The 57,671-nt window shown below is 51.6% G+C and carries 47 protein-coding genes (2 of these 47 running past the window's edge); 10 read left to right on the plus strand and 37 right to left on the minus strand.

The genetic code is table 11. From position 1 onward, the window contains the following. From ACY2VW_RS01070 to gpr, 8 genes are all read right to left on the minus strand, one after another. Window positions 1-197 carry the beginning of a ComF family protein gene (locus ACY2VW_RS01070; RefSeq protein ID WP_461873667.1) on the minus strand. 523 nt of this gene lie to the left of the window's left edge, so only the first 197 of its 720 coding nucleotides appear in the window; it begins with the start codon at window positions 195-197; its stop codon lies beyond the left edge, outside the window. A gap of 66 nt (window positions 198-263) precedes the next feature. After that, window positions 264-2,519 (minus strand): SF1B family DNA helicase RecD2, encoded by a 2,256-nt coding sequence (gene recD2 / locus ACY2VW_RS01075; protein WP_461876708.1) that lies wholly within the window; start codon window positions 2,517-2,519, stop codon window positions 264-266. A gap of 6 nt (window positions 2,520-2,525) precedes the next feature. Then, the gene (mreB, locus tag ACY2VW_RS01080; RefSeq protein WP_118750274.1) at window positions 2,526-3,524 is read right to left on the minus strand and encodes a rod shape-determining protein; all 999 of its coding nucleotides are present in this window, start codon (window positions 3,522-3,524) and stop codon (window positions 2,526-2,528) included. A 168-nt stretch (window positions 3,525-3,692) separates the two neighbouring features. After that, window positions 3,693-6,521 carry an excinuclease ABC subunit UvrA gene (uvrA, locus tag ACY2VW_RS01085; protein WP_461876709.1) on the minus strand — a complete coding sequence of 943 codons (2,829 nt, stop codon included), beginning with the start codon at window positions 6,519-6,521 and terminating at the stop codon, window positions 3,693-3,695. Window positions 6,522-6,645: 124 nt separating this feature from the next. After that, window positions 6,646-7,779 (minus strand): radical SAM family heme chaperone HemW, encoded by a 1,134-nt coding sequence (gene hemW, locus ACY2VW_RS01090; protein ID WP_461876710.1) that lies wholly within the window; start codon window positions 7,777-7,779, stop codon window positions 6,646-6,648. Between the two features lie 88 nt (window positions 7,780-7,867). After that, window positions 7,868-9,682, minus strand: a complete 1,815-nt coding sequence (lepA, locus tag ACY2VW_RS01095) for a translation elongation factor 4 (RefSeq protein ID WP_022462217.1) — start codon at window positions 9,680-9,682, stop codon at window positions 7,868-7,870. 95 nt (window positions 9,683-9,777) lie between these two features. Beyond that, window positions 9,778-11,100 carry a stage II sporulation protein P gene (locus ACY2VW_RS01100; protein ID WP_461876711.1) on the minus strand — a complete coding sequence of 441 codons (1,323 nt, stop codon included), beginning with the start codon at window positions 11,098-11,100 and terminating at the stop codon, window positions 9,778-9,780. A 23-nt stretch (window positions 11,101-11,123) separates the two neighbouring features. After that, the gene (gene gpr / locus ACY2VW_RS01105) at window positions 11,124-12,011 is read right to left on the minus strand and encodes a GPR endopeptidase (protein WP_238033221.1); all 888 of its coding nucleotides are present in this window, start codon (window positions 12,009-12,011) and stop codon (window positions 11,124-11,126) included. Between the two features lie 181 nt (window positions 12,012-12,192). Between gpr and rpsT the strand changes: the two genes are divergently transcribed. Next, window positions 12,193-12,456, plus strand: coding sequence for a 30S ribosomal protein S20 (rpsT, locus tag ACY2VW_RS01110; RefSeq protein WP_022462214.1), 264 nt, complete (start codon window positions 12,193-12,195; stop codon window positions 12,454-12,456). Between the two features lie 228 nt (window positions 12,457-12,684). On the opposite strand, the gene holA is transcribed toward rpsT, so the two are convergent. The 11 genes from holA to argC all read right to left on the minus strand — a co-directional run bounded on the left by holA (window position 12,685) and on the right by argC (window position 24,914). Beyond that, a complete protein-coding gene (gene holA / locus ACY2VW_RS01115) occupies window positions 12,685-13,668 on the minus strand; it encodes a DNA polymerase III subunit delta (protein ID WP_055227342.1) in 984 nt (327 codons plus the stop codon). Between the two features lie 71 nt (window positions 13,669-13,739). Next, the gene (locus ACY2VW_RS01120) at window positions 13,740-16,013 is read right to left on the minus strand and encodes a DNA internalization-related competence protein ComEC/Rec2 (protein WP_461876712.1); all 2,274 of its coding nucleotides are present in this window, start codon (window positions 16,011-16,013) and stop codon (window positions 13,740-13,742) included. Next, window positions 16,010-16,933 carry a GerMN domain-containing protein gene (locus ACY2VW_RS01125; protein ID WP_461876713.1) on the minus strand — a complete coding sequence of 308 codons (924 nt, stop codon included), beginning with the start codon at window positions 16,931-16,933 and terminating at the stop codon, window positions 16,010-16,012. The genes ACY2VW_RS01120 and ACY2VW_RS01125 overlap by 4 nt, the downstream gene beginning before the upstream one ends. A 12-nt stretch (window positions 16,934-16,945) precedes the next feature. Next, on the minus strand, window positions 16,946-18,424 hold the full coding sequence (locus ACY2VW_RS01130) for a sensor histidine kinase (protein ID WP_461876714.1): 1,479 nt from the start codon (window positions 18,422-18,424) through the stop codon (window positions 16,946-16,948). Further along, window positions 18,369-19,058: a response regulator transcription factor gene (locus ACY2VW_RS01135; RefSeq protein WP_055218609.1), complete on the minus strand. Its 690-nt coding sequence runs from the start codon at window positions 19,056-19,058 to the stop codon at window positions 18,369-18,371. Before ACY2VW_RS01135 ends, ACY2VW_RS01130 begins: the two co-directional genes overlap by 56 nt. Before the next feature lie 17 nt (window positions 19,059-19,075). After that, window positions 19,076-19,780: a helix-hairpin-helix domain-containing protein gene (locus ACY2VW_RS01140; RefSeq protein ID WP_461873658.1), complete on the minus strand. Its 705-nt coding sequence runs from the start codon at window positions 19,778-19,780 to the stop codon at window positions 19,076-19,078. Between the two features lie 113 nt (window positions 19,781-19,893). Further along, entirely contained in the window at window positions 19,894-20,325 is a 432-nt protein-coding gene (locus tag ACY2VW_RS01145) for a DMT family transporter (protein ID WP_461873657.1), read from the minus strand. A gap of 149 nt (window positions 20,326-20,474) precedes the next feature. After that, window positions 20,475-21,665, minus strand: a complete 1,191-nt coding sequence (locus ACY2VW_RS01150; RefSeq protein WP_461876716.1) for an aspartate aminotransferase family protein — start codon at window positions 21,663-21,665, stop codon at window positions 20,475-20,477. Next, window positions 21,652-22,548, minus strand: a complete 897-nt coding sequence (gene argB, locus ACY2VW_RS01155) for an acetylglutamate kinase (RefSeq protein WP_461876717.1) — start codon at window positions 22,546-22,548, stop codon at window positions 21,652-21,654. The genes ACY2VW_RS01150 and argB overlap by 14 nt, the downstream gene beginning before the upstream one ends. A 49-nt stretch (window positions 22,549-22,597) precedes the next feature. Continuing rightward, window positions 22,598-23,821: a bifunctional glutamate N-acetyltransferase/amino-acid acetyltransferase ArgJ gene (gene argJ, locus ACY2VW_RS01160; protein ID WP_461873655.1), complete on the minus strand. Its 1,224-nt coding sequence runs from the start codon at window positions 23,819-23,821 to the stop codon at window positions 22,598-22,600. Between the two features lie 52 nt (window positions 23,822-23,873). Beyond that, a complete protein-coding gene (gene argC, locus ACY2VW_RS01165; RefSeq protein WP_022462202.1) occupies window positions 23,874-24,914 on the minus strand; it encodes an N-acetyl-gamma-glutamyl-phosphate reductase in 1,041 nt (346 codons plus the stop codon). Between the two features lie 282 nt (window positions 24,915-25,196). On the opposite strand from argC, the gene ACY2VW_RS01170 reads away from it, so the two are divergent. Further along, window positions 25,197-26,429, plus strand: a complete 1,233-nt coding sequence (locus ACY2VW_RS01170) for an argininosuccinate synthase (protein ID WP_461873739.1) — start codon at window positions 25,197-25,199, stop codon at window positions 26,427-26,429. Window positions 26,430-26,567: 138 nt separating this feature from the next. Here ACY2VW_RS01170 and ACY2VW_RS01175 read toward each other — a convergent pair whose 3' ends face one another. From ACY2VW_RS01175 to ACY2VW_RS01185, 3 genes are read right to left on the minus strand one after another with little or no spacing between them, the layout of a single operon-like run. Then, window positions 26,568-28,385: an N-acetylmuramoyl-L-alanine amidase gene (locus ACY2VW_RS01175; protein ID WP_461876718.1), complete on the minus strand. Its 1,818-nt coding sequence runs from the start codon at window positions 28,383-28,385 to the stop codon at window positions 26,568-26,570. Window positions 28,386-28,404: 19 nt separating this feature from the next. After that, complete coding sequence (locus ACY2VW_RS01180) at window positions 28,405-29,589, minus strand: iron-containing alcohol dehydrogenase (protein WP_173859193.1); 1,185 nt, start codon at window positions 29,587-29,589, stop codon at window positions 28,405-28,407. A gap of 23 nt (window positions 29,590-29,612) precedes the next feature. Next, entirely contained in the window at window positions 29,613-30,452 is an 840-nt protein-coding gene (locus ACY2VW_RS01185) for a carbon-nitrogen hydrolase family protein (RefSeq protein WP_461876719.1), read from the minus strand. Between the two features lie 643 nt (window positions 30,453-31,095). On the opposite strand from ACY2VW_RS01185, the gene ACY2VW_RS01190 reads away from it, so the two are divergent. The 6 genes from ACY2VW_RS01190 (at window position 31,096) to ACY2VW_RS01215 (ending at window position 38,062) form a co-directional block, all read left to right on the plus strand. Continuing rightward, window positions 31,096-32,859 carry an ABC transporter ATP-binding protein gene (locus ACY2VW_RS01190; RefSeq protein WP_461876720.1) on the plus strand — a complete coding sequence of 588 codons (1,764 nt, stop codon included), beginning with the start codon at window positions 31,096-31,098 and terminating at the stop codon, window positions 32,857-32,859. A gap of 67 nt (window positions 32,860-32,926) precedes the next feature. Beyond that, entirely contained in the window at window positions 32,927-34,711 is a 1,785-nt protein-coding gene (locus ACY2VW_RS01195) for an ABC transporter ATP-binding protein (RefSeq protein ID WP_119198209.1), read from the plus strand. Window positions 34,712-34,952: 241 nt separating this feature from the next. Continuing rightward, window positions 34,953-35,966 carry a metal ABC transporter substrate-binding protein gene (locus tag ACY2VW_RS01200; RefSeq protein WP_461876721.1) on the plus strand — a complete coding sequence of 338 codons (1,014 nt, stop codon included), beginning with the start codon at window positions 34,953-34,955 and terminating at the stop codon, window positions 35,964-35,966. Then, entirely contained in the window at window positions 35,966-36,673 is a 708-nt protein-coding gene (locus tag ACY2VW_RS01205; RefSeq protein WP_461876723.1) for a metal ABC transporter ATP-binding protein, read from the plus strand. Before ACY2VW_RS01200 ends, ACY2VW_RS01205 begins: the two co-directional genes overlap by 1 nt. Further along, window positions 36,670-37,494 (plus strand): metal ABC transporter permease, encoded by an 825-nt coding sequence (locus tag ACY2VW_RS01210; RefSeq protein WP_173828156.1) that lies wholly within the window; start codon window positions 36,670-36,672, stop codon window positions 37,492-37,494. The genes ACY2VW_RS01205 and ACY2VW_RS01210 overlap by 4 nt, the downstream gene beginning before the upstream one ends. A gap of 43 nt (window positions 37,495-37,537) precedes the next feature. Further along, window positions 37,538-38,062 (plus strand): VanZ family protein, encoded by a 525-nt coding sequence (locus tag ACY2VW_RS01215; RefSeq protein WP_461876724.1) that lies wholly within the window; start codon window positions 37,538-37,540, stop codon window positions 38,060-38,062. Window positions 38,063-38,159: 97 nt separating this feature from the next. Here the strand turns inward: ACY2VW_RS01215 and ACY2VW_RS01220 are convergent, their stop codons facing one another. The 11 genes from ACY2VW_RS01220 to sigK form a co-directional block, all read right to left on the minus strand. After that, the gene (locus tag ACY2VW_RS01220) at window positions 38,160-38,918 is read right to left on the minus strand and encodes a peptidoglycan recognition protein family protein (protein ID WP_461876725.1); all 759 of its coding nucleotides are present in this window, start codon (window positions 38,916-38,918) and stop codon (window positions 38,160-38,162) included. 101 nt (window positions 38,919-39,019) lie between these two features. Further along, complete coding sequence (gene guaB, locus ACY2VW_RS01225; protein ID WP_022462189.1) at window positions 39,020-40,477, minus strand: IMP dehydrogenase; 1,458 nt, start codon at window positions 40,475-40,477, stop codon at window positions 39,020-39,022. Between the two features lie 69 nt (window positions 40,478-40,546). After that, window positions 40,547-41,056 (minus strand): DUF6106 family protein, encoded by a 510-nt coding sequence (locus ACY2VW_RS01230; protein ID WP_022462188.1) that lies wholly within the window; start codon window positions 41,054-41,056, stop codon window positions 40,547-40,549. Next, entirely contained in the window at window positions 41,049-41,720 is a 672-nt protein-coding gene (locus ACY2VW_RS01235) for a hypothetical protein (protein ID WP_461873643.1), read from the minus strand. Before ACY2VW_RS01235 ends, ACY2VW_RS01230 begins: the two co-directional genes overlap by 8 nt. Before the next feature lie 256 nt (window positions 41,721-41,976). Further along, on the minus strand, window positions 41,977-43,602 hold the full coding sequence (gene groL, locus ACY2VW_RS01240; protein WP_022462186.1) for a chaperonin GroEL: 1,626 nt from the start codon (window positions 43,600-43,602) through the stop codon (window positions 41,977-41,979). A 36-nt stretch (window positions 43,603-43,638) separates the two neighbouring features. Beyond that, window positions 43,639-43,923, minus strand: coding sequence for a co-chaperone GroES (groES, locus tag ACY2VW_RS01245; RefSeq protein ID WP_022462185.1), 285 nt, complete (start codon window positions 43,921-43,923; stop codon window positions 43,639-43,641). Window positions 43,924-44,323: 400 nt separating this feature from the next. Continuing rightward, a complete protein-coding gene (gene codY, locus ACY2VW_RS01250; protein WP_461873642.1) occupies window positions 44,324-45,145 on the minus strand; it encodes a GTP-sensing pleiotropic transcriptional regulator CodY in 822 nt (273 codons plus the stop codon). A gap of 259 nt (window positions 45,146-45,404) precedes the next feature. Beyond that, window positions 45,405-47,486: a type I DNA topoisomerase gene (gene topA, locus ACY2VW_RS01255; RefSeq protein ID WP_461876726.1), complete on the minus strand. Its 2,082-nt coding sequence runs from the start codon at window positions 47,484-47,486 to the stop codon at window positions 45,405-45,407. A gap of 357 nt (window positions 47,487-47,843) precedes the next feature. Beyond that, window positions 47,844-48,713 (minus strand): DNA-processing protein DprA, encoded by an 870-nt coding sequence (dprA, locus tag ACY2VW_RS01260; RefSeq protein WP_173827200.1) that lies wholly within the window; start codon window positions 48,711-48,713, stop codon window positions 47,844-47,846. Window positions 48,714-48,716: 3 nt separating this feature from the next. Next, a complete protein-coding gene (locus ACY2VW_RS01265; RefSeq protein WP_461876727.1) occupies window positions 48,717-50,240 on the minus strand; it encodes a YifB family Mg chelatase-like AAA ATPase in 1,524 nt (507 codons plus the stop codon). A 192-nt stretch (window positions 50,241-50,432) separates the two neighbouring features. Continuing rightward, window positions 50,433-51,059 carry an RNA polymerase sporulation sigma factor SigK gene (gene sigK / locus ACY2VW_RS01270; protein WP_461873639.1) on the minus strand — a complete coding sequence of 209 codons (627 nt, stop codon included), beginning with the start codon at window positions 51,057-51,059 and terminating at the stop codon, window positions 50,433-50,435. 136 nt (window positions 51,060-51,195) lie between these two features. Between sigK and ACY2VW_RS01275 the strand changes: the two genes are divergently transcribed. Further along, window positions 51,196-53,247, plus strand: coding sequence for a HelD family protein (locus ACY2VW_RS01275; protein ID WP_461876728.1), 2,052 nt, complete (start codon window positions 51,196-51,198; stop codon window positions 53,245-53,247). A 58-nt stretch (window positions 53,248-53,305) separates the two neighbouring features. Here ACY2VW_RS01275 and ACY2VW_RS01280 read toward each other — a convergent pair whose 3' ends face one another. Both ACY2VW_RS01280 and ACY2VW_RS01285 read right to left on the minus strand, forming a co-directional pair. Continuing rightward, window positions 53,306-54,850, minus strand: a complete 1,545-nt coding sequence (locus ACY2VW_RS01280; RefSeq protein ID WP_461876729.1) for an alpha-amylase family glycosyl hydrolase — start codon at window positions 54,848-54,850, stop codon at window positions 53,306-53,308. A 181-nt stretch (window positions 54,851-55,031) separates the two neighbouring features. Next, window positions 55,032-55,856, minus strand: a complete 825-nt coding sequence (locus tag ACY2VW_RS01285) for a TrmH family RNA methyltransferase (RefSeq protein WP_461876730.1) — start codon at window positions 55,854-55,856, stop codon at window positions 55,032-55,034. A gap of 324 nt (window positions 55,857-56,180) precedes the next feature. Here ACY2VW_RS01285 and ACY2VW_RS01290 point away from each other — a divergent pair, with 324 nt between their 5' ends. Then, on the plus strand, window positions 56,181-56,639 hold the full coding sequence (locus ACY2VW_RS01290) for a DUF2798 domain-containing protein (RefSeq protein WP_461876731.1): 459 nt from the start codon (window positions 56,181-56,183) through the stop codon (window positions 56,637-56,639). Between the two features lie 128 nt (window positions 56,640-56,767). Here the strand turns inward: ACY2VW_RS01290 and ACY2VW_RS01295 are convergent, their stop codons facing one another. Together ACY2VW_RS01295 and ACY2VW_RS01300 are read right to left on the minus strand one after the other, a co-directional pair. Beyond that, complete coding sequence (locus ACY2VW_RS01295; protein ID WP_461876732.1) at window positions 56,768-57,388, minus strand: hypothetical protein; 621 nt, start codon at window positions 57,386-57,388, stop codon at window positions 56,768-56,770. Between the two features lie 111 nt (window positions 57,389-57,499). Further along, window positions 57,500-57,671 carry the 3' portion of a sirohydrochlorin cobaltochelatase gene (locus ACY2VW_RS01300; protein WP_461876733.1) on the minus strand. 1,133 nt of this gene lie beyond the right edge of the window, so 172 of the gene's 1,305 nt are visible here — the last part of the coding sequence; its start codon lies off the right edge, out of view; its stop codon occupies window positions 57,500-57,502.

Genomic DNA, 57,671 nt, shown 5'->3' on the forward strand with positions numbered 1-57,671 from the left:
TCCCGGCAGAACTCTTCCTCACTGCCCACGGGTTTCCCGCATTTTTTGCACCGCGCGCCCAGAATCGGATGGATCTTTTCCACACAATTCCGGCATAGATACAGCTCCTCGCGTGACAGCAGTCCGTCACAGATGGGACATCGTCTCGGATAAACTGCATTTAAAAGCCAGTTTCCTGTTTTGTTTTTTTCTTTCATGTAACCTGCGCTTTCCCTTATCCACTCTGCCGGATGCAGCCGCATCCATGCCCCGGAAAAACGTGTTTACGCGTTTTCTTCCTGCATTTCCCGGATTCTTCTGGCGAGCGTTGTATACCGGTTCGCCTCGATATGATTTCCGATCATTGCCTGGAATGTCACATCACTTCCGACGATGGTGACGCACTTTCTGGCTCTCGTCACGGCCGTATACAGAAGATTCCGCGTCATCAGCATGCGCGGGCCGCCGAGCAGCGGAATCACAACCGCCGGGTACTCGCTTCCCTGCGCTTTATGTATCGTTGTTGCGTAGGCGAGCTCCAGCTCGTCCGCCTGTTTGAACGTATAGTCTGCGAATTTTCCTTCCTCAAACTCCACGGTGATCACCTCGGTATACGGGTTGATGCTCCGGATCATGCCGAGATCTCCGTTGAATACACCCATACCGCGCTCCGCCACGATTCCGTTGATGCCGCGGATTTCCCACTCCATCTGGTAATTGTTGCGGATCTGCATGACCTTGTCGCCCTCGCGGAGGATATTACCTCCATTTTCCCGCTCGGCTTTGTCCGGTGCGGGCGGGTTCAGGTATTTCTGCAGAATCTGATTCAGATTTTCCACCCCGAGTGCACCTTTCCGCATCGGAGTCAAAATCTGGATATCCTGCGGGCGGGCATCCACATAACGCGGCAGTTTCTGGGACACCAGCGTCACCAGCACTTTCCAGATCACGTTGACATCGTACCGTTTCAGAAAGAAGAAATCTTTGCTCTTATTGTCCAGTATAACCTCTTCCCCATTATGGATCTTATGTGCATTGACAACAATATCGCTCTGGGATGCCTGCCGGAAAATGTGCGTCAGGCAGACAATCGGAAAGCATTCCGAACGGATCAGATCCCGGAGGACACTGCCCGGGCCGACACTTGGAAGCTGGTTCTGGTCTCCCACCAGGATCAGCCTTGTTCCCGGCACAATTGCGGAAAGAAGGGCATGCATCAGGTGGATATCAACCATCGACATCTCATCAATGATGATGACATCCGCGTCGAGCGGATTATCTGCGTTCCGCTCAAAATGCACATTTGCCGAGGAGTCATCCACATTTCCCGTCAGTTCCAGAAGACGGTGGATCGTGCATGCCTCACAGCCAGTTGCCTCTGTCATTCGTTTCGCCGCTCTTCCGGTCGGCGCTGCCAGGAAAATGTCGAGGCCTTCTGCCTCAAAATAATGGATCATCGCATTGATGGTCGTCGTTTTTCCGGTTCCGGGACCTCCGGTCAGGATCATAAGACCGCTGCATGCCGCCTCAACGACTGCCGTCTTCTGCATCTCATCCAGCTCAATCTGATATTTTTTCTCGATCTTTCCGCTCCGCTTTTCGATTGCCTCACGGTCTTCCTCACATGTAATATTCAGTTCATGCAGCATGCGCGCCGTACTCAGTTCCAGATAATAATACTGGCTGGCGTACACAATCCGCAGCGGCTCATCCCCTTCCCGTTCGGCCGGGAGCTCGCGGATGACCGCTTTTTTGTCGATTGCCATATCCTGCAGATATTTCTGCATCCGCTCCGGTTCTACGCCGAGAAGTTCCTGCCCTCTCCGAAGCAGCACCGGTTCCGGCAGATAGACATGGCCTTCTGCCGTCGCCTGATTCAGCACATACGAAAGACCGCTTTTGATGCGGAATTCGCTGTCCACGGCAATCCCGATTTTTCCGGCGATCTCATCCGCCGTCCGAAATCCCACGCCTGCGATATCTTCCGCCATTTTATACGGGTTTTCCTTTAAAATCCGGTACACATTGTCCCCGTACTGCTGATAAATCTTTGCACCGAGATTCAGCGCAATGCCATATCCCGAGAGGAAAATCATCGCATTCTGCATTTCGGCTTTTTCTGCCACCTGCTGTGCAATTTCACGCGCTTTCCGCTCGCTGATTCCCTTTACCTCCGCGAGGCGCTCCGGCTCTTCCTCGATGATCCGAAGCGTATCGTCACCGAAGCGGCGCACAATTCTTGCCGCCAGCGCCGCACCGACTCCTTTGATCGCACCGGAACCGAGATACCGCTCCAATGCAACAGAATCCTGTGGGACTTTCGTCTCATAGGATTCAATGCGGAACTGCTTTCCATAGGCAGCATGTTCAATATAATCTCCGGAAGCCTCGATCAGCTCGCCCTCTCCGATCATCGGAAGCGTGCCGACGCATGTCAGCCCGCGCCCCTTCATGCTCAGATTCAGGACGGTATAGCCGTTCTCCTCATTTCGGAAAATAATGTGTTCTACGTAGCCTTCTACTTTTTCTTTTTCACTCATCTTTTATCAAAACTGGCTTTCAAATTCATTCATCACTTCGCGGTACTGGCCGGTTCCAAGCGCAACGACGCTCGCCGGATTTTCTGCTGTCACGGTATTGATGCCGGTCCGCTCCTGGATCAGCTCGTCCATTCCGGCAAGGAGACTGCCGCCTCCGGTCAGGATAATGCCGCGGTCGGAAACATCGGATGCCAGTTCCGGCGGCGTTTTTTCCAGCACGGCACAGATTGCATCCGCAATCTGGTTTGTCGTCTGGGCAAGGGCACCTCGGATTTCGTCGGAGGAAACCGTAATCGTCGCCGGAAGTCCGGTGATGACGTTTCTTCCCTTGATCTCCATCGTTTTTTCCTCGGCCCGCGGATAAGCAGAACCGATGCGGATTTTCACTGCCTCTGCGGTCTGTTCTCCGATAAATACGTTGTATGTTTTCCGTACATAGCGGATGATATCCTGGTCAAATGTCTCACCGGAAATCTTGACCGAATTGGAAACAACGGTTCCCGCAAGCGAGATCACAGCGATATCCGTCGTGCCTCCGCCGATGTCCACAATCATATTTCCACATGGTTTCGTAATGTCAATTCCTGATCCGATTGCCGCTGCCACCGGCTCCGGCACGATCAGCACTTCCCGGGCTCCCGCCTGGTACGTTGCCTCCTCCACAGCCTTCCGCTCTACTTCCGTCACACCGGACGGCACACAGATACTGATTCTCGGTTTCCGGAATGCTCTTCTTCCCATTGCCTTCTGGATAAAGTAGCGCAGCATGCGCTCGGTGATCAGAAAGTCCGTGATCACGCCCTGCCGCATGGGCCGGACCGCCATAATATTGCCCGGTGTCCGTCCAATCATCTGACGCGCTTCTTCTCCAATTGCCCGTACTTTATCTGCATCTTTATCATACGCAACTACGGACGGCTCCTTTAATACAATGCCTTTTCCCTTGGCATAGACCAGGATGCTGGACGTCCCCAGATCAATTCCGATATCGGTCGTTGCAGCCATAGTAATCCCCTTTCCTGTTCTCTTTTATTTTTCTTTATTTTAATCTGTTTGAAATTTGTATAGAATAAGTTCGGGTTCAAAACACCCGAAACACAAAAGGATCGAATGTGTTCTGAACCCAACCCGCTTCTTATTATATACAATCCCTTTTAAAATGGAAAGGATTTTTTAGAGATATTTTTCGACATATTTTCCGGTGTAGGATACCGGGCTCTTGGCCACTTCTTCCGGCGTTCCGCACGCAATCACGGTTCCGCCGCCGTCTCCGCCCTCCGGTCCGATATCAATAATATAGTCTGCCGTCTTGATAACATCCAGATTGTGCTCGATGACAACGACGGTATTTCCGCCCTCGGACAGGCGGTGCAGAATCTCCACCAGTTTGTGGACATCCGCAAAATGAAGTCCCGTCGTCGGCTCGTCGAGAATGTAGATCGTTTTTCCCGTGCCGCGGCGGCTCAGCTCTGCTGCGAGCTTGATACGCTGCGCTTCTCCGCCGGACAGCGTGGTGGACGGCTGGCCGAGGCGGATGTAGGAAAGGCCGACATCGTACAGGGTCTGTAATTTTCGGAAAATCGACGGTACCGGCCGGAAGAATTCCAGTGCCTCCTCGACCGTCATATTCAGCACATCGTAGATGCTCTTTCCTTTATATTTGACTTCCAGTGTCTCACGGTTGTACCGTTTTCCATGGCAGACCTCACACGGCACATAGACATCCGGCAGGAAGTGCATTTCGATCTTCAGGATACCGTCGCCGCCGCAGGCCTCGCACCGGCCGCCCTTCACATTGAAGCTGAAGCGTCCCTTCTTGTAGCCGCGTGCCTTGGCATCCTGCGTTGCCGCAAACAGATCGCGGATCTGATCGAACAGACCTGTGTACGTTGCCGGATTGGAACGCGGTGTTCTTCCGATCGGGGACTGGTCGATGTCGATGACCTTATCAAGCTGTTCCATACCGATGATGTCTTTGTGTGCACCCGGAATCGTCCGCGCACGGTTCAGATCTCTTGCCAGCCGTTTGTACAGAATTTCATTGACAAGGGAACTCTTTCCCGATCCGGAGACTCCGGTCACGCAGGTCATGACACCGAGCGGGAAATTCACGTTGATATTTTTCAGATTGTGCTCTTTTGCTCCGACTACCTTCAGCCAGCCCGTCGGCTTTCTGCGCTCGGACGGAACCGGAATTTTCAGCTCTCCGCTCAAGTATTTTCCGGTGATGGAATTCGGATTTTTCATCAGATCTTCCGCCGTTCCGATCGCCACCAGCTCTCCGCCGTGCTCACCGGCTCCCGGGCCGATATCGACAACGCAGTCAGCGGCGCGCATCGTATCCTCGTCGTGCTCCACGACGATCAGGCTGTTTCCGAGATCGCGCAGGTGTTTCAGCGTCGCGAGAAGTTTGTCGTTGTCTCTCTGGTGCAGGCCGATACTCGGCTCGTCGAGAATATAGGCGACACCGACAAGGCCGGAGCCGATCTGCGTTGCCAGACGGATTCTCTGCGCCTCACCTCCGGACAGCGATGCCGTTCCGCGCGCCAGGGTCAGATAGTTTAATCCGACATCCGCGAGGAAGCTCACTCGCGCACGGATCTCTTTTAAAATCTGCTTTCCGATCAGCAGCTGCTGTTCGGAGAGTTCGAGGTTCTGCATAAACTCCTGCAGATTGTCGATGGAAAGGGATGTTACTTCAAAAATGTTTTTGTCTCCGACCGTCACACCAAGCGATGTCGGTTTCAGACGCTGGCCATGGCACGCCTGGCACGGGGTCACACGCATGAAGGTTTCGTATTCCTGTTTCGTAGAATCCGATCCGGTTTCGCGGTAGCGGCGCTCCACATTTTTGATCAGCCCCTCAAAAGCCACATCGTACACACCGACGCCGCGCTGGCCGCGGTAATGCACCTTGACAGATTTTCCGTTCGTTCCGTAAATCAGGATATCGTGAATTTTTTTCGGATATTCACAAAACGGGGTGGAAAGGGAAAAATCGTACTCCTCTGCGAGCGCATCGAGAACGGCTCTCGTATAGCTCGATTTATCCGTGCAGGACTGCCAGCCGAGCACGGTAATGGCTCCGTCTGCAATGGATACGTTCTTGTCCGGAATCATCAGATCCTCGTCGAACTCCATCTTGTAGCCAAGACCGGCACAGCTCGGGCAGGCGCCGAACGGGTTGTTGAAGGAAAAGCTTCTCGGCTCAATCTCCTCCATGCTGATGCCGCAGTCCGGGCAGGAAAAGCTCTGGCTGAAGTTGAGCTGATTTCCGTCCATCGTGTCGACCACCAGAAGGCCGTCCGCCAGATCCAGTACATTCTCGACGGAATCCGTCAGACGTTTCTCAATGTCCGGTTTGACTACAAGACGGTCCACAATAATGGAAATGTTGTGTTTCAGGTTCTTATCCAGCGTAATCTCCTCGGACAGCTCATACTGGCTGCCGTCAATCATCACGCGGACATAGCCGCTGCGTTTTGCCTGTTCGAGCACCTTTTCGTGTCTTCCCTTGCGGCCGCGCACAACCGGCGCGAGAAGCTGGATTTTCGTCCGCTCCGGGAGTGCCATGATCTGATCGACCATCTGGTCCACCGACTGGCGGCTGATGACTTTTCCGCACTTCGGGCAGTGCGGAATACCGATTCTCGCGTACAGAAGACGGAAGTAATCGTAAATCTCCGTCACGGTTCCGACGGTGGAACGCGGGTTCCGGTTCGTCGATTTCTGATCGATCGAAATAGCAGGCGGCAGGCCTTCGATGCTGTCCACATTCGGTTTTTCCATCTGTCCCAGGAACTGGCGCGCGTAGGAGGAAAGGCTCTCCATGTACCGCCGCTGGCCCTCCGCATAGATCGTGTCAAACGCAAGCGAACTCTTTCCCGAACCGCTGAGGCCCGTAAATACAACAAACTGGTTTCTTGGGATATCGACATTCAGTGCTTTCAGGTTGTTCTCCCTGGCTCCCCGTATTCTGATAAACTCTTTTTTCTCTGCCATAACTGTTCCTCTTATTAATTTGAATCCCTGTCCGGACAGGGACAGGAATCTTGTCTCGTTTTCTCCCATTATAGCACACTGCCGTGCGTTATGCAAACATTTGTTCTATTTCTTTATCATCTTTTTACAGCAGAAAATCTGCCAGAATCACATTGCTGACGGAAATCCCATCGCGTGTCAGAGCCAGGCGCCCGCTGTGTTCCTGTAAAAGATGCATCGCTTCGTATTTCTTCAGAACCCCGCCGTATACGGCATGGATCTCCTTTCCAAACTGCTCCTCAAACTCCGCCGTCGAGATCCCTTGTGTCATTCGAAGGCCGAGAAACATAAATTCTTCCATGGCATCCTGCCGGGAAAGAATTTCCTCATCCTCACGGATCTTTTCCAGTGCTCCGCACGCTTTCAGATACAAAGATCGATCTGCCGTGTTCGTCCACCGGCAGTTTCCGAATAACGATGCCGCGGAAGGCCCGAACCCCAGATAATCCGTCCTTTTCCAGTAGCCAATATTGTGGCGGCATGCGAAGCCCGGCTTTGCATAATTAGAAATCTCATACTGGAAAAAACCGTATTCTGTGAGGATTTCCGCCGTTCTGGCATACATTTCGCGTTCTGTGTCCTCATCCGGCAGATCCAGTTTCTGCTCCGCAAACGGGGTCCCCGGCTCCACGATCAGGCTGTAGGCGGAAATGTGCTCCGGGGAAAGCTTCGCGATCGTCCGAAGACTCTCTTCCCATTTCTCTTCACTCTGCTCCGGCAGACCTGACATCAGATCCACGTTGATATTCGCAAACCCGGCATCCCGTGCCAGTGCAAAACTCTCCTGAAATTCCGCAAACGTGTGGATTCTTCCCAGCCGTTTCAGCTCCTCATCGTGAACCGACTGACAGCCGATACTGATCCGGTTGAAGCCGCTCTTCCTGTAACATTTCAGTTTTTCCGCATCCAGCGTTCCCGGATTGGCCTCCAGCGTAATCTCAGCATCCTCTGAAAAAACGTACTTGCTCCGCAGTTTTTCCATCACACGGGCGAGCATTCCGGCATCCACTGCGGATGGTGTTCCGCCGCCGAAAAAGACGGAAATCACTTCACTTTCTGCCGTCTCTTCCGCTGCATCGATTTCTGCCAGCAGAGCCTCTTCATACTCCTTCTGCATTGCTTTCGTGCCCGGTCCCGAGACAAAATCACAGTAGGCGCATTTCCGGATGCAGAACGGGATATGCACATAGAGTTCCAGTGGTTTTCTTTTTTTATTCATTCTGCTTTTCCTCCGTACGATCGAAAGACCGGCCCCTGCGCTCCCGCAACAGCAGGCGGCGCCGACAGGCCGGTCTCATTTTTATTTCTTAATTTTCATCCAGTTTCAGCACGCTCATAAAGGCTTTCTGCGGAATCTCCACGTTTCCTACCTGGCGCATCCGCTTCTTACCTTCCTTCTGCTTCTCCAGCAGCTTCTTCTTTCGGGAAATATCGCCGCCGTAGCACTTGGCGAGGACGTCTTTGCGCATCGCGCGGACGGTTTCTCTGGCGATAATCTTCGATCCGACAGCCGCCTGGATCGGGATTTCGAAGAGCTGCCGCGGAATCTCTTCTTTGAGCTTCTCGCACATCTTTCTTCCGCGCTCGTACGCAGATCCCTCGAATACGATGAAGGACAGCGCATCCACTTCTTCTTTATTGACGAGGATATCGAGTTTTACAAGCTCGCTTCTCTCATAGCCGAGCAGCTCGTAGTCGAATGACGCGTAACCTTTGGAGCGGGATTTTAAGGCATCAAAGAAATCGTAGATAATCTCATTCAGCGGGAGATGGTAATGAAGCATCGCACGCGTCGTCTCCATGTATTCCATTCCCTGATACTGGCCTCGTCTCTGCTGGCAGAGCTCCATGATCGGTCCGATGTAGTCGGTCGTCACCATAATCTCTGCTTTTACCAGCGGCTCTTCCATATAATCAATCTCGGACGGGTCCGGCAGATTCGACGGGTTGGTCAGGTCAATGACGGTTCCGTCGGTTTTGTGAACCTTATAGATAACGCTCGGTGCGGTCGTCACGAGATCCAGATTGTACTCACGCTCCAGGCGCTCCTGAATAATTTCCAGGTGAAGCAGTCCAAGGAAACCGCAGCGGAAGCCAAAGCCCAGTGCTGCCGATGTCTCCGGCTCGTAGAAGAGGGATGCATCGTTTAACTGCAGTTTTTCCAGCGCGTCGCGCAGATCGCCGTACTGTGCGCCGTCGGCCGGGTACATGCCGCAGTATACCATCGGGTTGACTTTTTTGTATCCCGGCAGTGCTTCTGCACACGGACGGTCGGCATCCGTCACGGTATCACCCACGCGGGTGTCGCGCACGTTTTTGATGCTGGCGGTGATATAGCCTACCATTCCGGCGGAGAGCTCGTCGCACGGGATCAGACGGCCTGCGCCGAAGTAGCCGACCTCGACAACTTCCTCGACAGCGCCTGTCGCCATCATGCGGATTCTCGTTCCTTTTTTCACGCTTCCTTCCATCACACGGCAGGAAATGATGACGCCGCGGTATGCATCGTAGACGGAGTCGAAAATCAGTGCTTTTAACGGTTCCGTCGGATCACCTTCCGGTGCCGGAATTTTCTGTACGATCTGCTCGAGCACCTCGTCCACGTTCAGGCCGGTTTTTGCGGAAATCCGCGGAGCATCCTGCGCTTCCAGTCCGATGACATCCTCGATCTCTGCAATGACACGGTCCGGCTCGGCGCTTGGAAGGTCTACTTTGTTGATGACCGGGAACACATCCAGGTCATGGTCAAGGGCGAGGTAGACGTTGGCAAGGGTCTGCGCCTCGATACCCTGCGATGCATCGACAACGAGCAGCGCGCCGTCGCATGCGGCAAGGCTTCTGGAAACCTCATAGTTGAAGTCAACATGGCCCGGGGTGTCAATCATATTTAAAATGTACTCCTCGCCGTCGGCCGCTTTGTATACGGTACGGACTGCCTGTGCCTTGATCGTGATGCCGCGCTCACGCTCCAGATCCATATTGTCCAGCACCTGATCCTGCATCTCACGCTCGGTCAAAAGGCCTGTTTTCTGAATAATACGGTCCGCAAGGGTTGATTTTCCATGGTCGATATGGGCAATAATACAAAAATTACGAATTTTACTCTGATCTATTCCTGACAAGTTTTTTCCTCCTGCTTTTTCACGGGTTAAATATCAATTTTATCTCATGTCTATTTTGTATGATACGAAATTCCACTCAAAAAAGCAAGATAAATTTATCCGCCTGATGCCGGACTTTTGCCCGACAGAACCTTATGCAGGATATCCGCAAACGGCCCCATTGCATTTTTCACCTCCTCGACCGTATTCGTCTGCGCACCAACCTCGAGAAGAACAGATCTCGGGCGGAGATGGAGGTTGTAGCGGTAGCCTTTTAAATAGATGCAGCGCGAAAAGCCGGGATAATACTGTTTTGCCTCATACTCCATCTGAAAGGAAAATGCAAGGTTTTCCGCCTGATACGGATTGGGCAGGCTTGTCAGTTCGCCGCTTTCTTTCGTGCGGGAAAGGCCGTTGAAAAACATGATCTGCGCGGTCGGCTTTCCGTTGATTTCTGTCACAAGACGTTTTGAACCATTGACCCCGTCCCGGTGCAGGTCGATCACGACCTGAATGGACGGGTGTTCTTCCAGCGCCGCTGCGATGACCGGCTCCGCGTAGTTGTAGGCGCGGCTCCGATCGAGACAGCCTTCTTTCATGTCAAATGCCTCTGTAATATGAAGCACTTCGTATCCGTACTGCTTTTCCAGAAGCTCCTGCAGATCATCACCGAGGCCGATTACCGTGTCCGCTCTTTCTCCCGGACGGGAATCGGCGAAGGTTTCCTGCGAATGGGTATGATAGATCAGAATCTGCGGGCCTTCGGCATTTTCCGGCAGGGTCAGATCTTTTCCGAGCAGAGTGCTGCCGTCGATCTCGCCCGGCAGGACCGAGGTGTTGGGATCGACAACGAAGAAGCGGTTCAGGAGCGCCTGCGGGTCAGCAAGAAGGTCAGGGGAAATTGTCTCCTGAATCGTGTCGGCCTCCGGGTAGAGGATTTCACGCGGTGCGCCGCCGGTTTCGATAGTCGCCTCCGGCTCCGTGATTTCCATTCCATCTTTTTGAGTTTCATCTTTTTGAGTTTCATCCTTTTGATCTTCCTCAGTTCCCTGCTCCTTCGATTCTGTCTGCCCGCTTTCTGCTCCCGGTCCCGGATTCGAATCCTGCTTCGCCGTATCCGTTTCCGCTGCTTCTGTCCCGGCAGACAGCGTATTTTCTGCCGTGCTTCCCGCCCGAAGCGCCGGTATCTGATCCCGCACTGCCGCGAGGAGATTTTCCATCCATCCCCTTCCGTCCTCTTTTCCGTCATAAAAAAGAAGCGGCATCATCACATCCACAGATAACTGCTCCGCCTGTGCCGCCGCCCGCTGCAGCAGAACTTTCCCCTCTGAGAAATGATTTTTCCGGATAACCGCTGCACTGCGGAACAGCAGTATACTGCAGGACAGGAAAAGACATCCCCATCCGAACCATCGTCCATTTCGCCTGGCATTCCACATATTATCACCATATTCATGATATGTTACAGTTCCCCGGAAAATGCCTGATTCATACCTGCCGCAAGAACCCCGGCCAGGCGGCGGACCATCTCGTCGATCTCTTTTGTCGTCACGTAAAGGCTTTCGAGCGCCGGTGAAATGACTTCTCCCAGAAATTCATCCATCTCGGACTCCTCCAGCGATTCCAGAACACCTGCGACGGCATCGTGGACGATCGTTCCTGCCCCTACAACGGTCGGCACACCGATTCCGATGACCGGCACGCCGAGCGTCTCCTGATTTAAGGCATTGCGGTGGTTGCCGACGCCGGAGCCCGGCCAGATTCCGGTGTCGGCAAGCTGGATCGTACAGTTCAGCCGGTGAATACTGCATGCGGCAAGGGCATCCACGGCGAGAATCACATCTGGATGGGTCTGTTCTGCCGTTCCGCGCAGGATTTCCACTGCCTCCATGCCCGTCTGTGCCATGACACCGGGAGCAAGGGCACTCACTTCCCTTCCCTCCTTTCCGTAGGTGCGCACCAGATGGCGCGTAACGTTGAGCTGCTCCACCGTCTCCGGCCCGAGCGCATCCGGCGTGATGCCGCGGTTGCCGAGGCCGGCCACAAGAACGGATCCGCACGCTTCCGGCAGCATTTCCATCAGACAGTGGGAAAACTCCTCCGCCGCTTTCCGGCTCTCCTCCTCGTCTGCCGTCAAAAGCAGCGGCGCTTCGATCGTCACATACGTCCCTTTCGGCTTTCCCATCATTTTTGCACCATGCTCCGATGTGATTTTTACAATGGTTGTCTGAATTTCCGCCTTTCTTTTCTTCTTCTCAATCTCGACCCCGGAGATCTCCACATGGTCCCGCTCAAATTTTTCCTGATTCTCCATCGCCAGGTCTGTCCGCATCTTATACTTTCCTATCATACTCTTCTCCTTCTCCTGTATTTTTGTTGTAGTTTTTGCAATTTTTTCAAAAATATGTATTGACAAACCATGCGAAATATTATAGGATAATAAAGCATGTTTCAGTGGAGCGCCCGTGTCTGTTCCATTGAATAACATCCCTTAAATCACATTAATTTTAAAAATATTGGAGGTGTACAGTTTGGCTAACATTAAATCCGCAAAGAAAAGAATCCTGGTAAATCAGACAAAGGCAGACCGTAACAAAGCAATCCGTTCTGCAGTTAAGACTTCTATGAAAAAAGTAGATGCTGCTGTTGCTGCAAACGATAAAGAGGCTGCTGCTGCTGCATTAGTAAATGCGATCTCTACCATCGACAAGGCTGCTTCTAAAGGCGTTTATCATAAAAACAACGCTGCCAGAAAAGTATCCAATCTGAGCAAAGCTGTAAACTCAATCGCATAATAAAGATATAAAACAAAGAGAACTTAGTCATACCGTCATGTGGCTGGGTTCTTTTTTTATGCTTACCAAAAGAGTGCGCCGCGACAGATCTTTTGATAAACACAGAACAAGGCGTATCGGCCAGTTTTCCTGTACCGGTACGCCTTCAAATCTGTTCCTTGCAATTCGCGCTCTGCAGCACTGCCTTTTTTGCATTATTTTCGGGTCTTGCTATAGAAAACTCTGCTCTTACGCCGCCCTGCTGTATTTCGTAATCAGCAGCTCCACGCTCAGCAGATCGGAAATTTTTCCCGTCTTCACGTCCTCTTCCATCTGCACGCAGTCATTGACCGCCGCTTTTAATTCCTCCGCCGCATACTGGCGCGACATGGGAATATAGTTCCGCACAACGAAGCTCTGCAGTCCCGTCCGTTTTGCGATCGTCGCCTGATCGCAGTGCTCTGCCAGCAGCTCTTTGACCTGCAGCAGCAGATTGAACTGGCGTGCCAGCAGAAAGAGAATCCGCATCGGCGGCTCCTTTAAAGCCAGCAGATCCTGATACAGATCGAGCGCTTTCCGCTGCTTCTTCTCCGTTACCGCGCGGATCATCTCGAAAATCCGGTTCGTAATCTGCGTTGTGCAGACTGCCTCGATATCCGCCCGCGTGATCACATCTCTTCCCATCGTATAGCTGAGCAGTTTTTCCAGCTCCTGCGAGATATTTCCCATATCCGTGCCCGTCTTTTCCAGAAAATCTTCCATATCCTGGCGCGTGATCTTTTTTCCCTCTTTTTTCATCATGCCGAGTACCCAGGTCATCAGCGTCTTTTCGTCCTGACGAGCAAATTCCACTGCTCTTCCCTGCTTCTGCACCGCCTTGTACATACGGTTCCGCTTATCGACTTCCTCCTCCACGAAGATCAGCACCAGATAATCCGGCAAGGATCCCATGTAGTCTGCCAGCGCGTCGGCTTTGTTTTTGAAAAATCCTGTATTTTCCAGCAGAATCACACGGCGGTCCGCAAAAAACGGCATCGTCTCCGCAAGGTCAATCACTTTTGGAATCTCGGTTCCTTTTCCCTCAAAACGGGAGAAATTCATCGTGTCGTCCTCCGGGAGCAGTGCGTTTTTCAGCTTGTTTTTATACTGATGCTTCAGATAGGCTTCTTCCCCGTAGAGCAGGTAGGCCTGCTTAAAATTCTGCGTTTTGATATCTTCTAAAATGCTTTTCATTCCATCCTCTTTCTTTCGTTCCGGCAGAAGCACGTTTGCGCAGTGCCGCAGCAGCCGGAGCTTTTGACCATTCAGGAGACGGGAAATTCCACATCCGACCGGTATCCGTGAACCGCCAGGCGGTCACGCTTCAGCTGTACTGTCACGGCTCCATCCACCGGTGTTCCGTAGATATGGCTTTTGCAGGCACGAAGCCGCTCCAGAAGCTCCCGGTGCGGATGGCCGTACCGTCCCGGCCACGCGCAGGAAATCAGGCTGATCTGCGGCTGTATGCGGTTCAGAAATGCCTCGCTCGTTGAATTTCTCGAGCCGTGGTGCGCCACCTTTAAAATCTGGCACCGCTCTGCCGCCCCCAGGACCTCTTCTTCTCCGCTTCCCTCCAGATCTCCCGTCAGAAGTGCGCGGCAGGCACCGCAGGAAAGCTGTAACACAACACTTCCGGCGTTTTCCTCTCCCGTATAGTCTTCGCCCGCTCCCGGATGAAGCACCGATACGGTGAGTTCTCCTGCACGGATCTCGTCTCCCTTTTTTAGATATTCTACCATAATTCCCGCTTTTTGTGCGGCTAAAATAAAAGGATTTTCTTTTTCGCTTCCTTTCATCCACACAGGCAGGAACAGATGGCGGATGCGAAGCGCCGTTTTCTGCTCCCCGATCAGCTCCAGCAGTTCGAGGATTCCGTTCGTGTGATCTGCGTCCGGGTGCGTGACAACAACGGCATCAAGAGCGGCAATGCCGCGCTGTTTCAGATACGGGAGAATCCTTTTTTCCCCGATCGCAGACGCACTGCTGCTCCCGCCGTCATTCAGCATCACAAAACGGCCGCTCTCCACCACCAGCGCATCGCCCTGACCAACGTCCAGCGCTGTAATGGAAAACGTCTCCCGGGGACGGTAAAAAAGCAGAACACAGACAAAAAACATGGTAATACCAAAGAGCATCCGCTCCCGCCTTCGTGCCTGCGCACCTTTTCGTTTTGCCCCATCCGGATTCATCTCCCGTTTTCGTTTTCGCACATACAGTATCACCAGCAGACCGGTCAGAATGATTCCATATCCTGCCATCTGCCATTTTTCCGGCTGACCGCAGATCCACACATTTCCCGGAATCTGTGCGACCGCCGCTGTCATCTGTCGCAGAAGTGTGAGCAGGAACCGCGCCGGAAGCAGAACAACACTTCCCGCTTTCACGCTTGCCAGTCCTGCCAGAAGCCCCACAGCACCCGGCAGCAGCACCGCCGTCATGACAGCTCCTGCAAACAGATTCGGCAGAAACGCAAAGAGCGGAATCTCATAAAAATACCACGCCTGCAGCGGGATCATGACAAGCTGCAGGGAAAGGTACACCATCGCAGCCTCTTTCCCTTTCGCCGCAAGCTTTTCCAGCCCCGTTTTTTCCCCGCGTCTCTTCCGTTCCGCCTTCTCCCCCGCCAGAACCGGATAAACCCCGGAAATGGCTGTTACTGCTCCAAACGAAAGCCAGAACCCGCTCTGCTCCAGATACGAGGGGTTTTCCGCCAGCATCAGAATTGCCGCAAGGGAGAGCGCACTTAAGGAATCATACGTCCTTCCCACTGCGACAGCTCCCATCCGCACCGCAAACATCACCACTGCACGCACGGTCGCCGTTCCGCTGCCGGTAAACATGCCATACAGCACCATACCGGCGGCCGCTGCCAGAGACGCGGGAGTTTTCGGCAGATGCAGCGCCATCAACAGCCGTCGGAGTGCCATGCCGAGCAGCATCAGATGCATGCCGGAAACGGAAATCAGGTGCAGCAGACCGCTCTGCTGATACGCCAGATACGTCTCCTCCGTGAGTTCCGACCGTTCCCCGAGCAGCATCGCAGAAAGCACACCTGCCTCCTCCTCCGGCATCATTTCTTTTAAAACGGCACAGCACCGCTCCCGCGCCAGCCGGAGCGCTTCGCCGAGATTCCACCGCCCGGCATCCACAACTTCCTCCCGCTCCGAAATCACGTAGAACGCACAGCCTTTTCCCTCATAATATGTTTTCTCATCAAACATCCCCGGATTGCGCGGGCTTTCCGGCTTTTTTACAGTTCCGTACACCCGCACAGCGGCTCCGACCGGCAGATCTCCCCGCTTTGCGAGCAGATAAATTTTCCCTTTGCTTCCCTCCCCGCGCAGCACATACCCGTTGCTGCTGCTCTTTTTCTCATACGTTTCAATTGTCCCTGCAATCCACACCTTCCTGCCCTGCTGCGCTTCGTTTTCGTATTGGGGGTCAGAAAAAGGCGTGCCAGGAGGCACGCCCGCAATCCGCAGCAGCACAAGCACCAGCATGAATCCAAGACACGCCAGGCACATGGGCCGTTTTCTCATGTATCTTTTTCCTCCAGATAAGACAGGTCTTCCTCGTAGAACTGATTGAGTTTCATCGTTTCACGGAAGGTTACATCGCTCTCTCCGTTGATGGAAAACTGCACCTTATCCACCTTACAGTTCGCCGTGATGGAATCCACCACCGCATAAATCGGAATCTGCTCCGCCACATTCAAAAGTGCAGAATCCTTAAAAGATTTGTCAAAATTCACATAGGCAATCCGGTCAGACGTTGTAACGCTGAGGACATTCATCGTCTCAGGAAATACTGCGTAGTGGCCGTCTTCTTTCGGCCCCTTCATCAGCTGCTCCACCACGACACGCTCCAGCGGAATGTTCGTGCTGTACGGAACCCGCCGTGTCTCCTTCACCAGCCGGTCGCCTGCTTCATTTGCAAAATACAGTGTCAGCGTCGCATACTGATACTGATAAATTTCCCTTCCGGAATTTTCCAGAAAGCTGTCCGCCGTCATCGTTCCGATCTCGCGTCCTTTGGAATCCTTTAACGGATCCCCGTCGATCAGGAGCGTCACGCGCTCCACCTCCGGAACCTGCACAAAGGTACGCACCAGTCCTGCACGCACCAAAACCTCCTGCGGCCGCGCAAGCTCCCCGTACTCTCCGCTTAAGTTCAGCGTAAGGAGCCCGTTCTCCAGCGTATACGTCTTGATGGAAATCCCATTGGAAAGAAGTGCCTGGTTTCCGTCCCTGGCAGGTTTCTCCTGCAGCGCGTCAACCAGCTCCTTGATCAGTTTCTGATCCGTTCCTTCTTTTGGTTCATACGGCTCCTGCACCAGTGTTGTGCCGGTTTTGTCCAGGCAGTACAGGTGATACGCCGACTCCTTCTGGCTCTTCTGCCACTGCCCGCAGCCGCTAAGAAGCAGCACGCCGGCCAGCAGTACGCCAAGTATCCGTTTCATGTGCGCCACCTCCTACATCACGTAATTCAGAGGAATCCGCACGGAAAATGTCGTTCCCTCGTTTTCTTTGCTGTATACACGGATCGCTCCCCGGTGCATGACAATCGCGCTCCGCGCAATCGCAAGGCCAAGGCCGGTTCCGCCGATTTCCCGCGAGTGGGACTTGTCCACGCGGTAGAAACGCTCGAAGATATGCGCAATCGACTCCTCCGGAATGCCGATGCCGGAGTCTGCCACCGTCACGTAGAAATATTTGTGATCCGCATTTAAGGATACACGCACCCATCCATTCTCGTTGTTGTACTTGATGCCGTTTTCGATCAGGTTCGAGAACGCCAGCGAGAGCTTCGTCGCATCCACCTCCGCATTGACCGGGCGGAAGCTGTCGAGAATGAGCTCCACATTTTTCTGTGCGGCAATCGGATGAAGCCGCTTCAGCAGCTGCTCTAACAGCTCGTTGATATTGACCTGGGTGATATTGAGGTCTGCCACCTTTTTATCCATCTTGACCAGCGACAAAAGGTCGGTAATAATCTGGTTTTCGCGGTCGATCTCCGAGGTAATATCCTGCATGAACTCCTGATAAAGTTCCACCGGAACGCCCTCCTGCCCGTTCAGCGAATCCGCCAGAACCTTCATGGACGCAAGCGGCGTCTTTAACTCATGCGAGACGTTCGAAACAAATTCCTGGCGGGAATCGTCGAGCGTGCGGACGCGGGTCAGCATCTTGTTGAATGCGTCCGTGATCAGCTCTGTCTCGAGGTAATCCGGAACAGAAATGCTTTCGTCGAGATAACCATCGGTGATGTCCTCGATGGAACGGGTGACCTTCTGGAACGGCTTCATCAGAATGCCCGCGAGCAGATAGCCAAAGACCAGCACGAGAAGCGCAATGATCGAAAGAATCGTCATTCCCTTCGTCTCCAGAATTTTCATATTCGCACGGATCTCATCCGTCGAAATGCTGACGAGCATAACGCCGAGCGTCTCCTTCGTCTCGGTATTCTGAATCCGCACCGTCATTTCCAGATAGTTGTTTTTCTGGTCGTACTGGCTCGTCTCCTTGCCCTGAAAGCTCTGGATGACCTCCTGCGAGATAATCGTCTTTCCGCGGTCCATATCGTACGTATCTTTGATGACGCGGAAATCCTGGTCGATAATCAGGATTCTGCCGCCGTAGATATTCGTCAGCATACTGAGCTGTCCGTTGATGACATCCGATCCAGGATCTTCCATGTAATTCTGCTGGATGAGCTGGTTGCAGATAATATCGCACTGATTTTTTACGGTAATGCTGCGCACCGATACCGCACGGTCCTCATAGCTGTTTACGATGCTCTTCTCAAGGATCACACACGGTACAATGCCGATGATCACAAGAATCACCGTGATGCGGAAGCGCAGACTCCGCAGAAACTTCCATTTTTCTTTGATTTTAAGCCTGGAAATAGTAACCAACTCCCCACTTTGTGTGAACGTACTTCGGTTCACTTGGATTTTTCTCGATCTTTTCGCGCAGACGGCGGATATGTACATCTACGGTGCGCACGTCGCCCGGGTACTCATAGCCCCAGACAATGTTCAGCAGGTTCTCTCTGCTGTACACCTTGTTCGGATTGAAGACGAGAAGCTCGAGCACATCGAACTCCTTCGCAGTCAGATTGATCTCGCGGTCTCCGATGAAGACTCTTCTGCCCTCGCAGTCGATCCGCAGGTCTTTCACCTGTACGACTTTTGCTTTCTCTTCTTTTGGCTCCTGGCGGGCCGCACGGCGCATGATGGCCTTGATGCGTGCTTTTACTTCCAGAATGTTGAACGGCTTTGTGATGTAATCATCTGCGCCGTATTCCAGTCCCAGGATTTTGTCCATGTCCTCGCCCTTTGCGGTCAGCATGACGATCGGAACGTTGGAAAATTCACGGATCTGCTGGCAGACGGACAGACCGTCCAGCTTTGGCAGCATCAGATCCAGAAGGATCATATCGTATTCTTTTTCTTTTGCCATGGAGAGTGCTTCCTCGCCGTCGTATGCGCAGTCAACCTCCATGCCGTCCTGCTCCAGGCTGAAGCGGATTCCTTTTACGATCAGTTTTTCATCATCAACTACAAGAACTTTCTTTGCCATTTCTTCTCCTTCTTGTTCTAAACCTCGATAGAACCCCTTATCTTTTCAAACATCTTTTCCTTGATGCCCTCAATGTTCATAATCTCCTCAATCGAACCAAACGGGCCGTTTGCTTCGCGGTAGGCGATGATGGCATCTGCACGGCTCTCTCCGATGCCGGAGAGTGTCATCAGTTCTTCTTTTCCGGCCGTGTTCAGGTTGACTTTGCCGGAACCGGAAGCCTGCTCCGTGCCGCCCGTATTCTGCTGCGGCGTTTCCGTGATTTCCATGTTTTCTGCCTCCTCGCGCGTCCAGACGGTGATCTGCTCTCCGTCTTCGATTTTCCGTGCAAGATTGAGGATTTTTTCTTCAGCATCCGGCAGAAATCCGCCTGCCGCTTCCACAGCCTGCACTACGCGGCTTCCGCCCGGCAGCGTGTAGACGCCGGGGGAAACGACCGCACCGCAGATATAAACCTGCACCGTTTCTTCCGGTGCTGCCTCCTGCGCCTCACCTTTTTCCGGAATGCCCGTGGTTTCTCCGGCGCTTTTTCCGGAAACCGTCTGCTCCTCATCCACTTCCTTCTGATTTTCGGAAACGGTTTCCGCCGTGCTCCCGCCTGTGCTATCTGACAGTTTGTATTCTGTATCCCTGTGGTTGCATCCGCAGAGCAAAAAAACCAGCATCGCCGCCAGTATTTTTGCATGTTTTCTGCCTCTGTTCTGCTGTTTTTTCAATTTCATGCTGTGTACTCCCTTCCGCTTCGCATCTGACGCGCAAGGGTCCCTTGTGTACGCATAACTACGTTTCTATTGTATCGGAGAAACCATAAAAATACAAGTAGAAATCTTAATCGTTATTCCCACTGAAACACTACAATTCCCACAACTGCCACTGCCATGCCGAGCAGCTTGCGCACGGTGAAATCCGTTTTTTCCATACCGAAAAGGCCGAACAGTTCAATCAGCCACGCCGCTGCGAGCTGGGAAATGACGATCAGCATCGCCGCCTTCGCCGGGCCGAGCCCTGCCATGCTCCAGATAACCGTGATCGTGATAAACGCGCCAATTGCCCCGCCAAGCAGCAGATACCACGGCTTTACGCGGAACAGATCCCCGATGGGCTCCCTCCCGTTGATGCACCATGCCGCAAGACAGACGGCAAACGCACTGATCTGCACCCAGCCGGCCGCCAGCCATGTACTCGTCTGTTTCGTCACCTCTGTGTTGAAAACGCCCTGAATACTCATCAGTGCGCCGGAAAGCAGCGCTGTTAAAATTCCCGCCATTGATTTTTCCTCCTGCTGTTTTTTTATGTACTCCCGGAGTACATTTTATACTATTCCTTTTTTCCCCGTTTTTATACAGAACTCAGGGACAGCAGGAAAACAGCCGCCCGGTCTCCTGCACAGGAAACCAGACGGCTGTCTATTTCACATTACTGTAATGCTTTCTCCAGTTTTTCAATCATCTCATCGATGTCATCTTTCGTAATCACAAGCGGCGGTACCATACGAAGAACGTCGCTTCCGGCGGAAATCACAAGAAGTCCGTTCTCAATCGCGCGGTTGATGACTTCTCCGACCGGACGGCCCGTTACGACAAGGCCCTGCATAAAGCCTTTTCCACGGCGTGCTGCGAGGCAGTCATATTTTTCCACCAGCTCGTCCAGCTTTTTCTCCAGATACGGAGCCGTCTCTGCTACATGCTCTACGACATGCTGTTTCTCATAGCAGTCAAATACAGCATTGACAGCCGCGCAGGCCAGCGGGTTTCCGCCGTATGTCGTTCCGTGGTCTCCCGGAACGAGCGAATGCTCTGCCGTCTTTTTATTCAGCACGAAGGCGCCGACCGGAACGCCGCAGCCAAGTGCTTTTGCACACGTCATGACATCCGGCTGTACGCCGTAATCCTGCCATGCGAACAGCTTTCCTGTTCTTCCCATGCCGCACTGGATCTCATCGAGGATCAGCAGAATGTCGTGCTCGTCACACAGATCGCGCACGCCCTGTAAAAATTCTTTCGTTGCCGGATAGATACCGCCCTCGCCCTGTACAGTCTCCATGATGATCGCACATGTCTTGTCGGTAATCTGTGCCTTTACGCTCTCCAGATCATTAAAATCCGCAAATTTAATGCCGCCGATCAGCGGTTTGAACGGATCCTGATAATGCGTATTTCCTGTTACAGAAAGCGCTCCAAGGCTTCTTCCGTGGAAGGAATGGTTCATCGCGATGATTTCGTGATCGTTGCTGCCGTCTTTTAAGTAAGCATATTTTCTCGCTACTTTGATGGCTCCCTCGATCGACTCCGTACCGCTGTTTGTAAAGAATACTTTATCCATGCCGGATGCCTTCGCGAGCTTTTCTGCTGCGGAGCCCATCGGTACATTGTAGAACAGGTTGGAAACGTGGATGACTTTGTCCACCTGGTCTTTCACTGCTTTTTTGTAATCGTCATTGCTGTAGCCGAGCGCATATACCGCGATACCTGCCGCAAAGTCCAGATATGCTTTTCCGTCGGTGTCATACAGATGAACGCCCTCGCCGTGGTCGATCACGAGCGGGAACCGGTTATAGGTGTGGAGCACGTACTGCTCGGTCTGTTCCATATACTCATTTGTCTTCATAATTGAATTTCTCCTTGTTTTCCCCTAAAATCGCCGTACCAATTCCTTTGTTCGTAAAGATCTCAAGCAGCAGGCAGTGCGGGATTCTTCCGTCCATGATGTGGACTCTGGATACGCCGTTCTCGATCGCATCGATGCAGCCCTGCAGCTTTGGAATCATGCCGCCGCCGACATTTCCGTTTGTGATGAGATCTCTTGCTTCCTGTACGTGTAGCTCGGAAATCAGGCTCTCCGGATCCTTCGGATCTTTGTAGACACCCTCGATATCGGTCAGGAATGCCAGTTTTTCTGCATTTAACGCCTCAGCGATGGCGCATGCCGCGTCGTCTGCGTTGATATTGTAAGTATTGAAATCATCATCCATGCCTACCGGGCAGACAACCGGAAGGAAGTCGTTCTCCAGAAGATCGTACAGCACCTTCGGGCTTACGTTCTTGATATTTCCAACGAAGCCGATATCCTCGCCCTTGGACAGCTTCTTCTCTACATTTAAGAGTCCGCCGTCTTTTCCGCTGATGCCGACAGCATTGACTCCGAGTGACTGAATCATGGTGACAAGCTCTTTGTTGACCTTATTCAGCACCATCTCTGCGACTTCCATCGTATCGGCATCCGTTACACGAAGGCCGTTAACGAACTTCGGTTCCATGCCGACTTTTCCGACCCAGCGGCTGATTTCCTTTCCGCCGCCGTGTACGATGATCGGTTTGAAGCCGACCAGTTTCAGAAGAACCACGTCCTGGATGACGTTTCTCTTTAACTCTTCATCCACCATTGCGCTTCCGCCGTATTTGATGACAATGATTTTGCGGTTGAACCGCTGAATATAAGGAAGTGCCTCGATCAGCACATTTGCTTTGTCCAGATACATCTGATTCACCATGATTTTTTTCTCCTCTTATGCTCTTTTCCCGTGTCTGTTCCGGATCCGGTCAGGAACGATAATCTGCGTTGATTTTTACGTAATCGTAGGTCAGGTCGCAGCCCCATGCCGTTGCTGTCGCTTCTCCCATGTGGATGTCAGCAATCGCAGTTACCTTCTGCTCGGAGAGGATCTTCGTTGCCTCCTCCTCGCTGTAGTCAACGGCAACACCTTTCGTAATAATCTGCATTTTTCCGGCTGCACTCTCAAAATAGAGATCTACATTTTCCGGATCGAATTTTGCTCCGGAGTAACCCATGGCGCAGAGGATTCTTCCCCAGTTTGCGTCGTGGCCGAAGATCGCCGCTTTCGTCAGACTCGATGTAATGACGGACTTTGCCAGTGTCACGGCCTGCTCCTTGCTCTCGGCTCCCTGAATGGTCACTTCAAACAGCGCGGTTGCTCCCTCGCCGTCGCCTGCGATATGCATCGCCTGTGTTTTATTAACCTCAAAGAGTGCTTCTTTAAAGATCTTGTAGTCCTCATTTTCTTCGGTAATTTCCGGGTTTCCGGCAAGGCCGTTTGCCAGAAGAAGAACGGTATCGTTGGTGGAAGTATCGCCGTCTACGGAAACCATATTGTAGGTATCCGGTACAACTTCGCTCAGTGCTTTCTGCAGCATCTCTTTCGAAATATTGGCATCGGTTGCCACAAAGCTCAGCATGGTGCACATATTCGGATGGATCATGCCGGAGCCCTTGCACATGCCGCCGATCGTTACGGTTTTTCCGCCGAGTTCGATCTGAACAGCAACTTCCTTCGGCTCGGTGTCGGTTGTCATGATCGCCTGTGCTGCTGTAGCTGCGGCTTCTCTTGTAGCTGCAAGCTGCGGTTTCAGCATTTCCACGCCGGCTGCGATCTTATCGATCGGGATCTGTTTTCCGATAACACCGGTCGATGCAACGAGAACGGAGTCCTCTGGAATGGAAAGTGCCGCTGATGCTGCCTCTGCGGTTTTTCTGCAGTAGCCATAGCCCTCCTCGCCGGTGCATGCGTTGGCGATTCCGCTGTTGCAGACGATTGCCTGTGCGGTTGGATGGTTGTATACAATCTCCTGGTCCCATTTGACCGGAGCTGCTTTTACGATGTTTGTAGTAAAGGTTCCTGCTGCTACGCACGGTACCTCGCTGTAGACAAGTGCCATATCCTTTACGCCCTGTTTTTTAATTCCTGCTGCGCCGCCTGCTGCCTGAAAACCTTTTGCAGCAGTGATGCCTCCTTCAATCTTTTTCATTCTTTTATCCTCGCTTTTCGTAAATTCCGTCTGTTGTCTGCTTCTGTCTTTTTTACGGGAACATCGGCGGCATGCACAGGCCTTCGTTTTCCGGCAGGCCGAACATCAGGTTCATATTCTGTACCGCCTGTCCTGCTGCGCCTTTGACCAGGTTGTCCATCGCACCCATCATGATGATTCGTTTCGTTCTCGGATCGATCTTGAAGTTGACATCCACATAGTTGCTTCCCTCAACCCATTTCGTCTGCGGGCAGACATCCTTATCGAGAACACGTACAAACTGCTCGTTGGCATAATACTTATCGTAAACGGCTTTAACCTCTTCGTAAGTCACATCTTTTTTCAGGGATGCATATGCCGTTACGAGAATGCCGCGGTTCATCGGAACAAGATGCGGGGTGAAGTTCAGGGTGATCGGGTAGCCGGCTGCATAGGAAAGCTGCTCCTCGATCTCCGGTGTGTGGCGGTGGCCGGCAACGCCGTATGCCTTGATGTTTTCATTGACCTCACAGTAGAGGTTGTCCACTTTCGCTCCTCTTCCTGCTCCGGAAGTTCCGGATTTTGCATCGATAATGATGGTGTTGCCATCAATGAGATCTTCCTTTAATAAAGGATAAATCGAAAGAGTCGAGCAGGTCGGATAGCATCCCGGGTTTGCCACGATGCGCGCCTGTTTTACTTTCTCACGGTTGATCTCGCACAGTCCGTAAACCGCCTCGTCGATATACTGCGGGGATTTGTGTTCGATCTTGTACCACTCTTCATACGTTTTTACATCTTTAATACGGAAATCGGCGCTCAGGTCGATGACCTTTACTTTCGAAAGAATTTCATCATTTACCAGGGAAGCACAGAGTCCCTGCGGAGTTGCTGTAAAAATGACGTCTACTTCCTTTGCAAGCTGCTCCATGTTGTCGTCCTTGCAGACATCGTCTACTAACTGAAACATATTCTGGTAAACCGACGCATATTTCTTATCGATATAGCTTCTGGAACCATACCATTTAATCTCCACATCTTTGTGTCCCAGGAGAATACGCACCAGCTCGCCTCCTGCATATCCTGTAGAACCGATAATTCCTGCTCTGATCATACCTTTTTCTCCTTTTTTCTTTCGCCCGTTTTCTTGTCTTGCCGGACATTTTTTCTTTTCTCTTTATGATAGCTCAATTATTTTCTTTTTTCAATGAAAAATCTTTGTTTTCTGCTGTCATATACCGTCGATTGCATAAGTATACACCTCAAATGTATATTATGCAAGTTTTTTTTGAATTTCTGAAAAAAAGCTTGCATAATCCTGTCGTATGATGTATATTTTAGTCATTGACGATGCACCGCGCATATAGGTGCACGAGAAATCCAAGGAGGATCTTACATTATGAAAGAAAAAGTTGTACTTGCCTATTCCGGCGGACTTGATACTACTGCCATTATCCCGTGGCTGAAAGAGACCTTTGACTACGAAGTAATCTGCTGCTGCATCGACTGCGGCCAGGGAAACGAGCTGGTTGGCCTCGATGAGAGAGCAAAACTTTCCGGCGCTTCCAAATTATATATTGAAAACGTTATCGACGAGTTCAGTGAAGACTTCATCATGCCGTGCGTAAAAGCAGGCGCTGTTTATGAGAACAAATACCTGCTCGGTACTTCCATGGCACGTCCGGTTATCGCAAAGAAACTCGTTGAGATCGCAAGAAAAGAAGGTGCTGTTGCCATCTGCCACGGTGCTACCGGTAAAGGAAATGACCAGATCCGTTTCGAGCTCGGCATCAAAGCCCTTGCTCCGGATATCAAAGTAATCGCTCCTTGGAGAATGACCGATGTATGGACCATGCAGTCCCGTGAAGACGAGCTGGATTACTGTAAAGCACACGGCATCGACCTTCCGTTTGATGCAAACCACAGCTACAGCCGTGACCGTAACCTGTGGCACATCAGCCATGAGGGACTTGAGCTTGAGGATCCGTCCAACGAGCCGAACTACGACGATCTTCTCGTACTGACCACTCCTCCGGAAAAAGCTCCGGACGAAGGCGAGTACGTAACCATGACCTTTGAGGCCGGCGTTCCGAAGACCTTAAACGGAAAAGAAATGAAAGTTTCTGAAATCATCACCGAGCTGAACAAGCTGGGCGGAAAACACGGCATCGGTATTGTTGATATCGTTGAGAACCGTGTTGTCGGCATGAAATCCCGCGGTGTTTATGAGACTCCTGGCGGAACCATCCTGATGGCTGCACATGAGCAGTTAGAGGAGCTGATTCTCGACCGTGAGACCCTGAAAACAAAGAAAGATCTCGGAAACCTGCTTGCTGAGGTTGTTTACGAAGGAAAATGGTACACTCCTCTGCGCGAGGCAATCCAGGCATTCGTTGATGTAACCCAGAAATACGTAACAGGCGAAGTAAAATTCAAACTGTTCAAAGGCAACATCATCAAAGCCGGCGAGTCTTCTCCGTACAGCCTGTACAATGAATCTCTTGCTTCCTTCACCACCGGCGATCTCTATGATCACCACGATGCAGACGGATTCATCACACTGTTCGGTCTGCCGCTGAAGGTTCGTGCAATGAAGATGCAGGAGCTGGAGAAAAACAACAACAAATAAGATCTGATCCTATGGATTCCCAAAAGAAAGCGGACTCGCTCCGCTTTCTTTTTTTGTATACAAAAAGGACCCGCCCATTTCAGGCAGGTCCCTTTGTTGCCAGGCATATCAATAATTGGTCCAGTGGACCAATTTTGATTATTCGTAATATGCGTCGATTCCGTCCGCAATTCCCTGTGCCATCTTGTTTCGGTAATCCTCGGTTGCCATCAGGCGGTCCTCGGAAGGATTGCTCATGAAGCCAAGCTCAATGATCGTGACCGGAATGGTGCTCCAGTTGATGCCGCTCATGGAGTCGGTGTAAATCACATCGCGGTTCTTCGCGCCGGTGTCTTTGCAGAATGCTGCGATCATCTTCTGGGAGAGCTTCTGGCTCTTGCTGATCACATCACCGGAAAGGTACGTATTTCTGCTGCTCGGTGCCATCGTGAGTGCTCCGTAAACCGACTGGTTCGAATCGCCGTTCGCGTGTACACGCACGAGAATGTCTGCTCCGTTCTGCGCGGCAAGTTTTGCACGCTCGGAGTTGCTGATATTGACGTCGTGCGTCTCGCGGATCATGTAAACATCGTAGCCGCGCTCCTCAAGGATATCGCGTACCTTTAAGGATACCGCAAGGTTCAGCTCATACTCATTGATGCCGGTTGCCACACCGCATGTTCCGGAAGCAACCTTCGCCTTATAGGTCGATGATCCCGGTCCGATCGGCTCTTTCTCGCTGTTTCCTCTTCTCTGGTGTCCTGCGTCGATTGCCACGCAGATATTTTTGCTGTTCCGGCGGACACCGTTTTTATCAACGTAATAGCCGTCGATGTAGGTATCCTTATAGATGCCTCCCCAGCTTCGGAAGTAATACGTTTTTCCGTCCACTTCCTGCCAGCCGTTCTTGTAAATACCGCCCCAGCTCCTGAAGTAATACGTTGCGCCTTTGATCGTTACCCACTGGCTCTTATACATGCCGCCCCAGCTCCGCAGGTAATACCAGTTATTATCATACCACAGCCATTCACTGTGCATCATTTTGCCGTCCTGCCTCAGATAATACCAGTTCTTGTCATACAGCAGCCAGCCTTCCCCTTTTTTCGTTCCGTTGCTGTCCATGTAATACCAGTCACTGCCCTTGGCCGCCCAGGCGTTCACGCGCATGCCGCCCCAGCTTTCAAAGTAATAATCAACGCCGTCAATCGTCTGCCAGCCGGTACTCATCACACCGTCTGCGTCTACATGGTACGTTCTCTTATCATGCACAAACCACTGATTCGTTCTGAGGCTTCCGTCCTCATTCAGATAGTACCATGTTCCGCCGACTTTTTTCCAGCCCTGGAATCCGGCTCCGCCCCAGCTCTCGAAGTAGTAGAGCGTTCCGTCAATCTTCTGCAGTCCGGTGCTCATCACACCGTTTTCATCTACATGGTATGTTCTCTTGTCGTGAACGAACCATTCATTCGTTTTGACGCTTCCGTCCTCGTTCAGATAGTACCATGCCCCGCCGACTTTTTTCCAGCCTTTGTATCCGGCTCCGCCCCAGCTCTCAAAATAATAGAGCTTTCCGTCGACCATCGAAAGACCCGTGCACATGATTTCGTCTGCATTCAGATAATATCTCCGGTTCAGATGGGTGATCCACTCGCTGGCGGCCATCGTGCCGTCTTCTTTTCTGTATTTCCAGCTTCCGTCCTCCTGTTTCACCCAGCCGGCCGGAAGTTTTTCTTCCGGCTCCTGTTCATTATCCTCACCCGGAATCGTAACCGCCGGCGTCTCGTTTTCCGAAGTACCGCCCTGCTCCTGTACTGCCGCTTCCTCATCCGAATTCTGCTCGGAACTTTCCGTCTCATCCTGCTGCCAGGTTACGGCCGTGCCGTCATTTTCTGCTGCGCTTACCCTTGCCGGAAGCGCCCAGCCTCCTGCCGCAACGGCCGCTGCGATCAGCAGTGCTGCGATTTTCTTTTTTGCCATCTGGTTTTCCTCCTTCCTTTTATCGCGCCATCTGGTAAATCTCATATACTTCCTGTGCGCCCAGCTTGCGGATGCGGGACAGTTTTACAGTGTCCTGCTGTGTTGCATCCATGGAAAGGGCACGCAGATCCTCATCCGACGGGTTCGGGATATCAAGCTCATGCAGGGAGGTCGGCATGCCGAGCGAATGGAAGAACGCTACTGTGCGCTCAATGCCTTCCGTTGCCCGTTTGTGATCGCTTCCTTCTGTGATACCCCATACCTTTTCAGCAAACCGTGCAAACCGCCAGAGAACCGACTCCTCATCGTACTGGTATTTCGCCCAGGCACCCCAGACTGCCGCCAGGGATGCGCCGTGTGCTACATCGTATTTTGCACTTAACGCATGGCCGAATTTATGTACCGAAAAATCTTTGCCGCGTCCGCACTCCGTCAGTCCATTGTGTGACAGGCTTCCGCACCACATGATTTCCGCCATCGCATTGTAATCGGATGGGTTTTCCAGAACCTTCGGTCCGTTTTTGATTACGGTACGGAGGAGTCCCTCTGCGATCTCGTCCGTCATCTCGCACTGGCTCTCCGGAATGAAATAGCGCTCCATCGTGTGCATCATGATGTCGGTTACTCCGCAGGCAATCTGGTATTTCGGCAGGGTTGCTGCCAGCTCCGGGTTCATGATGGCAAATTTGCAGCGGTTGAACGGCGTGTTGATGCCGGCCTTTTTGCCGATTGCCTCGTTTGTCAGAACTGCTGAATCGCTCATCTCGCTTCCGGCTGCCGGAATGGTCAGAACTGCTCCCACCGGGAGAGATTTTGTCAGCGGTACTTTTTTTGTCCAGATATCCCAGAGTGCCTCCTCCGGATTTGCAGCTCCATGCGCAACGGCTTTTGCGGTGTCAATCGAGCTTCCGCCGCCGACGGCAAGAATAAAGTCTGCCTGCATTTCCACTGCTTTTTTCACACCCTCCTCGGCAAGGGCAAGTCTCGGGTTCGGTTTTACGCCGCCAAGCTCTTCAAAGGCAAGGCCCTCTTTTGCAAGAGATGCTTCCACTCGGTCCAGAAGACCGCTCCGTTTCGCACTTCCGCCTCCGTAAACGACGAGCACCTTTGTGCCGCCCCATTTCTTTACCTCAGCGCCTGCCTGGTTTTCCGTCTCTTTTCCGAACACGACTTCCGTCGGGGTATACTGTATAAACTGATCCATCTTCTTATTTCCTCCCTGCATTTTTATTCTTCATAAATCCGTACGTTTTCCGAGCTTACGCGGTAAAGATCGTCTCTCCTGTTTTCCAGAGACGGGATTTCATTTCTTGTCCGCTCCAGCACTTCCGGGTCCAGCTCTGCGATGAGTACCTGCGGGGTATCATCCGCCTCCGCAAGAATTTCGCCGTCCGGCGCAATGATCATGGAATGGCCGTACGCCTCAAACCGCGCTTTCTGGCCGCACTGGTTGGCGGCGAGCACGTAGCATCCGTTTTCAATAGCGCGCGTGCGCAGCAGTGCTTCCCAGTGGCGCTCTCCCGTTGCTTTCGTAAAATCCGCCGCTATCAGAAATGCATCTGCTCCGGAGGATGCCATCAGCCGGTACTGTTCCGGAAAGCGGATATCGTAGCAGATGCTCATGCCGAACAGGCCAAGCGCCGTGTCCGCAAGAATAATTTCATTTCCCGGGCAGATCTCACGTGATTCTTCGTAAGAGACGCTGCCCGGAATATTTACGTCAAACATATGTATTTTGCTGTATTCTGCAATCGTTTCTCCATCTGGTCCGAACAGGAACGACGTGTTGGACGGACGCCCCGGATGGCGCCGCACCGTCATGCTGCCGCAGTGCAGATAGACACCGTACCGTTTGGCAAGGCTGGAAAACCGGCGGCTGACGTAGCCCGGCACTGCACTTGCGTGGCCCGGCATGTCTGCTCCCGTGTATTCTGCGGTCTCCGGGAAAAGAATCAGCTTCGCTCCCTGTTCCGCCGCCTCCCGCACATACTGCTCGGCCATACGCATATTTTCATTCATATCCGGCCCGGAATCCATCTGCACCAGGCCTGCAATTATTTTTTCCATTCTTTCGTCCCCTCGTTTCACATATTATCTTGTGATTTTTCCGCTTATACTCTCATTTATTATATCTCATATTCCCCAAAACAGCTACCCAAATTCGCAATTTTCATACCTTTTGCAGCTTTTATTTTTTAATTTTTGAAAATAACAATTGACAAATCCGGAAAACAGGAGTAGCTTAGAATCATAAGCTGTCGTGTTCGATCAGATGCGGCAGAAAAAATCACGAAAGGAGAACACCACTTATGATCAATCTTATTTATGCATCCAGCGTAAAACAGAATAAACTTCGTATGGCGATCAAACCAGGTGGCTGCCCTTCTTTCGAAATTCTTTGTAAGCATTAAATCTGCATAACAAATCTTTATGCATTCTTTATGCCTGCTATTTCGCACAGAAGGCGCGGTACGTCGATACTGCGGCTTTTTTTATTGCTATAAACAGTACGAAACCGTTCTTTCCGGCTTCGCTCCGTTTCCGGCAGGCAGATTCCGCGGTCTTCTTACCGCATCGATTCCCTTCTTTTATATACAAACGCAGCCTTCGCTTTCGTTTCCCGTTGTTCCGTTCCCACACTTACGGAGCTTTTGAAAGCCTATGTTCTGCCAGACACCCAAACGACATCAATGAGGAGGTTTTAACATTCATGAAGAAAAATCCAATCGGTAAGTACCTGCTCCAGAACTGGTACTACTATGTTTTCGCTTTTGGTTCCATGGCCTTAAGTGTCTTTCTCGATATGCTCGCGCCGCTTGTCACGCTGCACATCGTGGATGACGTGCTGGTCGGCCGCAAAATGGAACTGCTCTGGAAATACCTTGCCGCCTTTCTTCTGATCGGTGCCGCAAAAGCCCTGTTTCAATACATCAAAGAATTTTTATTCGATGTCAGCAGCGTCCGCGTCGCCAGCCAGATGAGGGGCAACCTGTTCCGCCACGTCCAGCGTCTTTCGGTGGAATACTTTGACAAAAACAATACCGGCGAACTCCTCGCCCGCGTGCGCGACGACGTTGACCGGATCTGGGATATCCTCGGCTTTGCCGGCATGCTGATCTTAGAAGGCCTGATCTGTATCGTGATGGCAATGGTCAGCATGGTCAAACTGGATCTGCCGCTGACACTCGTCTCCGTGGCGATCCTTCCTTTCGTCGCAGGCATTGCAATCCGCCTCGAAAAAGAACTCGACCGCGTCTACGATGCGATCAGCGAGGAAAACGCCGTCATGAATACCGTTGCACAGGAAAATCTCGCCGGTGTCCGCACCGTCAAATCCTTTGCACGGGAGCCGTATGAGATCAAAAAATTCCGGAAACACAATCAGAAATACTGCGATCTCAACATGGATCAGGCGCGCGTCCTGATGAAATACGATCCCGCCATCTCGTTTCTTACGAAGCTGATGCGCGTGCTCGTCCTTCTCGCGGGCGGCTACGGTGTCATCCACGGACGCATTACGCTCGGTGTTTTAACGGCCTTTATGGAGTACACCTCCAAGATCACCTGGCCGATCGAAAACGTCGGCTGGCTCGGCAACTGCTTCGCTTCTGCGATCGCTTCCAACAAGAAGCTGAACAAAATTCTCGCAGAGGATCCACAGATCGCAGAGCCGGAACATCCGGTGGAACTTTCAAAACTTCCGGGCGACCTGGAATTCCATCACGTCGATTTCTCCCTGCATGACACACCGATTCTGCAGGATATCGACTTTACCTTAAAACAGGGCCACACACTCGGCATCATGGGTATGACGGGTTCCGGAAAAACAACCATCGTCAATCTGCTCGAGCGTTTTTACGATGTCACCGACGGTTCCATCTGTCTCGACGGCCACGACATCCGCACCCTGCCGCTGCGCACCGTGCGCGATACTTCTTCCGTCGTCATGCAGGACGTCTTCCTGTTCTCAGATACCATTTCTGAGAATGTCCGCCTCGGCAGCCGCAGCACGATGAAATCCGAGGAGGTACATAACGCTGTCTCCGCTGCGTGTGCTTCCGAGTTCGTCGACCATCTTTCCGATCAGTACGAAACGGTCATCGGCGAGCGCGGCATGGGACTTTCCGGCGGCCAGAAGCAGCGTCTTTCCATCGCACGCGCCCTGGCAAAACAGGCTCCGATCCTCGTACTGGATGATTCCACCTCAGCGCTCGATATGGAAACCGAATACGAAATCCAGAGCCATCTCGCCGAGAAAAAAGATGTTTCCAAGATCATCATTGCCCACCGCATTTCTTCGGTGCAGAGTGCCGATGAGATCCTGTATCTCGATCACGGATGCATCGCCGAGCGCGGCACGCATGAGAGTCTGATGGCACAGAAAGGCCTGTACTACTCCACCTGGGAGGCTCAGTACGGTGATTACCATAAAGCAAAGGCAGCCCTCGAGCAGGCACTTCCTGCCAATGCTTAATTCCATTTAATCTGTTACCCGACAACTTCTGTATTTACTTACCCGTTAAGAGAGGAACAATACGATTATGGCTATCAATTCCAGTAAAGTAGATGAAGAGCAGAAAGAGGTCTTAAAGAGCGCGACCATCCGCCGCCTCTTCTCCTACTTAAAAAATTATAAACGCCAGGTTGCCGTCGTTCTCGTGGTTCTCGCCGTTACCATCGCGATTTCCACTGTGAACCCGCTGCTCCTGGAGTACGCCATCGACGTCAATATTGCGCAGAAAGACTGGCGCGGGCTTGTTGCCCTCTGCGTATTCATGGTTGTGATCAACCTGGTTTACGCGGCCGGTGTCCGCCTGCGGATGCTTCTGATGGCGCGCATCACTAACAACATTCTTCTGGAAATCCGTGACGAGCTCTACACGCATATCCAGACCTTAAGCTTCAGCTTTTTCGATACCCGCCCGGCCGGAAAGATTCTGGCGCGCATCATCGGCGATGTCAACTCGTTAAAAGATGTGCTGAACGACGGTGTCACAAAGCTGATTCCGAACATTCTCACGATCATCGCCATTCTGGTGATCATGATGATTAAAAACATCTGGCTCTCCTTAAGTGCGATTCTCGTGCTGCCGCTGATCGCTATCGGCATGTATTTTATTCAGATCGTCGCACACAAGAGATGGCAGACGTTCCGGAAAAAATCTTCCAATGTTACGGCGTATATCCACGAGGACTTCTCCGGTATCCGCATCATCAAGAGCTTTACCGCGGAGCAGGAATCGCAGGGCGAGTTTGACCGGCTTCTTCTTGAGCATCAGAACTCCTTTATCCATGCGGTCCGCCTGGCAGATGGTTTTTCCGCTGTGATCGAGGTGACCTGGGGCATCGGAACGTTTCTTCTGTATTTTATCGGTATTTCCGTGCTCGGCGTGGATGCCGTTCCGATCGGTACCTTCACGGCATTTGCGATGTATCTGACGATGTTCTGGGATCCGATCCAGAACCTGGCCGGCTTTTACAACAAGCTGATTACGAACCTTTCCGCTGCGGAGCGAATCTTTGAGATCCTCGACACACCGGCGGAGGTTGCCGACAAGCCTGGCGTCACCGAACTGCCGCCGATCAAAGGAGAGGTTACATTTGACCATGTCAGCTTTGCCTACTCCGATGATCCGGACACGCTGGTATTAAAGGATGTCAGCTTTACAGCGGCTCCTGGCGAGACGATCGCACTCGTCGGCCCGACCGGCGCCGGAAAGACAACGATCGTCAATCTGATCAGCCGTTTCTACAACATTACCTCGGGAACGGTCCGCGTCGACGGCCACAGCCTGACGGACGTCTCCATCAACAGCCTGCGCGCACAGATGGGTGTGATGACGCAGGACAACTTCCTCTTCTCCGGCACGATCCGCGACAACATTGCGTACGGAAAGCTCGATGCCACAGAGGAAGAAATCATTGCCGCTGCAAAAGCGGTTCATGCCCATGACTTTATCATGGAACTGCCGGACGGCTATGACACCGAAATCAGTGAGCGCGGTGCCCGTCTTTCGAACGGCCAGCGCCAGCTCCTCGCCTTCGCCAGAACGATGGTCTCTGATCCGAGAATCCTGATCCTCGACGAAGCGACGTCCAGCATCGACACACAGACAGAAATTCAGGTGCAGCAGGGAATCGAAAGCCTGTTGAAGGGCCGTACCTCGTTCATCATTGCGCACCGTCTTTCTACTATTAAAAATGCGGACCGGATTTTCGTGATCGACCACGGAAAGATTTTCGAGCAGGGAACCCACGACGAACTGATGGCAAAACAGGGCGCGTACTACCAGCTCTATCAGGCACAGTTCCGCCGGGTATCATAATCCGGTTTCACAAAACATATCAAATATCTGCAAAAAGCTGCTTCCCCGTTCCTGGCGGACGCAGCTTTTTGTGTCTTTCCTTGACAAATGAATCACCCCTGCTATATGATGGTAACTGATCTTTTTTCGGAGGGTTACACTCTCCGTCTGCCGCTTCCCACTCCTGCGGCATTTGTTACGGAACGTTTCGATGCGGAGCGTTTTCACAGCGCTTTCGTATCTTCTTTCAGAAAGGAGTATCATGACGTTTTTTTTCAGAAAACATTTACGCTTTCTCCTCCTTCCTGCGCTCCTTCTTCTGACGGGCTGCGCGGGTTCGGCAAAGGAGACGGCGGATTCCACAGAGAACGAAAAGCTCTCCGCCGTGGCAACCATTTTTCCGCAGTACGATTTTCTGCGTGCCATCGGCGGCGATCACCTCGATCTCCACATGCTGCTTTCCCCGGGCGCGGAAAGCCACTCATTTGAACCGACACCAGGCGATATGATCACGGTTTCCGAATGCGATCTCTTCGTCTACGTCGGCGGCGATTCCGATGCCTGGGTAGAAACCATTCTCAATTCCGTTGATACCTCGAACAAGGAAGTCGTCACACTGATGGACTGCGTTGACACCGTTGCCGAGGAAACCGTCGAGGGAATGGAGACTCACGGCCACGCGCACGACCATGAGGACGAGGATGCGGACCACGAGGATGAACACCACGACGAAGACGAATCCCACGGCGAGCAGGATGAGCACGTCTGGACCTCGCCGAAAAATGCAATGCGGATTGTCCAGAAGCTCTGCGATGCACTCTGCCGCCTCGACCCGGAAAATGCGGACGACTATCAGGCAAACACTGCTTCGTACCTCGCTTCGCTTACCTCCCTCGATGAGGAATTTTCCGATGTCATCACAAACGCCAGCCGCCATACGATCGTTTTCGGCGACCGTTTCCCGTTCCGCTATTTCGCGGATGCCTACGGTCTCGACTACTACGCGGCGTTCCCCGGCTGCTCCTCGGAATCCGAGGCGAGCGCCAAAACACTTTCTTTTTTAATTGACAAGATCAAAGAAGAACAGATTCCTGTCGTCTTCCACACCGAGCTGTCCAATGAAAAAATGACAGACTGCATCTGTGAGGCGACCGGCGCGAAAAAGCTGCTGCTTCACTCCTGTCACAATGTATCCAAAGATGATTTCGAAAACGGCGCCACGTATCTTTCCCTGATGGAACAGAACGTCGCCGCCTTAAAGGAGGCTCTGAACTAATGGCTCTACTTACCTGCAGTGATGTCACCTTCTCCTACGAGGGCATCCCGGTCCTGACCGATGTCAACTTTACCCTGGAAGCCGGCTCCTACCTCTGTATTGTGGGCGAGAACGGTTCCGGTAAAAGTACCCTGGTCAAGGGACTGCTTCACTTAAAAAATCCGTCCACCGGCTCGATCACAACCGGTGACGGTCTTCACCCGAGCGAGATCGGCTATCTGCCGCAGCAGACCGCAGCACAGAAGGATTTCCCGGCGAGCGTCTGGGAAGTCGTGCTGTCCGGCCGGCAGAACCATCCGCATTTTCCGCCCTTCTACACAAAGGCGGACAAAGAGGACGCGCTCCGCAATATGGAGCTTCTTGACCTCCTTCCATTAAAGAAACGGTGCTACCGCGATCTCTCCGGCGGCCAGCAGCAGCGCGTACTTCTTGCACGGGCGTTATGTGCCACGAAAAAACTGCTGCTCCTCGACGAGCCGGTCACCGGCCTTGACCCGGTCATGACAAATGAAATGTACCAGCTCATCCGCCGCATCAACCGCGAGCAGAACGTCACGATCATCATGGTTTCTCACGATATCCGCAATATTCTGCCGGACGCAACGCACATTCTCCAGCTCGACCAGAAGCAGGTCTTCTTCGGTCCGACGGACGAGTATCTGAAAACCGAGGCGGGAAAACAGTTTTTAGGAGGTGCTGACTTATGATTTCGAATCTGCTGAAAATGCTTTCTTATCCGTTTATGCAGCGTGCCCTCGTGGTCGGTATTCTCGTCTCATTGTGCGCTGCACTGCTTGGCGTCAGCCTCGTGTTAAAGCGCTACTCCATGATCGGCGACGGCCTCTCCCATGTAGGATTCGGCTCTCTTGCGATTGCAACGGCACTCGGCTTCGCTCCGCTTGCCTTCACAATCCCTGTCGTCGTGCTTGCCGCCTTTTTACTGCTCCGCATGAACGAATCCAGCAAGATCAAGGGAGATGCCGCCATCGGCCTGATTTCGAGCTCTGCGCTTGCGATCGGCGTCATCACCGTTTCGTGGTCCAGCGGCATGAACACCGATGTCAACAACTACATGTTCGGAAGCATCCTCGCGATGAGCGATGAGGACGTTGTGCTCTCTGTCGTTCTTTCGATTGTGGTTCTGATCCTGTTTGTCCTGTACTACAACCGTATTTTTGCCGTCACCTTCGATGAGACATTTGCCAAGGCAACGGGTGTCCGTGCCGAAGTTTACAACATGCTGCTGGCTTTCTTAACTGCCATCACAACTGTACTCGGCATGCGCATGATGGGCGCGCTTCTGATCTCCAGCCTGCTGATTTTCCCGGCACTGACCTCGATGCGTCTCTGCCATACCTTCCAGAGCGTGGTGATCTGCTCCGCGGTTCTCTCGGTGGTGTGCTTCCTTCTTGGCATGTCCCTCTCGTTTTTCCTGTCCTCCCCTGCCGGAGCGACGGTCGTAATCGTGAACCTGCTGGCATTCCTGATCTTTTCTGCGATTGCCAGAATCCGAGAGCATACCGCATAAAAAATTTCCGATCTGACCTGCTTTGTTTTACTGGAGGTATTTTATGAATCGAATTGTAATTGCACTGTTAAAACCGTTTTCCTTCATCCCGGCGATTCTGATGATATCGATGATTTTCTCCTTCTCTTCCCAGAACGGAACGGAATCCTCACAGCTCAGTGAAAAGGTGGCGCGCGGCATTTTCATCACAATCGACCACGTCATGGACCGCGGATGGGATGATGAGAAGATCCAGGAACTGGCTGACGAGTATCAGTACCCGGTGCGGAAGCTGGCTCATATGACAGAGTACTGTCTGCTTGCCATCTGTGTTTCGCTTCCGCTCTACGTCTACGGCCTGCGCGGCTTCGCGCTCACGTTTCTTGCCGGCATCCTCTGTGTCGCCTTTGCCGCGAGCGATGAGTTCCACCAGACGATGGTCGCCAACCGCGGCCCGTCGGTAAAGGACGTCGGCATCGACAGCATCGGCGTTCTCTTCGGCATCACGTTTGTACGGCTGTTCTGCTGGATTGCACTCGGCGGAAATACAAAAAAAAGAAAGCGGCGCAGACGGCGTTACTATTACTAAAAATATTGGATAACAGAAAAATCCCCGTTGGAAAAATCATTTCTCCTGAAACTGATTTTCCCAACGGGGATTTTTTCATTTTTCTTAAAAACAGCTCTTAGGAAAGTGAATCCGCATACGCCTGAATATCTGCCTTCATCTGAATCCAGGCATCCTCATGCTCCACGTAGTACAGAGGGCAGAGCTTTTCGGTTACATCATAGTGACGGATCACATCGTCCGAAGTCAGATTGAACCGCCTGCATAAGAAACCGGCGAGCTGGACCACAGAATTGTATGTCTCATCGGTAAATTCACCGCTGTCATCCGGGTGGCAGCATTCAATCGAGATCGTATCGAAATTACGCTGGTTCGATGCATACGACCATTCACTCGTCGGGATACACTGAACGACTTCTCCCTCGATGCCGACGACGAAATGGCTGCTGGCCTGCGCCTCCTGCGTCTCAGGCAGGTTTTCAAAGTAATCACGGTTCTGCATCGCCGTGCTTCCCGGGTTTGCGGTGTAGTGAATAACGATGCCGTCCACCTTTTTCAGCCTCGTCTGCGGTCTGGACCAGCTGTTCGGCGTCAGAAGCTCAACATCAATCGGCGGAGCACCGGTCCAGTCGGTGATATCGTTGTCCTCATAATCAGAACCGGAATAGTCAACAGCCGTGATATCACTTGCCGTATTCGTATCGCTGCCATCTGCCGCTGCATCGCTCATCGCCGGGGCCGTTTTTGCCACACGGCAGATGCCGCTGTAAATGCCGACGCAGATCAGCACCACCAGAACTCCCGTCAGAAACATTCTGCGGTGAAGCTGGCGCTGCCTCTGTTTTCTTGTCATTTTTTCCCGTCTCTTCTGTGCCATATGTTCTCTCCCCGCCGCAAATAAACGCCCCCTCATTTGAAAAGGCAGAAGCTGAAAAGTTTCTGCCCTTTCCCCCTTCTGCCTTTTGCGACTTTTTATTCTTATTTATCATCCACGCTGTAGTTCGGAGCCTCTTTGGTGATGTGGATATCATGCGGATGGGACTCTTTTAAGGATGCTGCGGAAATCTTCACGAATTTTCCGGTCTCCTTTAAGGTCTCAACATCTTTCGCTCCGCAGTAGCCCATACCGGAACGAAGTCCGCCGATCAGCTGGAATACAGTGTCCTCTACGAGGCCTTTGTATGCCACACGGCCTTCCACGCCTTCCGGAACCAGTTTCTTGGCACCGGTCTGGAAGTAACGGTCTTTGCTTCCGTTCTCCATCGCTGCGATGGATCCCATTCCACGGTATACTTTGTATTTTCTTCCCTGGAACAGTTCGAAATCTCCCGGGCTCTCATCGCATCCTGCGAAGATGCTTCCCATCATGCAGACATTAGCACCGGCTGCGATAGCCTTTGTCATGTCTCCGGAGTACTTGATACCGCCGTCGGCGATGATCGGAGTGCCTGTCTTCTTTGCCTCTTCATAGCAGTCCATAACGGCTGTGATCTGCGGTACACCGATACCTGCAACGACACGGGTCGTACAGATAGAACCAGGTCCGATACCGACTTTAACAGCGTCTGCTCCGGCTGCGATCAGGTCTCTTGTTGCCTCTGCGGTTGCCACGTTTCCGGCGATTACCTGCAGATCCGGATAATGCTCTTTGATGAGACGAAGTGTTTTGAAGATATTTGCGGAATGTCCGTGAGCGGAGTCGATGACGATCACGTCTACGTGTGCTTTTACCAGCGCATCGACACGATCGAGCACGTTTGCCGTGATGCCGACTGCGGCACCGCAGAGCAGACGTCCCTGCTCATCCTTGGCGGACAATGGGTACTTGATGGTTTTCTCGATATCTTTGATGGTGATCAGACCTTTGAGGTTGAAATCGTCATCGACAATCGGAAGTTTTTCTTTTCTGGATTTTGCAAGGATTGCTTTTGCCTCGTCCAGCGTAACGCCTACTTTTGCAGTGATCAGGTTTTCGCTGGTCATGGACTCTTTGATTTTCTTGGTGAAATCAGTTTCAAACTTCAGATCACGGTTTGTAATAATACCAACCAGTTTTCCGTTCTCGGTAATCGGGACACCGGAAATACGGAATTTTGCCATCAGATTATTGGCATCTTCCAGGGTGTGCTCCGGAGACAGATAGAACGGATCGGTGATAACACCGTTCTCAGAACGTTTTACTTTGTCTACTTCTTCTGCCTGCTGCTCAATCGACATATTCTTGTGAATAATACCGATTCCTCCCTGACGTGCCATGGCAATTGCCATACGGTGTTCTGTAACCGTATCCATGCCGGCGCTCATCATCGGGATGTTCAGTTTGATCTTCTTGGTCAGATGCGTAGTCAGATCTACCATGTTTGGGGTTACTTCAGAATACTGCGGAACCAGAAGCACATCATCGAAGGTAATACCATCACCAATAATTGTACCCATTTTCTTATCTTCCTTTCTTCTTAAGTCTTTTTGATTTATCACCTAATTTAACACAAAACAAAAAAGCTGTCAATCCATAAATACTTTTCTTGGTGCGCGGTTGCGGATATCTTTTAACATCACTTCATCCGGTTCGAAGATCACCATCTGCATTGTGTTGTCCTTTGAGATCACAAATGCATACGGTTTGTGGCCCTGTCCTTCGATTCCGGAGGAATAGTTGTAACGTTTGATACTCTGGTTGTTTTTGTAGGAATCAAGCTGATGGGACTGGTACGGAGCCAGGATTTCCATGTTGGAAAGCTCATAGCTTGCGGCTCTTTTTCTTCTTGACTGCGAATAGATACGGTCGATGTCGAGCTCGCCGTTGACGTACAGATACTCAAATTCTACCGAAAGCTTCGGGATAAAAATATAGTCTACGATTCCAAGTACCAGCGCAAGAAGCAGAATCAGCGGATTCATCATAATTCCTGCGGCTGCAAAAAGAACGGTAAAGAAGATCAGAACTCCTTTGATCGCCTTGTCTTTTCCTGTCTGCTGTTTTTTAACCAGCACTTCTGTGTACAGATCACTCATTTACTCCATCCTCCTCAAGATATTCGATCAGTTTTGCTGCATTGTCCGTGTTCTTGGCGTTGACCACAACGGTCAGGTAACACGGCTCATAGTACGTAAGGCCCATATCCTGGTATTTCTTCAGCCTGGAAATATCGAGGCAGGTATCTCCCGCCTGGATGCCGTATTTTTCGCACGTCGCCTCGTCAAACAGCGTGGACAGATCCAGGAAATAGTCGTCCTTGCTGTAGTTGTCGTACACGGCCTGCGAACAGATCAGCACATCCATGCTCTGCGCGGCGATTACGGCTGTGAACTTCATCAGCGTGTTGTAATCTGCGCCAGAGAGGTCTTCACCGAAACTGTAGCTCGTATCGATGCTTACCTTTTCGTACTTGTCTCCTGTTCCGAGGGCTTCTTTTATGTCCTCCTCGATCGGACTTACATCCTGCAGTCCCGCGTAATCCACAACAGCGATGCTTACGAGGTCGTAATACTTCGCATTTTCATGGATATTGGCGATCGTGCCGATGATGGCGATGACAGCGATGATGCCAAAAATGACAGCCTTGTAGTATGCCCAGATGTAGGCCAGTTTTTCTTTGAAATTCATTTTTGACAGCTTTTCTTTTTCGAGCTGCATCTTCTCCTTCCTTGTCATGTCGGATTCATAACGACTTGCCATGTGTGTTTCTTCTCCTTTGTTGTATTTCCCCCAGCATCCTACAGATCAGTATAGCATAAAAGGCCGGAAGCGTCCATATACGCCGCCCGGCGAAAAAGTGAAAACTTTCTGAAATTTTTAACGATTCAGAGCCATGTGAAGAAAAAAAGAACCGGCCGGCAAAGACAGGACTTCGGAAGAAACATCTCCCGCAACGGTCTTTGCCAGCCGGTTCTTTTTATTCTATTTCACCAGACTTTTTTTGCAGTCCCTGGAATTACATCATTCCCATTCCGCCGTCTGCGCCTGCCGGCATAGCCGGAGCCGGCTCTTTGATGGTGGAAACTACGGACTCGGTGGTCAGCAGGGTTGCGGAAACGCTGGTAGCGTTCTGCAGTGCGCTTCTGGTAACCTTAACCGGATCAAGGATACCAGCCTGGATCATGTCTACATACTCTTCGTTGTATGCATCAAATCCAACGCCTACTTTGGACTCTTTTACTTTGTTGATCACAACAGCGCCTTCCAGACCTGCGTTTGTTACGATGTGGAACAGAGGAGCCTCGAGTGCTTTCTGTACGATTCTTGCACCGATCTTCTCATCGCCGTCCAGGCTGTCAATCAGCTCTGCAAGCTGTGTGGTAACGTGGATGTACGCGGAACCGCCGCCTGCGATGATACCCTCTTCTACGGCTGCTCTCGTTGCATTTAAAGCATCCTCCATACGAAGTTTTTCTTCTTTCATCTCAGTCTCGGTTGCTGCACCTACGCGGATAACAGCTACGCCGCCTGCCATTTTTGCCAGTCTCTCCTGCAGTTTCTCTTTATCAAACTCAGAAGTGGTCTCCTCAATCTGGGATCTGATCTGGCCGATTCTTGCTGCGATGGCATCCTTTGCGCCTGCGCCGTCAACGATAACGGTGTTCTCTTTCTGAACTTTAACGGATTTTGCACGTCCGAGCATTTCCAGAGTAGCGTCTTTTAATTCCAGACCAACTTCCTCGGAGATCACCTGGCCGCCGGTCAGGATTGCGATATCCTCGAGCATTGCTTTTCTTCTGTCGCCGTAGCCCGGTGCTTTAACAGCTACTACGTTGAAGGTTCCGCGCAGTTTGTTGATCACAAGTGTCTGGAGAGCCTCGCCCTCTACGTCCTCAGCGATGATCAGCAGTCTTGCGCCGCTCTGTACGATCTGCTCCAGCAGCGGAAGAACTTCCTGAATGTTGGAGAGTTTCTTATCGGTAATCAGGATATATGGATTGTCGAGAACGGCTTCCATTTTCTCCATATCAGTGCACATGTATGCGGAAATATATCCACGGTCGAACTGCATACCTTCTACCAGCTCCAGCTCGTTCTGCATGGTCTTGGACTCCTCGATGGTAATAACGCCGTCTTTGGAAACCTTTTCCATAGCATCTGCTACCATCTGGCCTACTTCTTCGCTTCCGGAAGAAACAGCTGCAACTTTTGCAATCTGCTCTTTGCCTGCTACCGGCTGGCTCATCTCTGCAAGGATCTGAACAGCTTTATCGGTTGCTTTCTTCATTCCCTTACGGAGAACGATCGGGTTCGCACCTGCTGCCAGGTTTTTCATTCCTTCGTTTACCATAGCCTGTGCCAGAACGGTTGCGGTTGTGGTGCCATCACCTGCTACATCGTTGGTCTTTGCAGCAACTTCTTTGATGAGCTGTGCGCCCATGTTTTCAAATCCGTCTGCCAGCTCGATCTCTTTTGCAATGGTAACACCATCGTTTGTGATGAGCGGAGCGCCGTACTGTTTGTCCAGAACAACGTTTCTTCCTTTCGGTCCAAGGGTTACACGTACGGTATCTGCAAGCTGGTTTACACCATTCTGAAGAGCGTTTCTTGCCTCTGCTCCATATTTAATCTCTTTTGCCATGATTGTCATGCCTCCTGATTTTTACTTGATTATTCTTTATTTTACAACTGCCAGAATGTCATCCTGTTTTACGATGATGTACTCTTCGTCTTCCAGTTTGACGTTGGTTCCTGCATATTTGGAATAGATTACCTGATCTCCGACTGCAACTTCCATTTTTACTTCTTTGCCGTCTTCTACTTTTCCAGGTCCTACTGCGATAACCTCAGCCTGCTGCGGTTTCTCCTGTGCCTGTCCCGGAAGTACGATACCGGATTTTGTGGTTTCCTCTGCTTTTAACTCTTTTAATACAACTCTGTCACCTAAAGGTACTAACTTCATTTATGTTTCCTCCTTCAAGATTTCATTCAGTTTTATTTATTAGCACTCAGTTCATTCGAGTGCTACTTGATGGTTCTTACTATAGTGTTTTCCACCTCATTTCGCAAACGCATGAATTTTGCAATTCTCTTTTTTTCTCTCATGATAACTCTTAATTTCTCTTATTTTCTCGTTTTTTCTTATTTTGGCAACTTTTTCATATTTTATACTCTCTTTATAAATTAATGAGGGCTGCGAATGTTACAATTCACAGGGAACCTGGGAATTGTAACATCTAATTATAGTTTATTCCTAAAAACGGGAATGATGCCATTTTCTTCCGCTCCCCGAATGTTTTTTTGCACAAAAAGAAACGGCGCCATCTTTTCACGGCTCCGTTTCTTTTCTGGCTTTCGCTTTTTTATTTTTTCGCCTCATCCGGATGGGCATCGCCCTTTCCTTTCAGGTTCTTTCTTGCTTTGATCTCGTCGAGTTCATCAAAGATATAATCATTTAATACCTTGATATACGTTCCCTTCATACCGCTGGAACGGGACTCGATGACGCCTGCGCTCTCGAATTTGCGGAGGGCATTTACGATGACGGATCTTGTGATGCCGACGCGGTCTGCAATTTTGCTTGCAACCAGAATGCCCTCATCCCCGTTCAGTTCATCAAAGATATGGATGATGGCTTCCAGTTCGGAGAAGGACAGCGTGTTGAATGCGGATTTAACTACCTGAACCTTGCGGTTTTCCTCCACATTTTCCTCGTTGACGGAACGCATCATTTCCAGTCCGACAACGGTTGTGCCGTACTCACTGACGATGATATCGTCGATATCGTACTGCGGGGTGCAGCGGTACATAAATACGGTACCAAGGCGTTCTCCGGCGATCTCGATCGGGCAGATAATTGCGGTGTAGCGCTCTACACCAGACCGCTCAAAGCCGAGGGTCTGTAAATTGACGTTCTCTTTTGTGGAGAGTACGCCGAGGAGACGCTCGTTTAATGCGGCATCGACATAACCGCCCACCTTATCCTCGATCAGCTCCGTAATTTCTTCCACGCCCGGGCAAAGGCTGATGCCCAGCACTTTTCCTTTTTTACTGATCACCAGGATGTTGGAACTTAACGTTTCCATCAGGACTTCACAGATATCGTTGAACACGACCTTCGTTGAGTGATTGTTATGAAGCAGTTTGTTGATTTTTCTGGTTTTATCCAGCAGTTGTACGCTCATGTTCTTCTCCTTTCTTTATTTTCTGCATTTTTTTGGCTTATCCGCCGAAAAAAATGCACACTGATGCCTTTTTCAGACAACCCTTAAAACTAAGCTCATTCTATCATGTAGTTTTCCGGAAATCAATATATTTTTCAGAAAACTATAAATTTTATAAAAATTCATGCTAAATTTTTTCGGATCTTCCTGTTTTTCCGCCGCAATAAGCAAAAAAACGGCCTGCACCAGTTTTTCACCAGTACAGACCGCTTTGTCATTCTCAGTCTTCGTCTTTCTTTTCGCGTGCTTCTACATAGCCGCACTGCTCGTCCGCGCAGACCAGCTTATTGCCTTTTTCCAGCATATAGCCGCCGCACTGCGGGCATTTCCTGGCAGACGGTTTCTGCCAGGACATGAAATCGCATTCCGGATTGTTTTCGCATCCATAATATTTCCGGCCTTTTTTCGTCTTGCGCAGGATCACTTCTTTTCCGCACTTCGGACACGGAACACCGATCTTTTCCAGATACGGCTTCGTGTTCTTGCAGTCCGGGAATCCCGGGCAGGCGAGGAATTTTCCGTGCGGGCCGTATTTCACGACCATGTTGCGGCCGCAGTTCTCGCAGATGACATCCGTCACCTCATCCTCTACCTTAACTTCTTCGAGGTTCTTTTCTGCCTCTGTGACCGCCTCATAGAGATCCGGCCAGAAGTTCTCGACTACTGTCTTCCACGGAACACTTCCATCTCCGACCTTGTCGAGCAGAGCTTCCATCGTTGCCGTAAAGTTGACATCCACGATGCTCGGGAATGCCTCTTTCATCATGTTGTTGACCACCTCGCCGAGCTCTGTCATATAGAGGTTCTTGTTCTCCTTTGCCACGTAGCGGCGGTTGATGATCGTTGTGATGGTCGGCGCGTACGTACTTGGACGGCCGATGCCGAGTTCCTCGAGTGTTTTGACAAGGGAAGCCTCGGTGTAGTGTGCCGGCGGCTGTGTGAAGTGCTGCTGCGGATCCATCTTTTCCAGTGCCAGTTCCGTTCCTGCCTCCAGGCTCCGGACGGCGGCGTTGTTCTCTTTCTTTTCCTCATCCGGATCGGTGTAAACGGACATGAAACCATCAAATGCCAGACGGGAGGAAGCTGCTGTAAAGAGATACCCTCCTGCATTGATCCGTGCGGAAATTGTCTCATAGACGGCCGGCTGCATGCGGCTTGCCACAAAGCGTTTCCAGATCAGCTGATACAGGCGGAACAGATCTCTTGGCAGGGATTCTTTTACCATTACCGGTGTATTCGTCACATCGGTCGGGCGGATGGCCTCGTGCGCATCCTGTGCCTTGCGGTTTTTATTCTCCGTCGTGTCCCCGCTTGCGGTATATTTTGTGCCGTACTGCTCCTGGATAAAGGAACGTGCTGCCGCATCGGCCTCCTCGCTGATTCGCGTGGAATCGGTACGCAGATAGGAAATCAGAGCGATCGTTCCCTTTCCTTTTACTTCCACGCCCTCGTAGAGCTGCTGTGCCAGACGCATCGTCTTCTGCGTGGAGAAGTTCAGCACCTTCGATGCTTCCTGCTGCAGGGTACTCGTGGTGAACGGAAGCGGCGCTTTCTTGGAACGCTCTCCTTTTTTCACTTCGGATACGGTAAAGGTCTCATTTTCCAGTCCCTTTAAGATTTCATCGAGCTGCTTTTTCGTCTCGATCGCCATCTTTTCGCTGCCCTTGCCGTGGAATTTTGCGACGAGCGGTTTCTTCTCGCCCGGAATTTTCAGATCTGCTTCCAGTGTCCAGTATTCTTTCGGAATAAACGCATTGATCTCATCCTCGCGGTCGCCGATGATGCGCAGTGCAACGGACTGCACACGGCCGGCGGAAAGTCCGCGTTTGATTTTCTTCCATAACAATGGGCTGATTTCATAACCTACCATACGGTCGAGGCAGCGGCGCGCCTGCTGCTCGTCCACCAGGTTCATATCAATGTCGCGCGCCTGTTTGATCGACGCTTTGACTGCTGATTTTGTGATCTCGTTGAAGGTGATGCGGCGCATCTTGCTCTCATCGAGATTCAGCGCGATCGACAGATGCCAGGAAATGGCCTCTCCCTCGCGGTCAGGGTCAGTTGCGAGATAAACTTTATCTGCTTTTTTTGCGGCTTTTCGAAGAGATGCCAGAAGCTCTCCTTTTCCGCGGATGGTGATATATTTTGGTTCAAAGTCATGTTCTACATCAATTCCAAGCCGGCTTTTCGGCAGATCGCGCACATGGCCCATGGATGCTGCAACTTCGTAATTCGCCCCGAGATACTTTTTCACCGTCTTGACTTTTGCCGGTGATTCCACTATTACAAGATATTTTGCCACCTCTGATGCCTCCTGAATACATATTTTTATAACTGTCCAGATCTATATTGCGTTTTTCATATCGCATAGTTCTGCATCATTACAAATTTCCAAATTAGCCGTAACTTCCACTGACTATACACCAAAAAGTTTTTTCTTGCAAGTGTTTTCCATTTTTAAAATGTACCATTTTTCGAGGTTTCCCGACAAAATAACAGGATTTTTTCTATTTTTTAACGATTTTTTCCTGATTTTTTTCTTTTCTTTTTCCTTTTTCAGACATGCACGCGGCGCAGAAGAGCCCCCTTTTTTCTTTTTCTTCTATTATAATTGTGCACCGGGCAGAATATCACAAAACCTTTCTTTTCCTCGTCTCTTTTACGATAACGCCATGTACACGCCCGGCGGATTTTCCGCAATAACACCGTCAATTTCGAGTGCCAGCAGAATGCCGGTCAGCTCCTGCAGCGGGATTCCGGTGCTGCCGGCAAGCTGTGCAAGATTCTGCGGTTCTGCCGCGAGTGTTTTCAGAACCATTTCCGCCTCTTTTCCATAGCGCGGACGCGGTGCGGCTCTTTTTGTCCCGGCCTTTTTCACGCCCAGCTCCTCGAGAATCGTTTCGGGTGAAATCGCAATTTCCGCTCCCTGCGCGATCAGGCGGTTGCAGCCGCGGCTTGTCGCATCCGTTGTCCGTCCGGGCAGGGCAAATACCGTTTTTCCCTGCTCCAGCGCGTAGTCCGCCGTAATGAGCGAGCCGCTCTTCTCTTTTGCCTCAATTACCAGAACGACATCTGCCAGCGCACTGATCACGCGGTTGCGGATCGGGAAATGCCACGGAAGCGGCTCTGCGCCCGGCGGAAATTCGCTTAAAACACCGCCTCCGTTTTCCAGCATCCGCCGCATCAGCGGGTAATTCTGTTTCGGATAGCAGATATCCACGCCGCAGCCAAGCACGGCAAACGTCTTTCCCTTTCCGCGCAGTGCCCCCTCGTGCGCCGCCGCGTCGATTCCGCACGCCAGTCCGCTGATCACCGCCACGCCGTTTGCCGCCAGCACCTGCGCGAAAAAGGCCGCCTGGCTCTTTCCGTACGCCGTACACATCCGCGCGCCCACAATCGCCGCTGTTTTCTGCTCATCCGCCGGCAGCGCGCCCCGCACGAAAAGGCGGGACGGCATGTCCGCGAACGGCATAAGCCGCTCCGGATAGCCCTCCTGCCCGCGGCCGACTGTAAAGATTTCCATCGCCATACGTCAGATCCTCCATATACTTTTGTCGGCGCTCCGAAAGCAGATCGCCTCGCTGATATGCGGAACGCCGATTTTGACCGCCCCGTCCAGATCCGCAATTGTCCGCGCGGTGCGGATAATCCCGTGGTAGGAACGCGCGCTGAGGCGCAGGCGGCGGAAGGCATCCTCTAAAAGCTCTTCCGCTGCCTTTTCCAGGATACAGTATTTCTCGATCTGGCCTGCTTTCAGTTCGCTGTTGAAATGAATCGACTCCTGCCGGTAGCGCGCCGCCTGGATTTCCGCCGCTGCCGTCGCTTTTTCCCGCATCTTGGCCGAGGATTCGCACCGCTCCTCGCCGTGCAGATCCTCGTAGGAAAGTGCTTCCACCTGCACGCAGAGATCCATGCGGTCGAGGAACGGCTGGCTGACTCTAGAGAGATACCGGCTGATGTCGCCGGGTGCACAGGTACAGCGCGATAAGTCGGGGTAAAAGCCGCAGGGGCAGGGATTCATTGCCGCCACCATCAGAAATGACGCCGGGAACACATAGTTTCCGCTGACACGGGAAATCACAATCCGGTGCTCCTCGAGCGGCTGGCGCAGGATCTCGATGGTTGTGCGCGTCATCTCCGGGAGTTCATCAAGGAAGAGAACGCCGCGGTGCGCCAGCGTAATTTCGCCCGGGGACGGCTGTTTTCCGCCGCCTGCAAGAGCCTGCGGCGACATCGTGTGATGCGGAGCACGGAAGGGCCGCTCCCGGCGGACACCCTCTCCTTTGGCAAGCATTCCGGCGATGCTGTAGATCCGCGTTACTTCCATCTGCTCCTCCTCAGACATCGGAGGCATGATCGTCGGAATCCGCCTTGCGATCATGGATTTTCCGCTGCCCGGCGGTCCCAGCATCAGCAGATTGTGAAATCCGGCCGCCGCGATGAGCGCCGCCCGCCGCGCGGCTGTCTGCCCCTGCACCTCGGAAAAGTCCGGCTGTTTTCCGTCCTCCTTCTTTTGATTTTCTATAGACGGAAGCGACGGCATTTTCCCTTCACAGCAGTAGTTCAAAAGCTCCTGCAAATTCTGGATTCCAACGACGTGAAGCCCGCCGACCAGACCCCCTTCCACGGCATTTCCGGCCGGAACAAGAAGCGTTGTGCATCCAAGCTCCCGCGCCTTCGCCGCTGCCGGAAATACACCGCTGATCTCCTGCACATGGCCGTCAAGGCCGAGTTCGCCGAGCACCATCGTTTTCCGGAGTGACCCGGGCGGAATCCGGCCGAGCGTCATCAGAACGCCCGCTGCAATCGGAAGATCGAAACGCGATCCTTCTTTTCGGACGTCCGCCGGGGATAAATTAATCGTAATTCGTTTCGGCGGCAGGGAAATTCCCATGTTTTTGAGGGCTGTCCGCACGCGGTCCTGCGCCTCCTTTACCTGGGCACTCACGTAGCCGACCATCGTAAACTGCGGCATGCCGTCACTGACATCCGCCTCCACCTGCACCGGAATCATCTCCATGCCCGATACAGTGGCTGATAATACACTGCAATACAAAGAAAACCTCCTTTTCTGTAGCAGGTCGCAATAGTTCCTATTTATTTTTAATTTCTGGAAAATGTCCGGCGAAACACCGGGAAGATATTATTTTTAATACTTGTTCGAAAAAGTAAGGATAAGGAAACCTTTTTCTGCACCTGATTTCCTTACCCTTTATTATAGAAGCAGTCCGTTTGAAATGTCAAGCATTTACGAAGCGGCAAACCGCAGACGCAGTTTTTCGATCGCATTTTTCTCGATCCGCGACACGTACGAACGGCTGATGCCGAGCCGGGCAGCGACCTGTTTCTGTGTGTATTCTGCTTTTCCGCCAAGGCCGTACCGGAGAAGAAGCACCTGTTTTTCCTGCTCTTTTAATTCCGAATCCAGATAACAGTACAGCCGCACCGCGTCCTCTTTCCGGTTGTACTGTTCCGCGATATCCTCCCCGCCGCTCTCCACAATGTCGAGCAGATGGATCTCATTTCCCTCCTTGTCGGTTCCGATCGGCTCGTAGAGGGAAATCTCCCGTGCCGTTTTCTTTTTGCTCCGAAGATACATCAGCAGCTCATTATCAATACAGCGGGCGGCGTATGCGGCCAGCCGGTTTCCTTTTTTCGAATCATATGTCATCACCGCCTTGATGAGGCCGATCGTTCCAATGGAAATCAGATCGTCGAGATCATCGGGCAGGCCCTGATACTTTTTCACAACGTGCGCGACCAGGCGCAGATTCCGCTCGACCAGAATGTCTCTGGCTTTTGTATCGCCCCTCTGATACGCATCCAGACAGCTTTTTTCTTCCTGTGCAGACAGTGGTTTTAAAAAGGGTTCCAAGAAAAGCGGCACCTCAAAGGGGATTTTTCTTTATTTTATGTTTGAATTGCAGGAAACGTGCCTGTCTGCTATACTGATAAGATCAGCCGGGTTTTCCGGCACTCGACATTATATTTTTAAGAGGAGGTTTCCTTTTATGACAGACCAGAAAAACGGACAGGAATATCTTTCTTTTGTGCTGGAAAAGCTGCAGGCGCGTCTTGCCGAGATCAGTCAGTCTCTGCTGGACGGACAGAAAGAAATTGAAAATATGCACGATTATTACTGGCAGAACTATACCGAGATGGACCAGTACGGATATGAGGATTACGACAATCAGCAGGCGCTGCTGCATCAGGTGAATGCGAATCAGGAGCAGCTTCTTCTGCGGAGCCGCTTCCGGAAAATGCTGGATTCTCCGTTCTTCGGGCGTGTGGATTTCTGCTATGACGGGGATGATGAGCCGGAAATTTTCTATATCGGCATCGGCAATTTTGCGGAGCGGCCGGGCGAGCTGCCGCTGATTTACGACTGGAGAAGCCCGGTCAGCGGTCTTTTCTACGATTTTGACCGCGGGCCGGCTTCCTATCTGGCGCCGGGCGGCAAGATGACAGGGGAAATCTGTTCCAAGTGGCAGTATAAGATCCGGGATGGAAAGATGATTTACGGATTTGAGAGTGATGTGAAAATTGATGATGATATTTTAAAGGCGGAGCTTGGCAGCAACGGCGAGGTACAACTGAAGAATATTATCCGCACAATTCAGAAGGAACAGAATGCGATCATCCGCAATACGAAGGACCGGATTCTGGTAATTCAGGGAGCGGCGGGAAGCGGCAAGACATCGGTGGCGCTGCATCGGATTGCCTACCTTTTGTATCATGACAGACAGAATCTGAAGTCTTCGAATATTCTGATTTTATCGCCGAACGGAGTATTTTCGGATTATATTTCACATATTCTGCCGGAGCTCGGTGAGGAGAATATTCAGGAGATGAGTTTTGATCTCTTTGCTTACCGCAAATTACAGGACACGGCGGCGGACTGTGAGGACCGCTGTGATCAGATTGAGCGGGAGATGCGGGATCCAAAAGCCGCCGAACGGTTTGCTTTAAAACAGTCGCAGGCGTTTGTGGACCAGATGGAGGGATTTGCGCTGGAGCTTGAGGACGAGCTGATGAATTTCTCAGACGTTTCATATAAGTCGTTTGTGAAGTCAGAATCGGAGATTATTACGCTGTTTTATGACAAGTTTGCGGATATTCCGCTGCTCTCGCGGATGGATGCGGTGGCGGAGACGTTTATTGACGAGATCGAGACGCTGCTGAACCGGGATCTGCCGGAGGAGGAGCGGATTCCGCTCATCGAAAAATTCCGGAAGATGTATGAGACGATGGATTTTTATGTTCTCTACAATCGTTTTCTGAAGAAAGAGGGATATCAGATGCTGCCGCGGCGGCCGTTGGAGAAGCGGAAACTGCGGTATGAGGATGTGTATCCGGTTCTGTATCTGAAGTACCGGCTGTCGCGGCAGGCGGAGCGGTCGAATATTAAGCATCTGGTGATTGATGAAATGCAGGATTATTCGCGGCTCCAGTATCTGATGATCCGGCGGATGTTTTCCTGTAAGATGACGATTCTCGGCGACCGGGCGCAGACGATGGCGGATCAGCAGCAGGATGTACTGCAGTTTTTACCGGGGATTTTCGGGAAGGATCTGCGGCGGATTGAGATGCGGAAAAGTTACCGGAATACGGTGGAAATTGCGTCGTATGCGGCAAATCTCATTGGCGTGACGGATCTGGAGCTGTTTGAACGGCACGGAATGCCGGTGTTGGAACGGGATGTCACGGATCTTGAGGCGGCTCTGCGGAAGGCAGTGGATACGCTGTTTCCAGAGGAGAAAACGTATGAGACGGCGGCGGTGATTGTACCGGATGAGAAGACGGCGGAACGGGCTTATTTGATTTTGCGGGAGATTCTGGCGGAAAAAGATTTTGACTGTGAGAAGCGGCTTTCCTGGCTGAACCGTGACAGCTCCAGTTTTAAGAAAGGACTGACGGTTACCACATTTTATCTGGCGAAAGGGCTGGAGTTTGATCAGGTGTTCTCGATTTTCCCGAAGGACGAGAAACGGGAGATGATGATGCAGGCGCAGTATATTGCAGCGACCAGGGCATTGCATGAGCTGAGAGTGTATCATATCTAAAAACAGGGAGATCCTCCGAAAAAATTCGATTGGATCTCCCTGTCATTTTTAATTTCGATCAGATATGATAGAATCCTGCGGACTGTGCCGGGATGGTGATGGTTCCGTCTTTGGATTCTGCTTTTCCTCCGATCGTGTAGAGGACATCCTTCAGCTCTGCACTGTACGGGAAGGACTGCTCTTTGTCGGATGGGTTGATGATGACGAGGACTTTTTCACCCTCAGCCTCACGGACGTATGCCAGCGGATACTGGTTTTTCTCTGCATAAACGAACTCGATGGTTCCGCGGCTTAAGAGTGCTTTGCTGCTCTGGCGGATCTGGATGAGTTTTTTAACTTCGTGGTACAGGGAATCCGGATCGGCCATCTGTGCTTTGGCGGTCGGACGGTCCTTGCCCGGGTCCATGGTGATGTAGAGGTCGCTGGCCGGTGCGCTGGAGAATCCTGCGTTGGTGCTGTCATCCCACTGCATTGGAGAACGGGAACCGGTGCGGTTGTAGCCGCCCTCAACGGATTTCAGGCCTTCGACGTAGCGCATACCGATTTCATCACCGTAGTAGATGAACGGCGCACCTGGCATGGAAAGAAGGAAAGCGAAAGCAATTTTCAGCTCATCCCCCTGCAGACGGCGTGCCAGACGGTCCATATCATGGTTTCCGGACGGGATGCAGATCAGGCCTTTCTGTGCGGTCTTATTGTAGTTGGTTTTGTAGGTCTCTACAAACTCAGAGATATCTCCTTTTCCGCGTTTGGAGAAGAACGGCTCGTCGCAGCGGAACAGATCGTTGTAATGGGACGGTCCAAAGTGAAGCAGGAAGTCCATGTGGAAGCCGCCCTGTAAGGATTTGTCCGGCTCGCCCCACTCGGATACCATGGCTGCATCCGGGAACTCGGCGTCGAGGAATTTCCGTACCTGCTGCCACAGGCGGATGGTTCCTTTGCCTTCCTGATCGTTCTTTACCAGGGAGCCCGCCATATCGACACGGAAGCCGTCGCAGCCCATGTTCAGCCAGAATCTCATGACATCTTCCATCGCTGCCAGCGTTGCCTGCGGTCCCTCATCGTCAAAGGACTGCTGCCACGGTTTTTCCGGGTCCGGCTGATAAAAGCCGTAGTTCAGGGCCGGCTGGTTGGAGAAGAAGTTGATGGCGCAGGCGCCGTCACGCTCGGAAATGCCGCGCAGGCTTCCCATTCCTTCCGGTGCTTCCCATACGTTATTGGTCCATACGTAGCGGTCTGTAAATTCATTGCGGTCAGCTTTCATGGATTCTTTGAACCATGGATGCTCAACGGATGTGTGGCCCGGAACCAGGTCGAGCAGGACGTGCATGTCACGTTTGTGTGCCTCTTCGAAAACTCTCTTCAGATCCTCATTCGTTCCGTAGCGCAGTGCAACGCGGCAGTAATCTGCGACATCGTATCCTGCATCACCGAATGGGGACAGGAAGCACGGGTTGATCCAGATGGCGTTGCAGCCCAGCTCCCTGATGTAGTCTAATTTTTCAATGATACCCTGGAAATCTCCGATTCCGTCGGCGTTGGTGTCGTTGAAGGACTGCGGGTAAATCTCATAAAATACTGCGTTATCTAACCATTTTGACATTTTTTCTTTCCCTCTTTCGCTCTTATTTCTGCTGTGTTTTCGTCGTTGCAGCAAGTATTTCCATATGATATATTACTACTGTATCTGCCAAAATACCAGTAATTTCCTATTTCATTCGTTTTCCTCCTTTTTCCAGCTCAATGCTTCTGCATAATTCATCTCCGGTACCAACGGAACATCTTTATCTTCTTCCCGCCAGCTCCCAGAATGCGACAGCGCTCGCCGCAGCGACGTTCAGTGAATCCACACCGTGTGTCATCGGAATCAGCACGGTTGCATCTGTTTCAGCGATCGTATCACTTGCCAGTCCGTCACCCTCGGTTCCGAGCAGAATGGCGAGCTTTTCATGCGTTTTTAACGACGGATCATCCATCGGAACGGAGTCTTCTTTTAATGCCATCGCAACGGTATAAAATCCAAGTTCCTGCAGTGCAGCAATTCCCTGCTCCGGCCAGTAACTGCCGCCTGGCAGCACGGTCCACGGGACCTGAAAGACATTTCCCATGCTCACGCGGATGGCACGGCGGTACAGCGGATTGCTGCAGCCGGATGTAAGAAGCACGGCATCGATGCCAAGTGCGGCGGCGGAACGGAAAATTGCGCCGACATTCGTCGGGTTCACGACATTTTCCAGAATCGCCACGCGGCGGGCGTTCCGGCAGATTTCCTCCATTGTGGAAAGCGGACGGCGGTGCATCGCGCAGAGCATGCCGCGCGTGAGGGCAAAGCCTGTCAGCTGTTCCAGCACTTTTGTCTCCGCCGTATAGACCGGCGCGTCCGGGTAACGCGCAAAGAGTGCTCCGTTTGCGGCAAGCTCTGCGCTTCCGGCAAGGAATGAAACCGGTTCATAACCGGCATCCAGTGCGCGCTCGATGACACGCGGACTCTCTGCGAGAAAGAGGCCTGGCTGCGGCTCATAATAGTGTAATAACTGCGGTTCCGAAAGGCGCGCATACACGTCGAGTTCCGGCGCCGCAAAGTTTTCGATTTTTCTGATCTCTGACATAGTATTACTTTCCTTTTTATCCTGATTTTCGTCTGTTCTTCTATTGTAACAACCCTGCTCCCATTCCGCAATCCATTCTTTTCCCACCTCGTTCACCCGTGCTGTCAAATTTTCTTATTTATCTGTCTTTTTGAAAAATTTTTAATTTTCTCTTGCCAAACGCCGCCCGGGCATGTATAATAATCAACGGTTCAAAATTACAAATTGCAGAAAAGATTGGTATCAGATTGGAAACGGCACAAGTGCATTGCTTGGTTAACGAACAACACATGTGTCTTTTTTGCGCCCATTTTTCAAAAAACGCAAAGAAAAGGAGAACAATCGATGCCAAAAACAAAATTTCAAAACGTTGTATTCACCCTCATGATGTCCTTTCTGATGGTCTACGCCATGATCTGTTATAACATTTCCATGAACATCGGCGGAATGACGAATCAGGTCTTTCTGATGGCCTTCCACGAAATGATGATCATGTGGCCGGCCGCTTTTATCCTCGAATTTTTCCTCGTGGACAATCTGGCTCACAAACTGGCCTTTTGCATGGTAACACCGCAGGACCGTCCGATCGTGATCACACTGGCCATTTCCATTATGATTATTATCATTATGTGCCCGATTATGAGTTTTATTGCAACGCTTCTGTTTAAAAATGCCGGAAAGGAATTTATCGCTGTCTGGTTCCAGACCACCTTCTTAAACTTCCCGGTTGCTTTCTTCTGGCAGCTCATGTACTGCGGACCATTCATTCGTTTTCTGTTCCGCAGAATGTTTCCGGAAAAATAAATAGGATAATAAAAAATAAGATATCCACAAAGGCGGACCTCTTTTTCCCTTACTTTCCACAATTTCTGTGGATAGAGGGTGCAAAGAAGTCCGCCTTTTGTGGATATCTTTTTTCTTTTCCCTTAAGATTACTCCTGCGGTACCGGATTGGTAACACTTACTACGTGATCATACCATTTTCCTTTTGTTCCGATCAGCGCAACCTGAAAGTCCTCGTCGATGGCCGGTACTGGGATATCGAAGCCGTATACTTCCTCTGTTGTACCATCGGAATACGTTACCTCGTCTGTGGTCGGCTCCAGAAGTTCTGCTCCATCTTCCTGTGCCTCTGCTGCAATTCCTACAAACAGATTAACAATATGAGTAGATGCCAGGCTCACATGAATCGTCATTTTACCGTCTTTTACAGTCAGAACACCTTTTCCATCCTTTGCCTCGTTGACATGGAACATATTGCTGTCTGTCTTAAACTCTGCTGTATAAACACCGTCTGCCAGCTCTGCCTCGCCGTTCTCGTCCGCTGTCGATTCTGCGGAAGTGCTCTCAGCAGAGGAAGAGGATGTCGATGTGCTGCTCTCCGCCTCGGTCTGGGACTCGTCCTGTACGGATGAGGAAGATGCCGATACGGAAGATGTGGATACTGCCGATGCAGAAGAAGATGATGACGATGCATCATTTCCGCCGCATGCGCCGAGCATCGATACGGTCAGTGCTGCTCCAAGAAAAAGAACTGCTAACTTTTTTCTCATAATAAAATTCCTCCTGATATAACCTTTAAAATCCGGCAGCACACTGAGTCTCTTCAGCCGTACTGCCGGATCTTATTTTACTCTATTTTATGTACAGAATACAACCCCTAATTATTCAGCATCGTCCTGAACGCCGTTGCCGTCCATAGCTGCCTGGGTGTGCTGTACATACAGCTGCTCGATGGCGTCGATTCTTCCAAGACCTTCAATCTGAGTGTCGATCTCATCGAATGCACCAGATGCCTCAAACTGGCTCTTCCAGGAATCGTCATCATCGCCTGCC

Source organism: Fusicatenibacter sp., assembly GCF_977045365.1.

Excerpts from the sequence above, each read along its gene's own strand:
- recD2 (WP_461876708.1), bottom strand. The coding sequence starts at position 2,519 with ATGAGTGAAAAAGAAAAAGTAGAAGGCTACGTAGAACACATTATTTTC.
- mreB (WP_118750274.1), bottom strand. The coding sequence starts at position 3,524 with ATGGCTGCAACGACCGATATCGGAATTGATCTGGGGACGTCCAGCATC.
- uvrA (WP_461876709.1), bottom strand. The coding sequence starts at position 6,521 with ATGGCAGAGAAAAAAGAGTTTATCAGAATACGGGGAGCCAGGGAGAAC.
- hemW (WP_461876710.1), bottom strand. The coding sequence starts at position 7,779 with ATGAATAAAAAAAGAAAACCACTGGAACTCTATGTGCATATCCCGTTC.
- ACY2VW_RS01100 (WP_461876711.1), bottom strand. The coding sequence starts at position 11,100 with ATGTGGAATGCCAGGCGAAATGGACGATGGTTCGGATGGGGATGTCTT.
- gpr (WP_238033221.1), bottom strand. The coding sequence starts at position 12,011 with ATGATAGGAAAGTATAAGATGCGGACAGACCTGGCGATGGAGAATCAG.
- holA (WP_055227342.1), bottom strand. The coding sequence starts at position 13,668 with ATGAAAAGCATTTTAGAAGATATCAAAACGCAGAATTTTAAGCAGGCC.
- ACY2VW_RS01120 (WP_461876712.1), bottom strand. The coding sequence starts at position 16,013 with ATGAGAAAACGGCCCATGTGCCTGGCGTGTCTTGGATTCATGCTGGTG.
- ACY2VW_RS01125 (WP_461876713.1), bottom strand. The coding sequence starts at position 16,933 with ATGAAACGGATACTTGGCGTACTGCTGGCCGGCGTGCTGCTTCTTAGC.
- ACY2VW_RS01135 (WP_055218609.1), bottom strand. The coding sequence starts at position 19,058 with ATGGCAAAGAAAGTTCTTGTAGTTGATGATGAAAAACTGATCGTAAAA.
- ACY2VW_RS01140 (WP_461873658.1), bottom strand. The coding sequence starts at position 19,780 with ATGAAATTGAAAAAACAGCAGAACAGAGGCAGAAAACATGCAAAAATA.
- ACY2VW_RS01145 (WP_461873657.1), bottom strand. The coding sequence starts at position 20,325 with ATGGCGGGAATTTTAACAGCGCTGCTTTCCGGCGCACTGATGAGTATT.
- ACY2VW_RS01150 (WP_461876716.1), bottom strand. The coding sequence starts at position 21,665 with ATGAAGACAAATGAGTATATGGAACAGACCGAGCAGTACGTGCTCCAC.
- argB (WP_461876717.1), bottom strand. The coding sequence starts at position 22,548 with ATGGTGAATCAGATGTATCTGGACAAAGCAAATGTGCTGATCGAGGCA.
- argJ (WP_461873655.1), bottom strand. The coding sequence starts at position 23,821 with ATGAAAAAGATTGAAGGAGGCATCACTGCTGCAAAAGGTTTTCAGGCA.
- argC (WP_022462202.1), bottom strand. The coding sequence starts at position 24,914 with ATGATCAGAGCAGGAATTATCGGTTCTACAGGATATGCAGGAGGCGAG.
- ACY2VW_RS01175 (WP_461876718.1), bottom strand. The coding sequence starts at position 28,385 with ATGGCAAAAAAGAAAATCGCAGCACTGCTGATCGCAGCGGCCGTTGCG.
- ACY2VW_RS01180 (WP_173859193.1), bottom strand. The coding sequence starts at position 29,589 with ATGGATCAGTTTATACAGTATACCCCGACGGAAGTCGTGTTCGGAAAA.
- ACY2VW_RS01185 (WP_461876719.1), bottom strand. The coding sequence starts at position 30,452 with ATGGAAAAAATAATTGCAGGCCTGGTGCAGATGGATTCCGGGCCGGAT.
- ACY2VW_RS01190 (WP_461876720.1), top strand. The coding sequence starts at position 31,096 with ATGAAGAAAAATCCAATCGGTAAGTACCTGCTCCAGAACTGGTACTAC.
- ACY2VW_RS01195 (WP_119198209.1), top strand. The coding sequence starts at position 32,927 with ATGGCTATCAATTCCAGTAAAGTAGATGAAGAGCAGAAAGAGGTCTTA.
- ACY2VW_RS01200 (WP_461876721.1), top strand. The coding sequence starts at position 34,953 with ATGACGTTTTTTTTCAGAAAACATTTACGCTTTCTCCTCCTTCCTGCG.
- ACY2VW_RS01205 (WP_461876723.1), top strand. The coding sequence starts at position 35,966 with ATGGCTCTACTTACCTGCAGTGATGTCACCTTCTCCTACGAGGGCATC.
- ACY2VW_RS01210 (WP_173828156.1), top strand. The coding sequence starts at position 36,670 with ATGATTTCGAATCTGCTGAAAATGCTTTCTTATCCGTTTATGCAGCGT.
- ACY2VW_RS01215 (WP_461876724.1), top strand. The coding sequence starts at position 37,538 with ATGAATCGAATTGTAATTGCACTGTTAAAACCGTTTTCCTTCATCCCG.
- ACY2VW_RS01220 (WP_461876725.1), bottom strand. The coding sequence starts at position 38,918 with ATGGCACAGAAGAGACGGGAAAAAATGACAAGAAAACAGAGGCAGCGC.
- guaB (WP_022462189.1), bottom strand. The coding sequence starts at position 40,477 with ATGGGTACAATTATTGGTGATGGTATTACCTTCGATGATGTGCTTCTG.
- ACY2VW_RS01230 (WP_022462188.1), bottom strand. The coding sequence starts at position 41,056 with ATGAGTGATCTGTACACAGAAGTGCTGGTTAAAAAACAGCAGACAGGA.
- ACY2VW_RS01235 (WP_461873643.1), bottom strand. The coding sequence starts at position 41,720 with ATGGCAAGTCGTTATGAATCCGACATGACAAGGAAGGAGAAGATGCAG.
- groL (WP_022462186.1), bottom strand. The coding sequence starts at position 43,602 with ATGGCAAAAGAGATTAAATATGGAGCAGAGGCAAGAAACGCTCTTCAG.
- groES (WP_022462185.1), bottom strand. The coding sequence starts at position 43,923 with ATGAAGTTAGTACCTTTAGGTGACAGAGTTGTATTAAAAGAGTTAAAA.
- codY (WP_461873642.1), bottom strand. The coding sequence starts at position 45,145 with ATGAGCGTACAACTGCTGGATAAAACCAGAAAAATCAACAAACTGCTT.
- dprA (WP_173827200.1), bottom strand. The coding sequence starts at position 48,713 with ATGGCGATGGAAATCTTTACAGTCGGCCGCGGGCAGGAGGGCTATCCG.
- ACY2VW_RS01275 (WP_461876728.1), top strand. The coding sequence starts at position 51,196 with ATGACAGACCAGAAAAACGGACAGGAATATCTTTCTTTTGTGCTGGAA.
- ACY2VW_RS01280 (WP_461876729.1), bottom strand. The coding sequence starts at position 54,850 with ATGTCAAAATGGTTAGATAACGCAGTATTTTATGAGATTTACCCGCAG.
- ACY2VW_RS01285 (WP_461876730.1), bottom strand. The coding sequence starts at position 55,856 with ATGTCAGAGATCAGAAAAATCGAAAACTTTGCGGCGCCGGAACTCGAC.
- ACY2VW_RS01290 (WP_461876731.1), top strand. The coding sequence starts at position 56,181 with ATGCCAAAAACAAAATTTCAAAACGTTGTATTCACCCTCATGATGTCC.
- ACY2VW_RS01295 (WP_461876732.1), bottom strand. The coding sequence starts at position 57,388 with ATGAGAAAAAAGTTAGCAGTTCTTTTTCTTGGAGCAGCACTGACCGTA.